Source organism: Rhodococcus sp. B10, from assembly GCF_011770055.1.
Taxonomy (GTDB): domain Bacteria; phylum Actinomycetota; class Actinomycetes; order Mycobacteriales; family Mycobacteriaceae; genus Rhodococcoides; species Rhodococcoides kyotonensis_B.
Genome location: NZ_JAAFYV010000004.1, coordinates 1 through 55,273 on the forward strand (window position 1 = coordinate 1; position 55,273 = coordinate 55,273).

The 55,273-nt window shown below is 64.8% G+C and carries 58 protein-coding genes, 1 tRNA gene and 1 riboswitch (1 of these 60 cut by a window edge); of the genes, 21 read left to right on the forward strand and 38 right to left on the reverse strand.

Going from position 1 to position 55,273, the window contains the following annotated elements:
- The coding region (locus RhoFasB10_RS03575; protein WP_167675105.1) for an MFS transporter at window positions 1–1,324 on the reverse strand (1,324 nt) is incomplete at its 3' end.
- 44 nt (window positions 1,325–1,368) lie between these two features.
- Entirely contained in the window at window positions 1,369–1,719 is a 351-nt protein-coding gene (locus tag RhoFasB10_RS03580) for an L-rhamnose mutarotase (RefSeq protein WP_068425256.1), read from the reverse strand.
- A gap of 207 nt (window positions 1,720–1,926) precedes the next feature.
- Here RhoFasB10_RS03580 and RhoFasB10_RS03585 point away from each other — a divergent pair, with 207 nt between their 5' ends.
- Both RhoFasB10_RS03585 and RhoFasB10_RS03590 read left to right on the forward strand, forming a co-directional pair.
- Complete coding sequence (locus RhoFasB10_RS03585; RefSeq protein WP_167675107.1) at window positions 1,927–2,304, forward strand: hypothetical protein; 378 nt, start codon at window positions 1,927–1,929, stop codon at window positions 2,302–2,304.
- On the forward strand, window positions 2,301–2,867 hold the full coding sequence (locus tag RhoFasB10_RS03590) for a zeta toxin family protein (RefSeq protein WP_068425258.1): 567 nt from the start codon (window positions 2,301–2,303) through the stop codon (window positions 2,865–2,867). Before RhoFasB10_RS03585 ends, RhoFasB10_RS03590 begins: the two co-directional genes overlap by 4 nt.
- A 3-nt stretch (window positions 2,868–2,870) precedes the next feature.
- Here RhoFasB10_RS03590 and RhoFasB10_RS03595 read toward each other — a convergent pair whose 3' ends face one another.
- The 5 genes from RhoFasB10_RS03595 to RhoFasB10_RS03615 form a co-directional block, all read right to left on the reverse strand.
- On the reverse strand, window positions 2,871–3,656 hold the full coding sequence (locus RhoFasB10_RS03595) for a TIM barrel protein (protein ID WP_068425259.1): 786 nt from the start codon (window positions 3,654–3,656) through the stop codon (window positions 2,871–2,873).
- Entirely contained in the window at window positions 3,653–4,669 is a 1,017-nt protein-coding gene (locus tag RhoFasB10_RS03600) for a Gfo/Idh/MocA family oxidoreductase (RefSeq protein WP_068425263.1), read from the reverse strand. Before RhoFasB10_RS03600 ends, RhoFasB10_RS03595 begins: the two co-directional genes overlap by 4 nt.
- Before the next feature lie 143 nt (window positions 4,670–4,812).
- Window positions 4,813–5,154, reverse strand: a complete 342-nt coding sequence (locus tag RhoFasB10_RS03605; protein ID WP_068425265.1) for a DUF1801 domain-containing protein — start codon at window positions 5,152–5,154, stop codon at window positions 4,813–4,815.
- A gap of 30 nt (window positions 5,155–5,184) precedes the next feature.
- Window positions 5,185–6,276: a spore photoproduct lyase family protein gene (locus tag RhoFasB10_RS03610; protein ID WP_068426174.1), complete on the reverse strand. Its 1,092-nt coding sequence runs from the start codon at window positions 6,274–6,276 to the stop codon at window positions 5,185–5,187.
- A 194-nt stretch (window positions 6,277–6,470) separates the two neighbouring features.
- Window positions 6,471–6,662 carry a hypothetical protein gene (locus RhoFasB10_RS03615; RefSeq protein ID WP_068425268.1) on the reverse strand — a complete coding sequence of 64 codons (192 nt, stop codon included), beginning with the start codon at window positions 6,660–6,662 and terminating at the stop codon, window positions 6,471–6,473.
- Window positions 6,663–6,743: 81 nt separating this feature from the next.
- Here RhoFasB10_RS03615 and RhoFasB10_RS03620 point away from each other — a divergent pair, with 81 nt between their 5' ends.
- The gene (locus RhoFasB10_RS03620) at window positions 6,744–7,571 is read left to right on the forward strand and encodes a DNA-formamidopyrimidine glycosylase family protein (protein WP_206030500.1); all 828 of its coding nucleotides are present in this window, start codon (window positions 6,744–6,746) and stop codon (window positions 7,569–7,571) included.
- A 9-nt stretch (window positions 7,572–7,580) separates the two neighbouring features.
- On the opposite strand, the gene RhoFasB10_RS03625 is transcribed toward RhoFasB10_RS03620, so the two are convergent.
- From RhoFasB10_RS03625 to RhoFasB10_RS03650, 6 genes are read right to left on the reverse strand one after another with little or no spacing between them, the layout of a single operon-like run.
- Window positions 7,581–8,366 (reverse strand): TauD/TfdA family dioxygenase, encoded by a 786-nt coding sequence (locus RhoFasB10_RS03625; protein ID WP_068425273.1) that lies wholly within the window; start codon window positions 8,364–8,366, stop codon window positions 7,581–7,583.
- Window positions 8,363–9,388 (reverse strand): D-alanine--D-alanine ligase, encoded by a 1,026-nt coding sequence (locus RhoFasB10_RS03630; protein ID WP_068425275.1) that lies wholly within the window; start codon window positions 9,386–9,388, stop codon window positions 8,363–8,365. The genes RhoFasB10_RS03625 and RhoFasB10_RS03630 overlap by 4 nt, the downstream gene beginning before the upstream one ends.
- Entirely contained in the window at window positions 9,388–10,680 is a 1,293-nt protein-coding gene (locus RhoFasB10_RS03635) for an ATP-grasp enzyme (protein ID WP_167675109.1), read from the reverse strand. Before RhoFasB10_RS03635 ends, RhoFasB10_RS03630 begins: the two co-directional genes overlap by 1 nt.
- Before the next feature lie 6 nt (window positions 10,681–10,686).
- Window positions 10,687–11,508 carry a class I SAM-dependent methyltransferase gene (locus RhoFasB10_RS03640; protein ID WP_206030501.1) on the reverse strand — a complete coding sequence of 274 codons (822 nt, stop codon included), beginning with the start codon at window positions 11,506–11,508 and terminating at the stop codon, window positions 10,687–10,689.
- Window positions 11,505–12,716 carry a sedoheptulose 7-phosphate cyclase gene (locus RhoFasB10_RS03645; protein ID WP_068425280.1) on the reverse strand — a complete coding sequence of 404 codons (1,212 nt, stop codon included), beginning with the start codon at window positions 12,714–12,716 and terminating at the stop codon, window positions 11,505–11,507. The genes RhoFasB10_RS03640 and RhoFasB10_RS03645 overlap by 4 nt, the downstream gene beginning before the upstream one ends.
- Before the next feature lie 31 nt (window positions 12,717–12,747).
- Window positions 12,748–13,416 carry an HAD-IA family hydrolase gene (locus RhoFasB10_RS03650; RefSeq protein WP_167675110.1) on the reverse strand — a complete coding sequence of 223 codons (669 nt, stop codon included), beginning with the start codon at window positions 13,414–13,416 and terminating at the stop codon, window positions 12,748–12,750.
- A 450-nt stretch (window positions 13,417–13,866) separates the two neighbouring features.
- Here RhoFasB10_RS03650 and RhoFasB10_RS03655 point away from each other — a divergent pair, with 450 nt between their 5' ends.
- Complete coding sequence (locus tag RhoFasB10_RS03655) at window positions 13,867–14,553, forward strand: GntR family transcriptional regulator (RefSeq protein WP_167675113.1); 687 nt, start codon at window positions 13,867–13,869, stop codon at window positions 14,551–14,553.
- On the opposite strand, the gene RhoFasB10_RS03660 is transcribed toward RhoFasB10_RS03655, so the two are convergent.
- From RhoFasB10_RS03660 to RhoFasB10_RS03670, 3 genes are all read right to left on the reverse strand, one after another.
- Complete coding sequence (locus tag RhoFasB10_RS03660; RefSeq protein WP_167675115.1) at window positions 14,535–15,095, reverse strand: peroxidase-related enzyme; 561 nt, start codon at window positions 15,093–15,095, stop codon at window positions 14,535–14,537. The two genes, RhoFasB10_RS03655 and RhoFasB10_RS03660, sit on opposite strands and share 19 nt — an antisense overlap.
- A complete protein-coding gene (locus RhoFasB10_RS03665; RefSeq protein WP_167675117.1) occupies window positions 15,071–16,357 on the reverse strand; it encodes an MFS transporter in 1,287 nt (428 codons plus the stop codon). The genes RhoFasB10_RS03660 and RhoFasB10_RS03665 overlap by 25 nt, the downstream gene beginning before the upstream one ends.
- Before the next feature lie 76 nt (window positions 16,358–16,433).
- Window positions 16,434–16,634: a hypothetical protein gene (locus tag RhoFasB10_RS03670; RefSeq protein ID WP_167675119.1), complete on the reverse strand. Its 201-nt coding sequence runs from the start codon at window positions 16,632–16,634 to the stop codon at window positions 16,434–16,436.
- A 181-nt stretch (window positions 16,635–16,815) separates the two neighbouring features.
- Window positions 16,816–16,893: riboswitch (cobalamin riboswitch) on the forward strand.
- 118 nt (window positions 16,894–17,011) lie between these two features.
- Between RhoFasB10_RS03670 and RhoFasB10_RS03675 the strand changes: the two genes are divergently transcribed.
- The 4 genes from RhoFasB10_RS03675 to RhoFasB10_RS03690 are packed head-to-tail and all read left to right on the forward strand — an operon-like array spanning window position 17,012 to window position 20,551.
- On the forward strand, window positions 17,012–18,007 hold the full coding sequence (locus tag RhoFasB10_RS03675; RefSeq protein ID WP_167675121.1) for an ABC transporter substrate-binding protein: 996 nt from the start codon (window positions 17,012–17,014) through the stop codon (window positions 18,005–18,007).
- Window positions 18,007–19,095: an iron ABC transporter permease gene (locus tag RhoFasB10_RS03680; RefSeq protein WP_167675123.1), complete on the forward strand. Its 1,089-nt coding sequence runs from the start codon at window positions 18,007–18,009 to the stop codon at window positions 19,093–19,095. Before RhoFasB10_RS03675 ends, RhoFasB10_RS03680 begins: the two co-directional genes overlap by 1 nt.
- Window positions 19,092–19,859: an ABC transporter ATP-binding protein gene (locus tag RhoFasB10_RS03685; protein WP_167675125.1), complete on the forward strand. Its 768-nt coding sequence runs from the start codon at window positions 19,092–19,094 to the stop codon at window positions 19,857–19,859. Before RhoFasB10_RS03680 ends, RhoFasB10_RS03685 begins: the two co-directional genes overlap by 4 nt.
- On the forward strand, window positions 19,856–20,551 hold the full coding sequence (locus tag RhoFasB10_RS03690) for a (2Fe-2S)-binding protein (protein ID WP_068425302.1): 696 nt from the start codon (window positions 19,856–19,858) through the stop codon (window positions 20,549–20,551). Before RhoFasB10_RS03685 ends, RhoFasB10_RS03690 begins: the two co-directional genes overlap by 4 nt.
- 128 nt (window positions 20,552–20,679) lie before the next feature.
- Here RhoFasB10_RS03690 and RhoFasB10_RS03695 read toward each other — a convergent pair whose 3' ends face one another.
- Entirely contained in the window at window positions 20,680–21,150 is a 471-nt protein-coding gene (locus RhoFasB10_RS03695) for a hypothetical protein (RefSeq protein ID WP_157105286.1), read from the reverse strand.
- A gap of 383 nt (window positions 21,151–21,533) precedes the next feature.
- Here RhoFasB10_RS03695 and RhoFasB10_RS03700 point away from each other — a divergent pair, with 383 nt between their 5' ends.
- Both RhoFasB10_RS03700 and RhoFasB10_RS03705 read left to right on the forward strand, forming a co-directional pair.
- Window positions 21,534–22,997, forward strand: coding sequence for an MFS transporter (locus RhoFasB10_RS03700; RefSeq protein ID WP_068425305.1), 1,464 nt, complete (start codon window positions 21,534–21,536; stop codon window positions 22,995–22,997).
- A gap of 27 nt (window positions 22,998–23,024) precedes the next feature.
- A complete protein-coding gene (locus tag RhoFasB10_RS03705) occupies window positions 23,025–24,083 on the forward strand; it encodes a 2,3-butanediol dehydrogenase (RefSeq protein WP_068425308.1) in 1,059 nt (352 codons plus the stop codon).
- A gap of 91 nt (window positions 24,084–24,174) precedes the next feature.
- On the opposite strand, the gene RhoFasB10_RS03710 is transcribed toward RhoFasB10_RS03705, so the two are convergent.
- Window positions 24,175–24,249: transfer RNA gene (locus RhoFasB10_RS03710), tRNA-Thr, on the reverse strand.
- Window positions 24,250–24,338: 89 nt separating this feature from the next.
- Here RhoFasB10_RS03710 and RhoFasB10_RS03715 point away from each other — a divergent pair.
- Window positions 24,339–25,826, forward strand: coding sequence for a threonine/serine exporter family protein (locus RhoFasB10_RS03715; RefSeq protein ID WP_167675127.1), 1,488 nt, complete (start codon window positions 24,339–24,341; stop codon window positions 25,824–25,826).
- Here RhoFasB10_RS03715 and RhoFasB10_RS03720 read toward each other — a convergent pair.
- Entirely contained in the window at window positions 25,823–26,077 is a 255-nt protein-coding gene (locus tag RhoFasB10_RS03720; protein WP_068425313.1) for an MbtH family protein, read from the reverse strand. The genes RhoFasB10_RS03715 and RhoFasB10_RS03720 overlap by 4 nt on opposite strands.
- Window positions 26,078–26,184: 107 nt before the next feature.
- Window positions 26,185–26,994, reverse strand: coding sequence for an alpha/beta hydrolase (locus tag RhoFasB10_RS03725; protein WP_167675129.1), 810 nt, complete (start codon window positions 26,992–26,994; stop codon window positions 26,185–26,187).
- A 115-nt stretch (window positions 26,995–27,109) separates the two neighbouring features.
- On the opposite strand from RhoFasB10_RS03725, the gene RhoFasB10_RS03730 reads away from it, so the two are divergent.
- Complete coding sequence (locus RhoFasB10_RS03730; protein WP_068425320.1) at window positions 27,110–27,637, forward strand: general stress protein CsbD; 528 nt, start codon at window positions 27,110–27,112, stop codon at window positions 27,635–27,637.
- Between the two features lie 29 nt (window positions 27,638–27,666).
- The gene (locus tag RhoFasB10_RS03735; RefSeq protein ID WP_068425321.1) at window positions 27,667–28,317 is read left to right on the forward strand and encodes a hypothetical protein; all 651 of its coding nucleotides are present in this window, start codon (window positions 27,667–27,669) and stop codon (window positions 28,315–28,317) included.
- Between the two features lie 78 nt (window positions 28,318–28,395).
- On the opposite strand, the gene RhoFasB10_RS03740 is transcribed toward RhoFasB10_RS03735, so the two are convergent.
- A complete protein-coding gene (locus tag RhoFasB10_RS03740; RefSeq protein WP_174551406.1) occupies window positions 28,396–29,337 on the reverse strand; it encodes a helix-turn-helix domain-containing protein in 942 nt (313 codons plus the stop codon).
- Window positions 29,338–29,407: 70 nt separating this feature from the next.
- Here RhoFasB10_RS03740 and RhoFasB10_RS03745 point away from each other — a divergent pair, with 70 nt between their 5' ends.
- Entirely contained in the window at window positions 29,408–30,190 is a 783-nt protein-coding gene (locus RhoFasB10_RS03745) for an NAD(P)H-dependent oxidoreductase (RefSeq protein ID WP_068425331.1), read from the forward strand.
- 16 nt (window positions 30,191–30,206) lie between these two features.
- Here RhoFasB10_RS03745 and RhoFasB10_RS03750 read toward each other — a convergent pair whose 3' ends face one another.
- Both RhoFasB10_RS03750 and RhoFasB10_RS03755 read right to left on the reverse strand, forming a co-directional pair.
- Window positions 30,207–31,976: an ABC transporter ATP-binding protein gene (locus tag RhoFasB10_RS03750; protein WP_068425334.1), complete on the reverse strand. Its 1,770-nt coding sequence runs from the start codon at window positions 31,974–31,976 to the stop codon at window positions 30,207–30,209.
- Window positions 31,973–33,682 (reverse strand): ABC transporter ATP-binding protein, encoded by a 1,710-nt coding sequence (locus RhoFasB10_RS03755; RefSeq protein ID WP_346764345.1) that lies wholly within the window; start codon window positions 33,680–33,682, stop codon window positions 31,973–31,975. Before RhoFasB10_RS03755 ends, RhoFasB10_RS03750 begins: the two co-directional genes overlap by 4 nt.
- Before the next feature lie 170 nt (window positions 33,683–33,852).
- Between RhoFasB10_RS03755 and RhoFasB10_RS03760 the strand changes: the two genes are divergently transcribed.
- Together RhoFasB10_RS03760 and RhoFasB10_RS03765 are read left to right on the forward strand one after the other, a co-directional pair.
- Window positions 33,853–34,026, forward strand: coding sequence for a hypothetical protein (locus tag RhoFasB10_RS03760; RefSeq protein WP_165839498.1), 174 nt, complete (start codon window positions 33,853–33,855; stop codon window positions 34,024–34,026).
- Window positions 34,027–34,074: 48 nt separating this feature from the next.
- Window positions 34,075–35,559 carry a trehalose-6-phosphate synthase gene (locus tag RhoFasB10_RS03765; RefSeq protein WP_068425340.1) on the forward strand — a complete coding sequence of 495 codons (1,485 nt, stop codon included), beginning with the start codon at window positions 34,075–34,077 and terminating at the stop codon, window positions 35,557–35,559.
- Here RhoFasB10_RS03765 and RhoFasB10_RS03770 read toward each other — a convergent pair.
- Entirely contained in the window at window positions 35,556–36,035 is a 480-nt protein-coding gene (locus tag RhoFasB10_RS03770; RefSeq protein ID WP_068425343.1) for a h domain protein, read from the reverse strand. The two genes, RhoFasB10_RS03765 and RhoFasB10_RS03770, sit on opposite strands and share 4 nt — an antisense overlap.
- Window positions 36,032–36,670, reverse strand: coding sequence for a hypothetical protein (locus RhoFasB10_RS03775; RefSeq protein ID WP_206030502.1), 639 nt, complete (start codon window positions 36,668–36,670; stop codon window positions 36,032–36,034). The genes RhoFasB10_RS03770 and RhoFasB10_RS03775 overlap by 4 nt, the downstream gene beginning before the upstream one ends.
- 172 nt (window positions 36,671–36,842) lie before the next feature.
- Between RhoFasB10_RS03775 and RhoFasB10_RS03780 the strand changes: the two genes are divergently transcribed.
- Entirely contained in the window at window positions 36,843–37,784 is a 942-nt protein-coding gene (locus RhoFasB10_RS03780) for an alpha/beta hydrolase (protein ID WP_068425346.1), read from the forward strand.
- Between the two features lie 3 nt (window positions 37,785–37,787).
- Here RhoFasB10_RS03780 and RhoFasB10_RS03785 read toward each other — a convergent pair whose 3' ends face one another.
- The 10 genes from RhoFasB10_RS03785 to RhoFasB10_RS03830 form a co-directional block, all read right to left on the reverse strand.
- Window positions 37,788–39,191, reverse strand: a complete 1,404-nt coding sequence (locus tag RhoFasB10_RS03785; RefSeq protein ID WP_167675131.1) for an MlaD family protein — start codon at window positions 39,189–39,191, stop codon at window positions 37,788–37,790.
- A complete protein-coding gene (locus RhoFasB10_RS03790) occupies window positions 39,188–40,348 on the reverse strand; it encodes an MCE family protein (RefSeq protein WP_068425352.1) in 1,161 nt (386 codons plus the stop codon). The genes RhoFasB10_RS03785 and RhoFasB10_RS03790 overlap by 4 nt, the downstream gene beginning before the upstream one ends.
- Entirely contained in the window at window positions 40,345–41,589 is a 1,245-nt protein-coding gene (locus tag RhoFasB10_RS03795; protein WP_068425356.1) for an MCE family protein, read from the reverse strand. The genes RhoFasB10_RS03790 and RhoFasB10_RS03795 overlap by 4 nt, the downstream gene beginning before the upstream one ends.
- A 1-nt stretch (window position 41,590) precedes the next feature.
- Window positions 41,591–42,646: an MCE family protein gene (locus tag RhoFasB10_RS03800; protein WP_068425357.1), complete on the reverse strand. Its 1,056-nt coding sequence runs from the start codon at window positions 42,644–42,646 to the stop codon at window positions 41,591–41,593.
- The gene (locus RhoFasB10_RS03805) at window positions 42,633–43,661 is read right to left on the reverse strand and encodes an MCE family protein (RefSeq protein ID WP_068426191.1); all 1,029 of its coding nucleotides are present in this window, start codon (window positions 43,659–43,661) and stop codon (window positions 42,633–42,635) included. Before RhoFasB10_RS03805 ends, RhoFasB10_RS03800 begins: the two co-directional genes overlap by 14 nt.
- A gap of 11 nt (window positions 43,662–43,672) precedes the next feature.
- Window positions 43,673–44,821, reverse strand: a complete 1,149-nt coding sequence (locus tag RhoFasB10_RS03810) for an MCE family protein (RefSeq protein WP_068425361.1) — start codon at window positions 44,819–44,821, stop codon at window positions 43,673–43,675.
- A 7-nt stretch (window positions 44,822–44,828) separates the two neighbouring features.
- Window positions 44,829–45,680 carry an ABC transporter permease gene (locus tag RhoFasB10_RS03815; protein WP_068425364.1) on the reverse strand — a complete coding sequence of 284 codons (852 nt, stop codon included), beginning with the start codon at window positions 45,678–45,680 and terminating at the stop codon, window positions 44,829–44,831.
- A gap of 11 nt (window positions 45,681–45,691) precedes the next feature.
- Window positions 45,692–46,456, reverse strand: a complete 765-nt coding sequence (locus RhoFasB10_RS03820; RefSeq protein WP_068425373.1) for an ABC transporter permease — start codon at window positions 46,454–46,456, stop codon at window positions 45,692–45,694.
- Window positions 46,457–46,554: 98 nt separating this feature from the next.
- The gene (locus RhoFasB10_RS03825; RefSeq protein WP_068425374.1) at window positions 46,555–47,481 is read right to left on the reverse strand and encodes a 3-oxoacyl-ACP reductase; all 927 of its coding nucleotides are present in this window, start codon (window positions 47,479–47,481) and stop codon (window positions 46,555–46,557) included.
- 42 nt (window positions 47,482–47,523) lie between these two features.
- Window positions 47,524–47,712 (reverse strand): ferredoxin, encoded by a 189-nt coding sequence (locus RhoFasB10_RS03830; protein WP_068425377.1) that lies wholly within the window; start codon window positions 47,710–47,712, stop codon window positions 47,524–47,526.
- Between the two features lie 157 nt (window positions 47,713–47,869).
- Here RhoFasB10_RS03830 and RhoFasB10_RS03835 point away from each other — a divergent pair, with 157 nt between their 5' ends.
- From RhoFasB10_RS03835 to rsgA, 3 genes are all read left to right on the forward strand, one after another.
- Window positions 47,870–49,051, forward strand: coding sequence for an acyl-CoA dehydrogenase family protein (locus tag RhoFasB10_RS03835; RefSeq protein ID WP_167675133.1), 1,182 nt, complete (start codon window positions 47,870–47,872; stop codon window positions 49,049–49,051).
- A gap of 23 nt (window positions 49,052–49,074) precedes the next feature.
- Window positions 49,075–50,148, forward strand: coding sequence for an acyl-CoA dehydrogenase family protein (locus RhoFasB10_RS03840; protein ID WP_068425383.1), 1,074 nt, complete (start codon window positions 49,075–49,077; stop codon window positions 50,146–50,148).
- Window positions 50,149–50,352: 204 nt separating this feature from the next.
- Window positions 50,353–51,363, forward strand: coding sequence for a ribosome small subunit-dependent GTPase A (gene rsgA / locus RhoFasB10_RS03845; RefSeq protein ID WP_167675135.1), 1,011 nt, complete (start codon window positions 50,353–50,355; stop codon window positions 51,361–51,363).
- On the opposite strand, the gene RhoFasB10_RS03850 is transcribed toward rsgA, so the two are convergent.
- Complete coding sequence (locus RhoFasB10_RS03850; RefSeq protein WP_174551408.1) at window positions 51,360–51,593, reverse strand: hypothetical protein; 234 nt, start codon at window positions 51,591–51,593, stop codon at window positions 51,360–51,362. The two genes, rsgA and RhoFasB10_RS03850, sit on opposite strands and share 4 nt — an antisense overlap.
- A 234-nt stretch (window positions 51,594–51,827) precedes the next feature.
- On the opposite strand from RhoFasB10_RS03850, the gene RhoFasB10_RS03855 reads away from it, so the two are divergent.
- The gene (locus RhoFasB10_RS03855; RefSeq protein ID WP_346764346.1) at window positions 51,828–52,745 is read left to right on the forward strand and encodes a glycosyltransferase family 2 protein; all 918 of its coding nucleotides are present in this window, start codon (window positions 51,828–51,830) and stop codon (window positions 52,743–52,745) included.
- A gap of 1 nt (window position 52,746) precedes the next feature.
- On the opposite strand, the gene RhoFasB10_RS03860 is transcribed toward RhoFasB10_RS03855, so the two are convergent.
- Together RhoFasB10_RS03860 and RhoFasB10_RS03865 are read right to left on the reverse strand one after the other, a co-directional pair.
- On the reverse strand, window positions 52,747–53,862 hold the full coding sequence (locus RhoFasB10_RS03860) for a nitronate monooxygenase family protein (protein WP_068425396.1): 1,116 nt from the start codon (window positions 53,860–53,862) through the stop codon (window positions 52,747–52,749).
- Window positions 53,863–55,273 carry the 3' portion of an acyl-CoA synthetase gene (locus tag RhoFasB10_RS03865; RefSeq protein ID WP_167675137.1) on the reverse strand. It continues 224 nt past the right edge of the window, so the window shows 1,411 of its 1,635 coding nt (coding positions 225–1,635); the start codon falls outside the window, past its right edge; its stop codon occupies window positions 53,863–53,865.

Here is a 55,273-nt window from a genome sequence, read left to right on the forward strand (position 1 = left end):
GGCTCGGGGTCTGGCGGGGGGTGGTCAGGTCGTCGGAAACGACGGTTCCATAGCGCTCGATCTCGATCTCGGGCAACGACTTTCCGCGCGTGTTCGGTGCGAACACTGCGCCGATCGCCAGTGCCACCGTGAGAAGGCCGATGAGCAGAAGTCCGACTGTGGTGAGCCCGGTGGCGGCCAGAAGCGTCGGGAAGAAGTAGCTGAGCAGTCCGGTGGCCGTCCGCACGACGAAGAACATGAAGCCCTGAGCGCTGGCGCGGTACGGCGTCGCGAACAGCTCACTCGCCCACAGGCTGTAGAACGCCTGCGCGCCGATTCCGCTGGAGATGCCCCACGTGATCGCGAAGATCAACAGGGTGGGCATACCCGCGTCGGTGAAGAACACCAAGATGGCCCACGCGGCGATGCCCAGTGCCGCGCCGATCGAGTACAGCAGTCGCTGCGACATGCGATCCGCGAACTTCATGAACCCGAAGTACGTCGCGGCAACGGTGCATCCCCACACGAGAACCTGCAGAAGATTCTGTTCGACGGCACTCTCCACTCCGGCACTCTCGTAGACGCGCGGCATGAAGATACCCGCCTGGCCGGCGACAGTGTTCCAGAAGCCGTAGATGCCGATGAGCACCAGAAGTGCGGTGATGTTCACTCGTTTGGTGAACAGTCCCTTCAAACCTGCTGCGCCGAAGGTCTTCTCGCGAGTAGCAGCGCTTGCAGTGTCGGCGGCCTCGTCCTTCCAGATGGCCGACTCGGGCAACCCCTGCCGAATCCACCAGACCACCGCAGCCACGACGAACAGATGCACGAAGATGATGCGCGATCCGAGCAGATCGAGCGGCGCGAGGAGCGCGGCGAGAGCGAAGCCGATGAACGGGCCGACGGACCAGGCAAGTTGCGCTGTTCCGACGTGCCGGGCTCGTTCGCGCGACGGTGCTTGCTCGGCGATGTACGTCCACGAAGCAGGGACGCCTGCTCCGACGGCGACGCCGGTGATGACGAAGGCCGTCAACAGCATCGCGAAGTTCATCGCGAACGCAGCGATGAGAACACCGACCATGTACACGATCAGATCGTAGGTATAGATGGCTTTGCGTCCGTATCGATCACACAGAGGCCCGCCGATACCGGCACCGATGGCGGCGCCGAACGCGTTCGCACTGAACGCCGCGAGTAGTCCGACCGCAAGGTTGCTGATGCCGAACTCGTTCTGCCACAACGTCAGTGAAGTGGCGATCGCAATGATCGAGCCGGCTTCGATGTAGTTGCTCATCGCGACCGATATGGTCGCGCGCCACCCGGTGGTGGACTTGGCGCCGATCTTCATGAGGGCTCCGAAAGGATGTGTGGGGTCAGGGGGATCGAAAGAATTCAGGGCAGATGGAAGTAGTGCGTCAGGAATTCGAGAGGCGCATCCGGGCGCGCTGCGGGCTCGAAGTACTCGGCCATGTTTCGCTGCCATCGGGCGTCGACGTCGGTCGCGCTCATCGCCGCAGTCATCGCGGCGGGATCCTTCGATTCGACGTAGCCGACGACGAGTCCGTCCTCGGGACGGAGAAACAGGGAGTAGTTCTTCCATCCGGTGTCACGCAGCGCATCGAGCATGTCGGGCCAGACGTGTTCGTGAGCCGCCAGATAGTCCTGTACGCGATCCGGCCTGAGCTTGAGCAGGAAGCACACTCTGTGGAGCTCCGCATTGTCGGCGTCTGCGACGGTAGTCATGACTCTCCAGCGACGTAGTGACGGTGAGCCGTCCCGGTGGATCGAAACGCGGATTGAAACGTTTCAATCAATGGCCTGGCTCACATTAGGGCTCGCTCGTGGGCTACGTCAACCCCCTGATCCGGCTCGGGTAGTCCCGAGAACACCGGCCGTTCGCTGTAGCACATTGCTACACTGGGTGTCGCGTGCCGATCGAGGGAGCGAATCATGACGAACGTCGCCGACAGGGTCACGCGGTTCTCGTCCGAACTGGTCGACGCCGCAGCAGCAGAAGGCGAGCGAGAGAACCGCTCGGCCAGGCAACAGCTCGAACACTGGGCTCGGGTGGGCCGTGAGGTATCGAATCAGCGGCAGGTCGCACGTCGACGCGTCGAAGCCGCGCTGGCCGGCCAGACACCGCTGAGTGCGCTCTCCGACGAAGAGGGCGTCGTGTTCAACGCCGAGGTTGCCAGCGCTCTCGAAGAGTCGCTTGCTACCGGCGATCACGTCGCGGATCGCGCTGCACAGGGGCGCGTCACGGTCTCGCTCGACGAGCAGGGACGCGTCGTCAAGCATTTGCCCGACGGTACCCAGATCGTTCTGTGAGACGACTGGATCTCGTCGTCGGCCCGAACGGTTCCGGTAAGACGACGTTCGTCGAACAGCGCCTCGCGCCGTTGCTTCCGGGAAGTGCGTTCGTGAATGCCGACGTCATCGCGCGGGAGCGCTGGCCCGATGCGCCGGAGGCGCATTCCTACGAGGCCGCGAGGATCGCGTCGAGCATTCGCGACGGCCTGGTGTCACAGGGCGAATCGTTCATCGCCGAGACGGTGTTCTCCCACCCGTCGAAACTCGACTTTCTCGACAAGGCCGGCCGGGCGGGCTATGTCGTCGTGCTGCACGTGGTCATGGTCCCCGTCGAACTGTCCGTGGCCCGCGTTGCGGTACGCGTCACCGAGGGTGGGCACGACGTTCCGGAGGACAAGATCCGCGAGCGCTTCGATCGGTTGTGGCCGTTGGTAGCCGAAGCGATTCGGCGCTCGCATCATGCCACGGTGTACGACAATTCCGCCCCCGACGTCACCCGCATCGCAGCGAGGTTCGTCGAGGGCGATCCTGTCGGTGACACCACTTGGCCTACATGGGCACCCGCAGAGCTACGACCGTAGAACTCAGCGCGCCGGCGCGAACGCCGCTTCGAACGCATCCAACGCGGCGTCCGGATCTCCGGACGCCCAGGCTTCCATTCCGACCACGCCGGAGTAGCCGATCTTCTTCAGCGCCGATGCCACTGCGCTGTAATTGATTTCGCCCGTACCCGGTTCGCACCGGCCCGGCACATCGGCGACCTGGATCTCACCGATGTACGGCAACGCCTCGGTGACCAACTCGATCAGGTTTCCTTCTCCGATCTGCGCGTGGTACAGGTCGAGATTCAGACGCAGATTCGGGTGATCGACTGCCTTGACCAACGCCAAGGTGTCCGACGCGGTCGCGAAGGGAGTTCCGGGGTGGTCGACCGCGAGGTTGAGATTCTCGAGGACGAACGTCCGACCGGCGGCGGCGCCCAACTCGGCGATCTTGCTCAAAGTGTCTGCGGCAGTGAGCCACATCGACGGCGTCACGACCTCGACCGGCCGGACCGGAAGACCTCCGTCACCGAGCCCCGTGCCGTGCAGGTTCAACCGTGGGCAGTCGAGCTTGTCGGCGATCTTCAAGGACTGCGCTGCAGTCGCGAGCAGCTCCTCGATACCGTCCGGCTCGGTCAGGTTTCCCGTGAGATAACCCGTCATCGACGAGAATTCGGCTCCGGATCCGGCGAGCGCATCGATGTCCTTGCTCGACCAGTCCCAGATTTCGACGAGCAGACCGCGTTCGGAGATCCGCTCGATGCGGTCCATCAGCGGCAGGTCCGAGAAGATCATCTCCGCGCATGCGGCGAGCGTCACTCCGCTCATGCGGACACCTCGACAGCCTGTCCTGTTGCGGCGCTGTCGATCGCGGCGAGCGCAATGCCGAGCGCGATGCGGGCATCCTCGCCGGTGACCTGGGCCTGCGTTCCGTTACGGATCGCATCGACGAACGCGATGAACTCGCCGAGGTACGCGCTGCGCAGCAGATCCGTGTCGCGGCGTGCGGTGTCGATACCGATTCCCTCGGGACCGTAGTACGTCATGTTGCTCGTCAGCGAATCTCCCATGGTGACCATGCCACCGGATCCGAACACCTCACCGCGCACGTCGTAGCCGTACAGAGCACTGAAGTTCGCTTCCGCCACTGCAATTGCGCCGTTGTCGAACTCGACCGTCACCACTGCGGTGTCGAGATGACCGTCCGCTTTGGCGTCGGGACGGATCAACGCGTCGGCGATCGCTGTCACGCGCTTGGGGCGCGCGCCCGGATTCAGGAAGCACAGCGCGTCGAAGTCGTGGATCAAGGTCTCGAGGAAGATCGTCCCCGGTGGGATACGCGCCGGGTCGGCGGAGAACGGTCCGGGATCGCGGGTGACCGAGCGGAGCAGCTGCGGAGTGCCGACGCGTCCCGCATCGATCGCCGAGCGGGCCGCGATCCATCCCGGGGCGAATCGTCGGTTGAACCCGACCTGAAGGACGACGCCTGCCTCCTTCGCTGCGGCGATCGCTCGGTCCGCGTCGGCGAGGGTCACGGCCATCGGCTTCTCGACGAACACGTGCTTGCCGGCGGCAGCGGCTTGAACGACCAGGTCCGTGTGGGTGCGGGCGGGCGTCGTGATGAGCACGGCGTCGACGTCCGGGCGTGCGAGCACGGCGTCGGCCGACCGCTCGACGACGTCCACGTCGAGATCGGCGGCGAGACGATCGGCGTTGGGCGTCGGGTCGACGACGGCAACCAACGTGGCACCGGGGACGTGGTTCGCAACGAGCTCGGCGTGGCTCGAACCGATCCGACCTGCGCCGATCAGTGCCAGACGCACCGGGGATTTCTTGGACACGATTTGCTCCGAAATTCGAGAAGGGGGACTAGAACGTACTACTGTTACGTTCTAGTAGACGATGTTAGGGCTGCTGATCGGTCCGGTCAAGACCGGGTTCGCCCGGGCACGCTCCGAGGCGGGCGAGGAACGAAGCGCGACCGTCAGCGCTGGTTCAGCTCGACGGCGCTGCTGATCAGAGCCGAGAAGGCGTCGGCGTCGAGGATGTCGTTCTCACGGATGTCCACTGCCCGACGCGTCCCCGCGTCGAGACTGGCGTTGAACACCCCGGCCGGGTCGTCGAGCGACGCACCCTTGGCGAAGGTGACCTTGACCTTGTCCTTGTAGGTCTCGACCGTGCAGAGAAGACCGCCCAGACCGAAGGTGGGCACACCGTCGGGGTTCGACGCCTTCTTCCACTTGGCTTCCTCGGTGACGCCCGGTGCGGCGGCCTCGATCAGGGTGCGGATCTTCGACACGGTCTCTGCTCGCCAGTCATCGCTCATGGGCGATCACTGTAGTGCTGTCGTGTTCGTTCACGTCCAGTACAACATCTGAGCCTGCGGCAGAATGCGGTCCACCTCGTCCGAGAACCACGACCGCATCTCGTTCATGATGTCTCGCAGATAGACGTACTTGACGCCCCCGAACTTGGACCGCTTCGCCGACCGCGACTCCTCGTCCATCTCGAGCTTGGTGCCGGGATACCACCCGAGAAGGACGTCCTTGCTCGACGGCGTGAAGCGGTGCGTGATGGCCTCGACCGTCAGATCGACGTCCGGTACGTCTACGAGTGCGTCGGCGACGTCGGACAGCAGGCGGCCGTACTGCTCGCGCCATTCCGGTACGGGCATGATGGGCGCGACCGTCAGCCCGACGCGGTAGCCGGCGAGCGCGAGCGAGCGCAGAGCCTCGATCCGAGCGGGCATTCGCGCGGTTCCGCCCTCGAAGCGGTTGCCGATGTCGGCGGCGTTCACCGAGACCCTAACTCTGGTGCGGCCACCGTGATCGAGCGTCACCAGCTCGGCGACGTCGTCGAACTTGGTCGTGAAACGTAGGGACACGTCGTTGCCGAACTCACCCGCGCCGACCCGGGAGATCGCGGCCGCGAGCGAGCCCGTCACGTGCTCGATTCCCAATGGATCGGTGTAGCAGGACATTTCGAAGGTCGTGCCCTCGTGTCCGCGCTCGGTGGTGCCGGAAGTGATGGTGCCGCGGCCGGCGTGGGTCGCGATGGGCGCCAACACGTCGTCGAGATTCGCGAACACCCGCGTCACGGGCGGGCCGGACAACGACCCCGCCAGATAGCAGTACTGGCAGTGCGCGGGGCAGCCTTTGGCAAGGTCGATTCGCCAATCCGCGCTGGGTGGAATCGGTTGCGGCTTCAACGCGCTCGGAGGCGCCACGACGACGGCGAGGGTCGATTTGGCGCGCGCGTACGTCTCGCGTTCGGTCTCACCGCGGAGGCCTGTCAGCCGGTTCGAGGTCAGGAAGTCGATGTCGGCGACGCCTGCCGCCTCGCAACGCCGAACGATCTCTGCCGTGTGCGGTAGATCTGCGGCAGCCGCGGTGATCAGGACATGCTTCGGAGTCCAGATTCGGGTGGGCACAATCAGCGTCTGAGTCATTGCCTCGTTCAACACTCTCGGCAGTCGAAGGGACGGTGCCCGCCAGTGCGCCTCTCGGCAAGCGGCCGCTCGTGGCGGCAATTCTGGGGTGGTACCCGGGGCATTGGATCGGGCACCGTCGAGTTGTTCAACGGCGACGGTCGCGTCGGCATTCCGCACCACAGGCCGATGAAGTGTGAAGTGCACCGCAGCCATCACACCGCGTCGGCGTCCACCGGGTCCACGAGTTCAGGAATGAGCATGTCGCTTCGAACGAGAAACGGATACGCCCCGGTTCCGTGCGACTCGTTCTGAACCAGGACGAGACCGTCGTCGCGTACTTCACGCACGGTGACCACGACAGTGTTCGCCCCCGCAGTGAAGTGACAACGGTCGCCGGTGTCCATTCCGCATCCATACCCCGACCCCGACGAAGTAACACACTGCTTTTTCCGTGTGACGCGTAGGGAGCCGAACAAGGGGGGTAGATGGTTACGGTGCCCGAACTTCCGGAAGTAGAGAATGCCCGCCAGGTCGTCGAGAAGGCACTGGGCAGGGTCATCGTCGACATCGACGACACGGATACCTACGAATGCCGGCCGCACAATCCGGGTGATATCGAGCGTGCGCTGAAGGGCGGGATGCTCACCGAGGCGTGTCGACGCGGTAAGGCGATGTGGTGCGAGACCGAGACAGCGGACGGCGAGGTCGGGCCTACCCTCGGAATCCACCTCGGCATGGGCGGGCGCATCATCGTGACCGCGCCCGACGGGGAGCAGTCGTCGACATACGGCGGTGGCGACCCCCACGTCGGTGAACGTGACACCGACAAGCCGGAGTGGACGCGGTTCGCCATCACGTTCGACGACGGTGGTCAGCTCCGACTGTTCGACAAGCGACGACTGGGCCGGGTACGGCTCGAACCCGACATCGATGCGTTGGGACCCGATGCCGCCGAGATCTCGCGTGACGACTTCCGCGAGCGAATCGGCTCCAGCGCAGCGCCTGTGAAGGCACGACTGCTCGACCAGGCGGTCATCGCCGGGATCGGCAACTTGCTCGCCGACGACATTCTCTGGCAGTGCGCTCTGTCCCCGTCTCGCCGTGCCAAGACCTTGACGACGGACGAGCTCGACGAGCTACGGGTGGTGCTGCGGCGGGCCATCCGGGCCGCGATCCGCAAGGGCGGCGTCCATACCGCCGAGATCATCCCGTTCCGGAAGGTCGACGCCACCTGCCCTCGCTGCGGATCTCCGATGGCCCGCGGAACCGTGGGCGGGCGAACCACCTGGTGGTGTTCGAACGAACAGTCCTGAAAGGCAGGGCTACCGAGCCTGCCTCGGTCTCGCCACCGCGCGGTCGGAGCTCATCCCGCGATGCATCGTTCTGTCGCCGACGACGCCGCTGTGGTCGGCTTTGTGCATGACGCAGCGGTTGTCCCAGATGACGACGTCGTGGGGTGACCACGAATGTCGAAGTACGTTGTCCTCGCGAGTGGAATGGTCGACGAGACGAGCGATGAATTCGAACGCCTGCTCCGCGGTCATCGAAGACACGGCCCGGCAACGCGCAGGCGCAGTGAGGTACAGGGCGGAGCGGCCGGTCACCGGATGTTCGAGCGCCAAGGGGTGATCGGCCGAACCCTCTATCCCGTCGAGACCGGTGACGGTATGGGTGACACTCGCCCCGTCGACGATTTTCCTGTCGTCGGCCGACAGAGTGTCGTAGGCGCGGTACTGATTGCTGAAGAGGGTCTGCCCACCCTGCTCGGGCACATCGACCGCGCGGAGCGCCGTGTACGCCGGCGGATGGGGAACATAGGTGGTGTCGACGTGAAACGTCGACTTGGGAGGTGTGCTCCGGCCGACGTTCGAGACGACGTTCAGATCGGGAAAGCCGTCGACGGGCGTCTCTCCGTCGGTGAAGAGCAGATCACCGAAAGACTGTACGAACGCGAGAAATTCGTCGTTTCCGACGTGTTGGTCGGGAAGAATCGCGACGCCGTGCTCGGCGAGCAGGGTGCGTAGCTCGTCGGTATCCGACGGGTTCAGCGCTCCCACTGCGATGCCGGATACGCGTACTCCGAGGGGGTGCAGTGCTTCGTGTTTCATCGTCCTGGCCTTTCGTTCTTCAGTTCCCGCAGCGAGAGCGCGAACAGTTCGGTGACGGAAATGCCTGCAGCCGACGCCATCACTGCGATCACGCTCCCCGGTGAGTACGAGCAATACAGTCCGGCCTCGAGAAACCACGGATTGCCGTCGGGGTCGATTCGGAAATCGAACAGACCGTAGTGCCTGCATCCGAGCGCAACGTACGCGGTTCGCGCTGCGGCCCAGACGGTTTCGGTGACCGGGTCGTCCGTGTCGACGATCCACGCCTTGGTCGAATTCTTCGCGACGAGGTACAGGTCACCGTCCGCGGAACGGTCCAGTTTGTCCGCCCGACTACGGATCGGGTTGGCGTCGTCGACGGCATATTCTTCGAGAGGCAGACACACCAGTTCGCCGTCCCGTTCGATGATCCCACAGCGAATTTCTCGGCCGAGCGGTACGTACGCTTCGACCAACGCCGCGTCCGAATGCCGAAGCGCCTCGCGCACCGCGGCATCGAGATTCGAACCATTCTCGACGACATCGACGCCGACGGAATTGTCGGAATCCACCGGCTTGACGACGACCGGAAACGGAACCGTCGTCGCGCCGGGGGCACGAAGGACGTCGCCCTGCGGCACCGAGACTCCCGCCGCAGCCACGACGGCTCGCGCGATGTTCTTGTCGGCGGTCATGGCCATCACGGCCGGGCGGTTCCCGAGGACCGGCACCGACAGAAGGTCGAACATCGATCGATACGTGGTCATGCCGGGAAGGCAGAACATCTGCGGTATAACGACATCGATGTGCAACGCCGCGATCCGCTCGAAGGCCTGCGCGACGGTCAGGTCCCCCTCGTCCACGGCAGCATCGAGACTCTCGACGAACTGCCACCGTCCGCCGGGCGTCACAACGGCGATATGGACGCGATATTGGGGGTCGTCGGACACGGCGCCCAGAAACCCTGTGGCGTACACCGCCGAGAGATCGGCATGAAACCGGTCGACGGCCGAGCCGACCAGCGCGAGCACGGTCGTCGTCATCAGTCCCCTCCGAGTTCGACGAGTTTGCCGATGTTGAAATCGATGCGAGACCAGCTACCGCCGACCAGCGCATTCTTCAGCAGTAGCGTCGGAATCTGCAGGTGGTGCACCAGCAAGTACGGCAACGGGTCCCAGCGCGCGTAGATCGCGTCCGTTCCCTCTCGTATGACGCGCAATCGGTGCGCGCGGTTCGACTGAGTCAGCAGTCGCCACACTTCGTGGTAGATCCAGTATGTCGGTTTGGATTCCGGCGTCGGGACCACCGCTTCGTCGTTCTTCGTAAGGTATGCGTTCGCCAACTCGTCGTGGTCGTAGAACATCGTGATGGCGGAGTGGGTGCGCGGGTTGCACTCGATCGCGTACACCCGGCCGTCGCTGCTCTCGATGAAGTCGAACGACAGTTGCCCGGTCACCCCGAGCTCGCTTACGAAACGTTCCACCCAGGAACGGATCTCGGGCTTGTCCACCATCGCATAGTTGACCTGGAACGCGGACGATTCGCAACATGCGTACACCGTCAGGGCCCCGTCGCGCACGGTTCCGTGCGTGCAGTACTCCTGACCCGAGACGAACTCCTGGAGAATCCATGGGTCATCCTCGGAAATGTCGAGGCTGCGGGCGAATTCGAGGTTGCGCTCCGGAGTTCGATCCGACAGCCGCGTCAGATCCATTCTGCCGACGGGGTTGTACGCAATGCGTTTGAGGATGTACTCGCGCCCCGGCGGGAAATCGAAATCCGCGATCTGTGCCGGGTTCGTGATGCGGCGCCAGTCCGGTACGGAAAGACCCATGGCAGCAGCGGCTTCCGAGAACGTCGACTTGTCGTCGAGCATGCGGACGATCTCGGAGTCACCGTGAACCACCTCGCACACGTCGTCGAGCACGTGTTTGGCGTCGGCGTCGTGGACGCTGGCGGCGGGGCTCGCGACGGGCACGAACACGTCCACGCCCTCGCGCAGCGCGACGTCACGCAACGCGCCGGCGTAACCGGGATCCGTCGGATCGGGGATGCAGTGGAACGCGTCCACCGCACGCGAGAACCGGTGGCCGGTGAGCCGGTATTTGGCCGACTCGACTAGAACCACACGGTGGCCCGCACGGTGGAACGCGCGGGCCAGACTCAACGACTTGGTCATCTTCCCGCCGCTCACCATCACCGTGCGTCCCGACGGGCGAGCGGCTACCCGTCGTCGATCGAGAAGTGACAGGCCGACGACGGCCAAGTCGACGGGCATCGTGACGGCCAGTGCGCCGAGCGCACCGACCGTCCGAGCCATCGCTGCGAACTGCATGGTCGGTTACGCCTCCACTCGCCGAATCAAGGTCACGCCGTCTCGTAACGGAAGCAGAACCTGCTCGACGCGCGGGTCCTCGGTGACGAACGTGTTGAACGCCTCGACCGCATCACCGTTGGCGGTTCGGTACGCCGCATCTGCGTACGGAGTGCCCTGGAGCAGGGTGTTGTCGACCGCGACGATGGCGCCCGGGGCCAGCAGATCACTGTCCATCAGGTGCCGGTAGTAGTCGAGGTAGCCCGTCTTGTCCGCGTCGATGAACACGAGATCGAACCGACCGGAAAGCCGGTGCAGCGTCTCGAGGGCCGGGCCGACTTCGACCGAAATTCGGCTACCGGCCGGTGATTGGGCGAAGCACTCCCGGGCGAAGTCCGCGACGAATCGGTCGACTTCGCACGCCACCACTTCGCCGCCGTCGGGAAGAGCTTCGGCCATCGCCAGAGCCGAATAGCCGGTGAACATCCCGATCTCGAGCACCCGCCGAGCTCTGGTCATGTGCACCAGGAATTTCAGCGCCTGGCCTTCCACATGGCCGGACAACATCTCCTGTTCGAGCGGGCCGGAACCGGACACGACGGTCCGTGAGTCCCAGTCCAATCCGAGTGTGCGACGGGACAACTCGGCCAACGCCGACGATTCGCGCGTCGTGTGCCGGTCGAGATACGGGTCGAGTCCGTCGGCGAGGTCGCGCGCCCGCCGCAGCCGGCGGGCGAACTCCTCCCCGACATCACCGGCGTCCAACGCCTCCACGAGCTCGCGAAGTTCTTTCCCGAGAATGGTCGTCGGCGTCACCGGGCGGGAGGTGCGGACGGCACCGTCGGTCATGTGTGGGCACCGGTGAACATGTCGATTCCCGCTCCACCACGGTCGAATTCGAGACAGATCTTCTTGTGGAGGGCGAGCGCGTCGGACAGCTCTTCCGTCGTCAGGTCGTTGAGGAACCGGCACGATCCGATGGGATCGGGAACCGCGGCGCGCAGGATGCCGTCGCGAGTCCTCAGGATCGATGCGGTGGCGTCGGCGAGAAGCTCGGGGGTCAGGTGATCGCTGTCGAGAGCAAGGCCGAGTCGGCTCATGACACCGAGAATGCGGTCGCGCTCCGACGTCGAGATCAAACCGCGTTGCTCGGCGACCGTCGTCGACAACGCCATGTCGATGTTGATCGCGTGACCGTGGAAGAACGGCGCAGGAGGCGTGAGCTCCAAGGTGGGACTCCACGTGTGTCCGAAGGCGATGACACGGTCGAGCTCGATCTCGTGAAGGTTGGGCGCTTCGAGCTCGAGCATCGTCTCGATTGCCTGGTACGTCAGGCGATCAGCCACGGCACGCAGCTCGGGGGTGCCGCCCGAGTGGCCGAACTTCGTGGAAAGCAGTTCTGCGCCATGCTGATCCAGCATGTCGAAGATCGCGCTGTTGCCGACGACGGAGATCTTGATCAGCTCGGCCATGCCGTTCCGAATCTGATCCTCGGGCAACGTGGCGAGAAACGAGAAGTCCAACAGAACCTTCTGCGACGCGTGATATGCACCGAGTCGGTTCTTGTGCTTGCCGTAGTTGACCGCGACCTTGATGGACACGCTGGCGTCGATCAGACCGATCAACGTGGTGGGGATACGGATGTAGGGCGTGTTTCGACGGTAGCTGGCACACGCGAAGCCCGCCACGTCGGTGGTCAGTCCACCGCCGACCACCAGCACCGGCTCGGTCCGGACCAGTCCGAATGCGTCGAATTCACCGACGATCCGCTCGAACGTCTCCAGAGACTTCGCGGTTTCGGCGATCGTGACCGGTACGACGGTCAGTGCGATCTCGTAGTGGTCGAAGTAGGCGCGCGCACGATCGCCGTACAGCGCGTGCACGGTCTCGTCGACGACCATCAGGCATCGTCCGTACTGTCGATAGCTCTCTGCCAGTTCGGGATTCGCGACGTCGAAGACACCGTCGACGTAGAGCAGGTCGTATTCGATCCGCTCGTAGCCCTCGACGTGAAAGGCGCGGTCGGTTGCCGTGACCTGGGCTTGCATGTTGCTCATGAAACAGTCCTCTCTTGTCCGCGACCGGATCTCACTCGCGTCCTTCTGCCCACCGAACGAGCTGGTCCGGATCAAGGCGGTCGACGGTGGCCACCGCGGCCGAGAAGTCCCCTCCGCCTGTGTTCGAGTTCGGGAATGCAACGCATCGGATCGACGCGGCCGACGCCGACTCGACTCCGCCGACGTTGTCCTCGATGGCGATGCAATCGGCTGCGTTCTCGCCGAGCCCGTCGACGGCGACCCGGTACGCATCCGGATCGGGCTTGACCTCGGCCACCGTGGTCTTGTCGACGACGATGTCGAACGATGCCGCGCTGAGCTCTTCGAACGAATCGAGCAACGCGGACACGTTGTCCGGCGACGTGGTCGTCACCAGTCCCAGCTTGAAACCGTGGTCACGTGCAGCGGCGACGGTGGCGAGCACGCCCGGGCGCGGTTCGATACCCTCCGTGGCAAGCAGCTTGCGAAAGAGCTCGGACTTGGTCGAATGCACTGCGGCGGAATCGACTTCCTGGCCGCGAGACGACGCGTAGTCGGCGATACGTGCGGCGCCACCGTTGCTGGTGAGCATCTCGGAGTATTCCTCGCGTGACCAGTTCCAGTCCAGGCCGTGTTCGGCGAACGCGTCGTTGAACGCGCGCCGCTGGAGCTCGGACGTGTCGGCCAGCGTACTGATGGATCCGAAAAGTAGTGCAGTCATGTGTGAGTCCTCGAGGAAGTTGTGAACCGGGTCGTTCTGGTCACCGTCGTGACACGGCGTGTTCGGATAGAGCCGGCAATGCGTTTTCGTCGATCACCGACCAACTGCTTCAAGCCCACTCTGTCGGCGGCGAGTGTCGGCATCACGCCTGCGAACATCACGGATGCATCACGAAATGTCACGGCCGGATAACGGCCCTCGCGGGTGCGTCGGAGCGACCAGGATTCGAATCGACCGTTCACGGGCACAGCTTGTACAACCTCGGACTGTTCCCGGGAACGGCTCGCGGCCAGGTGCTGCCGGTTCAATCAGCAGCCGGCAGCACCGTTCGCGCGGCACGCCTTGCACCAACGACGTGCGCGCGATGCGCGTTGCCGGGTTCCCTACCCTCTAGACTGACCGCGTCGGTCACGACGATCGGTGCATGACAGGAGTTCAGGGAATTCGACGATGGTGAACCCCCAGGAGGCCGACAGCGCGTCCGACCGCGCGTATCGAGTGATTCGCGATCACATTCTCGACGGCACTCATTCGACCGGAACGATGTTGGGCGAATCCACGCTGGCCTCGAGCCTCGGGGTCAGCCGGACGCCCGTTCGGGTCGCGCTCGCCCGGCTACAGGACGAGGGTTGGATCACCGTGTACCCCAAGCGCGGCGCGCTGGTGAACGGGTTGACCGAGCGAGCGGCCGTCGAACTCGCAGACGCACGCTTTCTGCTCGAGACCACCTCGGTCGGACGTGCTGCACCACATCAGCGCAGCAGCCTCGCCGATCGTCTGGAACTGTCCATCGCGCAGCAGCGGGACGCATTCGAGCGCGAGGATCTGCGTGCGTTCATCGAACTGACGCTGCGGTTCCACCGCGGCTTCGTCGAGGCGTGCGGGAACGACGTGCTACTGGAACTCTACGATCGACTGTCCGACCGGCATCGGTTCCTGTTGTTCGCCGCCGGTGATCGACTTCGCGCCCGCTGCAACCACATCATCGACGAACACGTACAGCTCACGAGCCTTCTCCGAGAAGGCGACGAGGCCGCTTTCGCCGACGTGTTGCGAAGCCACATCGCAGAAGTCAGCCTGGGCTCGTCCGTCGCTTCGGCGACCGTTCGCTCGGATCCTCAACGACCCATCGAATAGAACTTTTCGTTCGGTCGCAGTGCCGCGAGATGAGCAATTCGGTTGGACGCAGCGAAGAACGCCGTGATGGAGCCGATATCCCAGATTTCGTCCTCGGTCAGCCCTGCTTCGCGCGCGGCATCGATGTCCTTCGACGCGAATCGCTCGGGTTCACGAGTCAACGCCAGAGCCAGATCGACAATGGCGCGGTGGCGGGGCTCCAGCCGAGCACGTTCGGGATTCGTCGCCACACTGTCGGCGATCAACGCGTCCTTCATGCGTACCCGCAGAATCGCGCCATGGGCGACGACACAGTATTCGCATCTGTTGAGACCGGATGTCGCCACTACGATCAGCTCACGTTCGGCCTTCGTCAGGCCGTCGTTCCGATCCATCAAGATGTCGTGGTAATCGAGAAATGCGCGTAGTTCGTCCGGGCGATGGCCGAGCGCGAGAAAGATGTTCGGAACGAAACCGGACTTCTCGGCAATACCTTCGATTCTTTCGCGTAGGTCCGATGGAAGATCGGAAAGATTGACTACCGGGAATCTGCTGATGGACATGTGAGCCTTTCTGATGGTCGACCTTCTCGTACTGAAATACCCGCGCCCGACGCCGTGCTCGCCGCGGTTCTCCTTTCTGCTCTGCGTTGTCCGTAGTTCATCCCCCATCGGCACAATGCCGTGCACCCAGCGAGGACCGCCAGGGCGACCCATACCGACGGATCGTTGCCGTCAGGGTCCAATTGCGTTGCGAGGAGGGGCAATCCGAATCCGAGATAGGACACGACATAGAAGACGCCCAATGCTCGTGCGCGTCGATGCGGACGGGTGTATCGACTGATGTCCAGAAGCCCTCGGCGCAGACAGAAACCGTACGCGGCGCCCAGAAGCACGCCGCACACTCCCAGTTCCGCGAAACTCGCACTCGCGCCGCCGAAGCCGACGACCGACATCCCCACGCACGCCGCGGCAGGGCCGACGACACCGATCCAGGAACCCCAATCGAGAACGCGTGCCACAGTTTGTACGATCATCGCGCTGCCCAGACACAGAGCTGCAGCGAGTCCGGTCGTCATCGACGGCGACAAGGCTGTGTCCGGCAATCTGGTCGGCAGAACGACGAAAACGGCTGTCGCGCACGAGAAGATCCACAGTGCCTGCGGCAAAGCGTAGGCAAGCGCCACCGTCACAGGCCGGTCCTGATCCGACGTTCGATCATCGCTCGCATCCCCCACAGTCACGGGGTACGGGGAACTCCGGTGTCTGCTCGCGACGGCCGTGACGACGAGCATGCAGCAGATCGACACAGCGGACAGAAGAAATGCAACATGCGTGACGTGTAGCCCGAGTTCGACGAGACCGCCCGAAATCACCGGTCCGACAGCGAATCCCGCGGTCAGGGCCACACCGGCCGACGTAGTTCCTGATGTCTCGTTCAGCGAACCCGCCCAGGCAGTGCCCGCAACCATCACCAATCCGGCACCGACGCCTACAGCCAGCCGACCGACGAGCAAGCCGGCAGGACCGTGTTCGAACGCCATCGACGCAGTACCGGACAGCACGACGGCCGCGCCCGCCAACGCCACCGCGCGATTCCCGAGCCGGTCGGCGAGCATTCCCCCACCGAGCAGACCCGGTAGCAACCCCAGCGCGTAGACACCGAACACCACCGACAGGAACGCTCGCGACAACCCCTCTTCGACGATCAGAACGGGCATGACGGCAGCGAAATGATTCGCCGCCCACCCCGTGACGAAGAGCAGAGCAAGCACGGCCGGGAAGATTCGACCCACGCCGGCACCGAGCCGTCGGCTGTTCACCATGAAACTAGGATACATGATGTATCCTAGTTATCGACGGCTTTCAGCGGAGGTGCGGGACCGGCGCCGAATCGATACGTCACTCGGGGCTGCAGTTGCCGCCGTGGGCCGTGACCCATGCGATGTCCACTGGATCGTCACTGGTCAAAATTTGCATGTCCTCGCCACCGTCGCATGTGCACAACGCGATCGACACCGAACTACCGGTGTTCGACAAGAACCGCCACGTGCCGCCGCTGTCGACCCAACGAACCACAGTGGGCACGAAGTCGTCGTCCATGTCGCACTCCGTTCCGGCCGCACGCTGCCGACGGCATCAGGACTCATACTAAGCAGCGGCGAGTCGTCTTCTCGCTGACCATCGGAAGCATCGGCCTCGGACGGCGGACTGTGCAGCCCCGGGTGTTCGGAAAGGGATTGCTCATGCATACTGCAGGTCTGCACAAGCAAGCCAGTCATCGGGGGAAGCCGGTCGAAATCCGGCGCTGACCCGCAACGGTGGGCTGCCCAGCTTTCAGGGGTGGCGAGTCCGATTACCCGATGAGTGGTGTGCGACAACCTATTCGTCGTGGTCTACGAATCGGCAGTCCAGCTCGTGGCGATTCGTGCTGCGCGCTGACTCTCACTTCGTGGCTCTGAGCTCCAAGCGAGGTTCTCATGTCACGTTCCACCCCCACCATCGTCCAGACGGCCGCCCTCTGTGCATCGTTTGCGCTCGTTCTGGCCGGTTGTTCGCGCGGCGACACCGTCGACACCGCGTCCGAATCCCCGGTGTTCGACGAGCCCGTCTCGATCACCAACTGCGATCTCACGCAGCAGTTCGACGCGCCGCCGCAGCGCATCGTCTCCATGAACGACCACGTCACCGAAGTCCTCATCGAGATGGGCGTCGCAGACCGCATCGTCGGCATGGGCTACCGCAACGCGACACCCACCCCCGATACTGCCGAGGCATTCTCCCGAATTCCGGGACTTGCCGACGAATACCCGACCAAGGAGCAGATTCTCGATCTCGACCCGGACTTGGTCGTCGGCGGCATGCGCAGCGCATTCAACGACAAGGAAGGTCGATCCCGCGAGTCGTTCGCCGACGTCGGAATACCTACGTTCCTGTTCTCCGAGTACTGCGGATCCGGCTTTCCCGACATCGGCATGCTCGAACAGGACTACACACAACTCGGGCAAGTGCTCGACGCCGAGGACGCAGCTCGGACGGTCACCGACGGTGTCGTCGCGCAGCTGACCGAGATCGGCGACACGCTCGCAGGCGCGGCGCCGACGCCGACGTTCTTCTACGACTCCGGCGAAGACGCACCCACCACGATCGGTGGAGTCGGCGTCGGGCAACTCATCGGTGACTATGCAGGCGCGGCCAACATCTTTCCCGAGGGCGAGCGCCCCTACCTGGACACCACGTGGGAGCTCATCGGCGAACGCGCGCCGCAGGCAATCGTCGTTCTCGACTACGGCGACACCACGGCACAGGACAAGATCGACTACTTGAAGAACCAGCCGATCATGGCAACCACACCTGCCGTGCAGTCGAACACCTTCATCGTGGTGCCACTCGACGATTTCTTCGAAAGTCCTCGCCTCGTCACCAGCGTCGACACCATCGCGCGAGCGCTGCACCCGGACAGGTTCACCTCCTGATGACCGCCGTTGTCGAAAAGCCGACTGCTGCACGGACAACCGCGTCACCACGGCGGTCCACGCTCGGCTTCGGAGCTTTGATTTTCGGCCTGATCGCGGCGCTGTTGCTGGCGATCGCGGCAGCAGTGTCGTTCGGGTCGGTGCGTATTCCGATCGGCGACGTCTGGGCAATCGTCGCGCATCGTGCGATGCCCGGCGCGTTCGAGTCCTGGTGGAGCGAGACAAGGGAAGTCATCGTCGTCGAGTCCCGCCTGCCGCGATCGTTGACGGCCGCAGTCGTCGGAGCCGCGCTCGCAATGGCGGGCGGTGTCGCACAGGCTGTCACGCGCAACCCGCTGGCCGATCCCTATCTCCTCGGGGTGTCTTCGGGCGCGGGTTTCGGTGTGGTGCTGGTGATGACGATGGGCGTCGGAGCAGGCCTGCTCGGCGTGTTCACCATTCCTGCGGCCGCATTCATCGGAGCGATGATTCCGCTCTTCCTGGCCTTGCTGATCGGCGGTCGGTACCCGCAGTCGACGGCGATCGTTCTTGTCGGCGTCGCACTGGGAAGTGTGTTCTCGGCGTTGATCACGTTCACACTGCTGGTCTTCGCGGACGAGCACACCCTGGGCGGTGTGTTGCATTGGCTTGCGGGAGGATTCGGTGACGCGCGATGGGCGACACTCACCTTCCCCGCCGTCGCGCTGCTTGTCATCGGCGTCTTGTTGTTGCTCAGCGCGCCACGCATGGACCTGCTGAAGACCGGTGACGACGGGGCCGCCACCCTCGGTCTGAATGTACGACGCTTCCGCGTGATCCAGCTTCTCGCCGTCTCGATGCTGGCCGGCGCAGCCGTATCGGTCGGTGGCGGAATCGGATTCGTCGGGTTGCTCGTCCCGCATCTGGCCGGCTACATCGTCGGCACCCGCGCGATCAGACTGCTACCGGTCGCGGCCTTGCTCGGGGCGATCGCACTGGTCGGCGCCGACACCCTCGCCCGCTCGATCGCACGCAGCACCGAAGTGCCGGTCGGTGTCGTCACGGCACTGGTCGGAGCACCGATCTTCGTGTTCATGCTCTACCGCCAGTACGGAAAGGCAGTCCGGTGACTCTGTCCGTTCACAACGTCGCCGTCAGTCTCGGCAATCGAGAAGTGCTGCACGGCATAGATTTCGAGGTGCAGCCCGGCCAGATATTGGGTCTCGTCGGACCCAACGGATCCGGCAAGACGACCGCCCTTCGATGCTGCTACCGCGCGCTGACCCCGACGGCCGGGACCGTGCTGGTCGACGCCGTCGACGCCCACACGATGAAACGATCCGAACTCGCCCGCGCAGTCGGCGTCGGGACTCAGGAGCCGGAAGCATCTGCGGGCCTTACCGTTCGAGAGTCGGTTGCGCTGGGTCGGGTACCGCACCGCGGCTGGTTCGACCGCCCGACCACGTCGGACGACGCCATCGTCTCGACATGCCTGTCGCGTGTGGATCTGACAGACCTGGCCGACCGAGACGTGGCGGCCTTGTCCGGTGGCGAACGTCAACGCGTCGCCATCGCTCGTGCGCTTGCGCAACAACCACGAATCCTGTTGTTGGACGAGCCGACGAACCATCTCGATCTCCGTCATCAGCTCATCGTCATGAACGCGGTTCGAGAGCTCGCAGCAGAAGGTCTTGCGATCGTGGTCACCGTGCACGACCTACGGCTTGCGGTCGAATACTGCACGTCCTTGGCCGTTCTCGACGGCGGCTCCGTCGTGGCTGCAGGTCCGACGGCCGACGTACTCGGTGAACGATTGTTGGCGGAGGTGTTCGGGATCCGGGCCACCGTGTGCTCGGACCCTCGCCCCCGCATCGATATCGAGGGCCTGGCATGACCGCGTATGAAACGACTGCCGCGGCGGTACCGGCGCTCGCCGACTACCTCGACGGTCCGTTCGACCTCCCCGCCACGGTCATGCTCGACCCGACATGGATCCGCGCACGTGTCGACGACACCGGGCGGCGGTGGAACTGTGTCGACGACCGTGTGAACGGAACGTTGTGGTGGTACTCGGCCAGCTCCACGCTGGCGTTCGTCGCCATCGCCACCGCGATGGTGACCGGCCGCGCAGCCAACCCCGACCTGCACACGTCTCGAACGTTCCTGAGACCGAACGGCTACCTCGGCGGGGTGCACACCGACGATGTCGTGGGCCTTCCGGAACTGCCCGCGGCACTCGACAAGACCATGGGCGCCGTGATCGATGTCCTCGCGACCGTGTCGGGAGCGCGCAGGCGTGCGTTGTGGGCGATCACCACCGACTCCATCGCCAACCGAGCACTCGATGTCGGTGCCGCCCTGGGTGATCGGACACGTGGCAGCACATTCGCCGCGACCGTGATCGACAGCATGCCCTCGTCTCCGCCTGCACCCGGATTCGTCGACGTAGGTGGTCGCCGATTCACCCGTCGCTGCTCCTGCTGTCTCCTCTACGAAACCTCCGACGCCGACAAATGCAGCAGCTGCCCACGACGTACACGAGAGGACCGCCGGGCGCGGCTGGAAGCTGCGGCGGCCAGTCGGTGACGGGGATGTCGGCGGGCACGTAGGGCTGCGCGACAGGTCGTCGGCGGGTGGCAACGAAGGTCGGGTGGCCTCGTCGATTGCAGAGACGGCAGTTCGCCCGACGACCACCGGTCTGCATGACCGTGCGGTCACACTCCTGTGGCCGCGCCTTGCGCGAGGTCTCTGCTGCCGAAGACGGGTACCGCGCACAGCAATGGAAGGACATCACGGACGACTCGTCGTCCGCCGTCGTCACTTGCGGACTCCACCACCGGTCGCAGCAGTACCCCATCGGCCACCGACGCCGAGGCGATGTCGGTGATGAGTCCGGCCAGGCCTGGCCCCGTTCCGACGTACGTCACGGTGGTGGAGTCGCACGCGACCGCCGCGGCCAGTTCGCGGCGAGCGGTGCGTGCGTCGTCGGCGATATGGATGTCGATCTCCAGAATGATTGCGACCTCGGACGGGCCCGCACCCGAATCCTCGCGTTCCCGTCGCACGCGGGCGTATTGCCGTTGCGCGTCGCCGAGATCGCGGGCGCGTAGGCGAATGACTGCACGCGGTACCGGCCCCGTCAGGTGGACGAGGCGATTGTCGGGCATCACATCGGGAACGCTCATCGCCGGGCCCCGGTGAACTGCCCGGCGGCATCGACGACGTCGCTGGCGAACGTCCCCAGCGTCTCCGTTCCATCGTTTCTGTCGACGAGCAACTCGGCCATAGGACACGCTCCACTAGGTCGGCAATGTGATCTTTCGGAAACGTAACAACGATGTCGTCTGCGTCACAGTCCTCGAAGGAGGACGACCTTGCCGCCTCGCCGGACACCCGCGCCAACTGACCTCCAAAGAGGACTGTTTCGGCGCGGAGTCGAGCTTTAGCGTTTGCCATCTGTTACTTACCTCACACTGGCCGACCAAAAGTGTCGCGCCGCCGCTTTGCCGGGTCCGTGCGCCGCTTGGATCCCTCACCTCGTTGCTCAGTACTTGGTTCGGAGACCCCCATGCTCGAAAATGACACGAAACTCACCACAGAAGGGCCGTTGCCCGCCGCGGCCGAGCCACCGTCCTTGACGTCGAGACGCTTCCGTCTCACGGCTGTCGTACTTGCCGTCGTGGCGGCATCGTTCGAGATCCAGCAGCTGATGGTCATCCCGCTTCTCGGCTTGCTGTCGACGTCACTCGACGTGTCGGCGGCGACCACGACGTGGATCGTTCTGTCCGGCTTGGTCGCGGGCGCGATACTGACCGGTCCGCTGTGCAGGCTTGCCGACAGAATTGGGCCGAAGAAGGTATACCTACTGGCCGCGAGCGCAGTGTTCATAGGAAATGCGTTGTGTGCATTGGCTATTGCGTGGCAGCTGCCGGCGCTGATGCTGGTCGGTCGCGCCCTCGTCGGCATCAACATCTCGGCGGCGCTCGGCGTCGCCATTCTCAAATCACTGTGCAGTCCGAAGCAGATGCAGATGGGAATGGGCATCGTCACTCTCGGCCTCGGAGTCGGCGTCGTGCCGTCGTTCCTGCTCGCAGGAATCTTGATCGACCGCGGCGCCGAGCTGGTCACAGTCTTCTGGGTGACTGCCACGCTCGCCGCTGCATGTGTACTGCTTCTTCTCCTCGTCCCGACCACCGCCGGTTTCGCCACGGTCCGTATCCCGCTGCTGTCCTCCGTTCTCATCGGTAGTTGGGTGCTGCCGATCTGCCTCTTCCTGAGCCTCGGCAACTCACACGGATGGACGTCACCGTCGTCGTTCGTTCTTCTGGTGGTGGCCGTCATCGGCTTCGCGGGCTGGGCCCGTCACGAGTCGTCCTCCGACAATCCCCTGATTCCGCTACGCATGCTGCGCGGCAACGCGCTGGTGGGGTACTACGCCACCGCATGCATCGGATTACTCGCCTACGGTTACTACCTCACCGCCTCGGCGTTCGCGCAGACCCCGCCTGCCGAGGCCGGCTACGGCTTCGGTGCGTCCGTGTTCGAATCGGGATTGATTCTGGTCCCGGTCGGCATCACCGTTGCCGTCCTCGGCCCGCTCGTCGGCAGGCTCCTGCACGCCGTCGGGCCCAAATGGGTACTTATTGCCGGAGCCGGCATTCTCACCGCTCAATTCATCCTGATGGCCGTCGTCAAGTCCGAGCTCTGGCACATGTACGCGTATGCAGCGATGTTCGGCGTCGGCGTCGCGCTCTTCCTCCCGGCGGGGTGGTCCGTGTTCGCCCTGCAGGCAAAGTTCGACGACATCGGAATCACCGCCGGTATGGCGCTCATAATGCAGATGATCTACGGAGCTTTCGCAGCGGCTATCGGAACAGTATTCCTCACCCGCGACGTGGTGCCGGGGACGTCCTACTCCGTCGAAAGCGGCTACACCACAGTCTTTTTGCTGTACGCAGTCGGCATGGCCGTGGCGTGCATCACCGGCTTCTTCATCCGACGAGACCCGTCGATCGATCACCACGACAGCTGACTGCATCACAATCCGAGGAGAACGACGATGAAAGCATTGCGCTACTACGGTGCCCGCGACATCCGGTTGGACGACATCGACGAGCCCGAACCGGGGCCGGGCATGGTGAAGGTCGCCGTGGAAGCCGCAGGCATCTGCGGATCGGACATTCACGAGTACCGCGGAGGACCCATTTCGACACCGGTGCATGCGCCTCACCCGCTCACCGGGGAGAGTACGCCCATCGTCCTCGGTCACGAGTTCTGCGGGACCGTCGTCGCCGTCGGTGACGGCGTGAACCGCATACGCGTCGGGCAGCGCGTGGCTGCGAACGCAGCGCTGTGGTGTGGGCAATGCGCGGCCTGCGTCGACGGCCACACCAACGTCTGTCACAGCATCGGATTCCACGGAGTCAGCGGCGGCGGCGGCGCATTCGCGGCCTTCGACGTGATCGGTGAACGCAACGCGCACGTCGTTCCCGACGCCGTTCCCAGCTCGGTAGGGGCGCTGCTCGAACCGTTGGCCACCGCTGTACACGCCGTCAAGCTCGCAGACGTGTCCGAAGGAGACCACGCCGTCGTGTTCGGAGCCGGACCTCTGGGGCTCATGGTGATCAGCTACCTGGCCGGCTCCGGTTCGGCGGGAATCGTTGCGGTGGAACCACATCCGGAGCGAGCAGCCGCAGCCCGCCGACTCGGTGCCTCGACCGTCATCGATCCGCTCACCGAAGACGTCGTATCTCGCATCGCCGAGGCCGTCGGTGACGGTCGCGTCGGTGCCAGCTTCGACGCGGCGGCAGCGCCCGACAGCCTGCACACCGCGATCGCGGTGACGGGAACACGGGGATGCGTGATCAACATCGCCGCCTGGGAGAAGCCGATCGAGTTCGACCCGACCATGTTGCTGTACCGAGAAATCTGCATTCGAGGCAGCCTGGCCTACGACAGCGGCGACTTCGAGGACGCCATTGCACACGCCGTCCAGCGTGTCGGGGACCTGTCATCCCTGATCACATCGACCATCCCGTTGAGCGACGTGGTGACAGCAGGATTCGACCGGCTCGCATTCGAACGGAACGACGAGATCAAGGTGCTCGTCACCCCGTGACCCGACGCCGGCGCGGGGCACACCCGCACCAGCTGTTCGGAACGGACCAAAGAAAATACCCCAACCAGATTCCCTGGTCGGGGTCTTTTCGTGGAGCCCCCTAACGGGATTGAACCGTTGACCGCTCGCTTACAAGGCGAGTGCTCTACCGCTGAGCTAAGGAGGCGTTGTGCGTCAGCCACTATAGCCGTCCACGTGACTATCAGTGCCAACAGGTACCTTGTCGGAGGATCAACCCAGCGACAGAAAACGGACATGACCTTCCTGCACGACTTGACGGCCACGCTCAGCCGTCTGACGGGTGAGCGTCGCGCCACCATCGATACACCCACTGCAGCACCGTCGCCGCTGCAGCCGATCGACCTCACCGACGACGCGGTCGTCGCTGAGGTGCTCGACCTGGCGGTGCGTGTCGGCGAGGTTCTTCTCGCCTCGGGCACCTCTGCGACGGATACTGCAACGCAGGTGCAGTTCATCGCCGCCACGTACGGTCTGGCTCGCACCGATGTGGATGTCACGTACAACTCGATCACTCTCAGCGCCCACCGCGGCCCGACGCGTCCGCCGTCGACGACGATGCGCATCGTCCACTACCGCTCGATGGACTTCACGCGTCTGGCTGCTGTCGACCGGTTGATTCGCGGTGTGCGTATGAAGATGATTCCGCCGCCGATCGCGCGCGAGACGTTGGACAGGATCACGACGGCTCCCCATCCGTACAACCGCTGGATCGCGACGTTCGCGTGGGCCGGAATGGCCGCGTCGATCGGCGTGCTGCTCGGTGGTGGCGGCCTCGTCGCGGTCGTGAGTTTCCTGACGACGATGGTGATCGACCGCATCGGCCGCGTCCTGAATCGCGCCGGCCTTCCGTTCTTCTTCCAGCAGGTCGTCGGCGGCTTCGTCGCGGCGACGCCTGCCATCACGCTCTACAACTTCCAGGACCAGCTGGGGATCTCCATTTCTCCGTCGCAGGTCATCGCCGCCGGTGTGACGGTACTGCTGTCGGGATTGTCGCTGGTCGGCTCGGTACAGGACGCGATCACCGGGGCACCGATCACGGCGTCGGCCAGATTTTTCGAAGTTCTGATGATGACGGGCGGCATCATCGCCGGCGTGGCGACGTCGCTCAAATTGGCGGCCATCATCGGTATGGACCTGCCGCTGATCAGCAACACACCACTGCCGGACATCACGCAGGTGCCGACGAAAGTGCTTGCAGGTGCGGCGGCGTCGCTGTTCTACGCGCTGGCCTGCTACGCCGAGAGGCGCGCACTGACGGCTGCGTTCTTCGGCGGTTTCGCGGGCGCGCTCGGCTACCTGATCGTGCAGCAGCTCGACACGGGCCCGATCATCGCGTCGGCATTCGCCGCGACGGTCGTCGGTTTCGCCGGTGGTCTGATGGCTCGTCGGGCATTGATTCCACCGTTGATCGTGGCGGTCGCAGGCATCACGCCGTTGCTGCCCGGTCTGTCGCTCTACCGCGGCCTGTACGCGATGCTGAACGAGCAGTTGCTCATCGGCATCAGCTCGTTGTTCGCCGCCTTCGGCATCGGCTGCGGACTCGCCGCAGGGGTGACCCTCGGTGAATGGGGAGCCCGTACGCTGCGGCGTCCGCGCATTCTCGCGCGCACGGAAGAGCTACTGCGTCCCACTCTTCGACGCACAGAAGAACCGCGCCGCCCGACGACTCGTCGGCGACGCGGTTCTCCGGAAAAGACCACTCAGAAGGAGCGCCGGGTCTAGGCCTCGGGCTTGCCTTCAGCGGACTGACGTGCAGCTGCGTCGGCCTCCATGGCCTCGCGGAGGCTACGCGGACGCATGTCGGTCCAGTTCTTCTCGACGTACTCCAGGCATGCTGCGCGGCTGTCCTCACCGAAGACGACTCGCCATCCCTGAGGGACGTCGGAGAACGTCGGCCACAGCGAATGCTGATCTTCGTCGTTGACCAGTACGAAGAAGCGTCCGTCTTCGTCATCGAATGGATTGGTGCTCATCTCGCCTCACTCGTCACAAACGTGTTGTTTATCGGCAGTCTTCACTGTGAAGTGCCCCCCGACCCTAGCAACGCACAGTATCGCACCGGGGTGCCAGCTTCTTCAGCTCAGCTGCGCAGAAAGTCCAGGATCGCGTCGTTGATCGCGTCGGGCCGCTCGAGATAACCGTAGTGGCCGACGTCGGGAATCTCGACGTACTGTGCGCCGGGAATCGACTTCGCGAGCTCGGCGCTGAGGTACGCCGGGATCATGCGGTCGTGTTCGAACCCGACCGACAGGCACGCCACCGAGATCCGGCTGTAGACGGCGCTGCGATCGAACCTGTCGTCCATGCCCAGCTGGGCTCGCACGCCCGGCGACGTCGGCGCAGTCGAGAACTCGAACAAGTCGAGCCAATCGCGGGCGCTTCGCGGGTCGGCCAGCGTCGTCGGCGACAGATTCATCACCGCGGTGACCGCGGCCGCATACGTGGGCGGCAATTCCGTCTTCGAGTCCGCGAGCGCGCGCTCACCGTCGCCCAGCGTCTTCTGGAACTCGTCGAGACGGGCATGACCGGCTAGGAAAACGGCCTTGCGGACCAGGTCCGGACGCGTCAGCGCCAGCTCCTGCGCGACGCGCGCACCCATCGATGTTCCAACGACGTGGGCCTTCTCGTCACCGTCGCGGACCAGCTCGATCACCCCCGCGGTATCGGCGACGAGATCGTCGATGGTCATCCCCTTGGCGCTCTCGTACGACGGCGCGATGCCCCGGTTGTCGAAATAGCAGACGCGGTAGCCGGCCTTGACGAGGGCGGGAACCTGGTGAAGCTCCCATACGCGGCCGGGGCTGCCGGTGCCCATGATGAGCACGACCAGGTCGCCTGTCCCCTTGACCTGGTAGTTCAGCGATATCCCGTTCACGGTCGCAATCGGCATGTAACTCCTTCAGATAAGTCCCTGGTGCTCGCGAAGAGCTTAGTGCTGGTTTCTGTCGTCGACCACGGGGTAGTCCTGCCACGACCCGATCGCGACCATGCGAGGAGTAGCCCAGATGAGCGATGACAGAGCATCCGACCAGGCACGAAAGAGCCTGTTCGACGCGGCCAAGGGAAAAGCCAAAGAGGTCGTGGGTGCCGTCACCGGTAACGACGAACTGACCACCGAAGGCCAACTGCAGAGCGCCCAGGCGCGCGAGCGCAAGGAAGCCAAGGCCGCCGAACTCGCTGCCGAGGCGCAGGCACAGGACGCGGCCGAGGAGCTGGCGTCGGCGAAGAACATCGCGGAGGAACAGCGCGAGGCCGCGAGCGAGAGCGCGGACGAGGTCGAGGCGAACGCTCGACGCGTCCGACAGGAGCAACACCTGGCCGCCGAACAGGCCAAGAGCCAGGCCATCGCCGACGCGTCGACGCAAGCCGAGATCGACGCGCAGGCCGAGCAGATCGAGGCCGCTGCGGAAAGACGGTCCGACGCGACCGAGGCCACCAAGGAAGAAAGCGACGCCGTGCGCGAGCACAGCGAAGACATCGCCGACGCCGACGCGCTGCGGGCCGAGGCCGATCGGGCGCGTCGGAACGCGTGACACCCCTTACGTCGACAAGGAGATTTGCCATGAACGCGCTCAGCATTCCGCTTTCCATTCTGAGACTGCAGTACAAGATCGTTCGGATCCCACTCCAGCTGTTCGAGACCAACGTCGTTCAACGACGTGACACCGAGGACCCGGCGCGGCTCGCGTACGAGCGCACGGTCGGAACGTTGGACAAGGTGATCGGCGGCGCGCTCGGCGCTACCGACATCGAGCGGCGAGGATCGAAGCTCGTCGAGCGAACGGACGATCTGGCCCGCGCAAGCCGACTCGACGAGCTCGCCGACGAAACCGAGGCCCAAGCAGATCAGAAGTTGGAGTCCGCCCGCGAGGCCGCGCACAAGGAGCGGGCGGCAGCGGCCGAGGCTGCCGACGACGCTGCGCGTGAGGCTCGCCGCGAGGCCGAGGAGCGCAAGCAGCAGGCAGCCCAGGACGCGGAAGAGCGTGCGGCCGCAGAGAAGCAGCGTGCCGACGAGCTCGCCGCATCGCGCGTCGAGGAGGCCCGCAAGGCAGAGGAGAAGCAGCGCGAGCAGATCGCCAAGGTCGAGGAGATCGTCTCCGCGCCCGCGGAGGCCGAACTCGCCGACGCCGCCGAGCACCAGGAAGAAGCCGAGGCGAAGAAGGAAGAGGCCGAGCGGATCGAGAAGTTGTTCCTGGCCGAGAAGAAGGACTAGGCGCGCTACGCGCACCTTTCAGCCCACGCGCACGTTGCAACCTGCGCGTGGGCTGAAACGTGCGCGGGGCTGTGCCCGTCAGCCCCGGAACGTCGAGCGATACGCGCTCGGCGAGCCTCCGATCTCGGCCATCAACTGTTGACGCATCGAGGTCGCGGTTCCGAAGCCCGCCTCCTCAGCGATCCGGTCGATCGTGAGGTCGGTGTTCTCCAACAACTCTCGCGCGCGGTGCAGCCGCTGCGCCGCGATCCACTTCGCCGGGGACACACCGACTTCCGCGGTGAAGCGCCGCGTGAACGTCCGGACACTCATCGACTGTCGTTGCGCCAGAACCTCTACCGACAGATTCTGCCGCAGATTCGCGACTGCCCACTCCTGAGCCGACGCGGTCGACGTCGTCGTGGTCCGCGGCACTGGCGTCGTGATGTATTGCGCTTGTCCGCCGCTGCGATGCGGCGGCACGACGGTTCCTCGCGCGACACGGTTGGCGACCGACGCGCCGAAGTCGTGGCGAATCATGTACAGGCACAGATCGATTCCCGACGCCTCCCCGGCTGCCGTGAGAATGTTCCCGTCGTGGGTGTAGAGCACGTTCGGTTCGAGGTGCACCTGCGGATACAGTGCGCGAAACTGATCCGCCGAAGCCCAGTGAGTCGTCGCCCGTCGCCCGTCGAGCAGCCCGGCCGCGGCCAGGACGAACGCCCCTGTACAGATCGACGCGATGCGCGCCTCCGGCGGTATGTGATCGAAAATTTCGGTGCCCGACGACGACTTCGGTCCGTAGTCCAGATCCGACGCCGGCACGATGACGGTGTCCGCGTCGACCAGCGCGTCGAGACCCTGTGAGACGTGGATCCGGACATCTGCATCGGTGCGCACGGGCCCGGGCGTCGTCGTACAGGTGACGACGTCGTACAGCTTTTCACCGCTCTCGGACGCAGCCTGACCGAACAGCCGATGCACGGATCCGAACTCCATCCCGAGAAGTCCGTCGCGCACGAACACCACCACTCGATGCATGGCCGGATTCTTTCACATGTTGTCCGATCGGCCACTGTTCTTACGGAAACGCCGGTGACAGGCTCATGACATGAACATTCTCTGGGTTCTCGCGCATCCCGACGAGCGGTCGCTGAATGGCTCGCTTCGAGACTCGGCCATCACAGCACTTGCCGACGCGGGCCATACCGTCGAACAGTCCGATCTCTATCGTATGGCGTGGAATCCCGTTGTCACAGGCGAGGATTACGCCCACGACCCCGACGAACGGTTGCAGGTCGCGACGGCGTCGTCGACGGCACTGCGCACCGGCACCCTGGCAGAGGAGATCGTCGTCGAGCAGGAGAAGTTGCGCCGAGCCGACGCCGTGGTACTGCAGTTTCCGCTGTGGTGGTTCTCGATGCCGGCGATCATGAAGGGTTGGATCGACCGGGTGTTCGTCGAAGGATTCGGATACGGCATCCGGCGTGACACCGGGGGCACCCGACGCTACGGCGACGGCCTGATGGCGGGAACCCGCGCGATGATCGTCACCAGCATGGGCGGAAGCGAACACACCGTGTCGCCGCGCGGAATCAACGGGTCACTCGATGAGCTGCTGTTCCCGATTCAGCACGGATTCCTCTGGTACACAGGGATGTCCGTGCTACCGCCGGTGTTGGTGCCGAGCGCTGACAGGATCGGGCCCGACGAGTACGAGCACGCCGAGAAGACGCTGCACGATCGACTGGCTTCGCTGTTCACCGACGATCCGATCCCATTCCGGCACCAACACGGCGGCGAGTACGACGAGAAGTTCGTACTGCGCCCCGAGTATGGTGCCGGAGATTCGGGAGTGCGGGTGCACAGGCGCGTCGCACCCGTGCGCGGATAGTTGTAGCGGAGACCGACTATCCGCGCACGGGCCGCGCAGCGGCACTCTCCCACGCCGACCACAGTTCGGCGTAACGTCCACCGGCAGCAACTAATTCGTCGTGCGGACCCTGCTCGATGATCGTGCCGTGCTCGAGCACGACGATCCGGTCCGCTGCCGCCGCCTGCGTCAGTCGATGCGCGACGACGAGCGTGCTGCGGCCACGGGTAGCGGCGTCGGCTGCAGCTTCGAGATCGCGTGCACCCGAACTTCCCGCCTCGGCGGTCGCTTCGTCGAGCACCGCGACCGCGGGATCGGCGAGGACGAGCCGAGCGAGCGCAAGTTGTTGCGACTGAGCGGAAGTCAGCGCGTGACCACCTTCGCCGACGACGGTGTCGAGGCCGTCGCCTAGCGCGTCGACCCACCTGTCCGCCCCGACGGTCTCGAGCGCCGCACGAACGTCGTTGCGCGACGCGTCGGGCGCCGCGAGCAGCAGGTCGTCGATCAGCCTGCCCGCGAACACGTGGACTTCCTGGCTGACGATCGCGATGTGGCGCCTGAGACCGTCGGCACCGAGATCGGCGAGTGTCTCGCCGCCGATCCTGACGGTTCCCGACGTCGACGCGATCGACCCGGCTGCGATCGCCGCGATCGTCGACTTGCCCGCTCCCGTCGAACCGACGAGCGCAACCGTCTCTCCCGCAGCCACTTTCAGGTCGATGCCGTGCAGCACCTCGTGACCGGTGTCGTACGAGTGCCGCAGATCCGAGACCTCGAGTGTCCCGTCGGAGGGCGTCGCGCCGGTTCCGGGCGAACGGTCGTCGGGAATGTCGATGACGCCGACGAGACGCGCAAGGCTCGCGCCTGCCGATTGGACGTCGTCGAACGAGAACATCAGCATGCCGATGGGGTTGAACAAGCGGTGGAACAGCAGCGCTGCAGCGGTGACCTGGCCGACGGTGACGTAGCCGTCCTGTACGAACAGGAACCCGGCGGCGAGGATGACCGACAGGCCGACGCACTCGGCGCGGTTGCTGCGAGATCCGAAGCGCGTGAACAGTCGAAACACGGTGATGCCGATGTCACGCGCCTTGCCCGACGCGTTGTCGATCTCGGCGAGGTGGGCGTCCTCCAGCCCGTAGGCGCGGACGGTTCGCGCACCCTGCATGCTGCTGATCAACGCCTGTGAACGCTCGCCCATCGCGACACGCTCCGCGGCGTACAGAGGCGCCGACCTCGGCAGATACCACCGGAGCGCCATCACGTACATCGGAATCGCGACCATGCCTGCGAGGCCGAGCCGCCAGTCGAGGCTGAGCATCGCGACCACGCTGAGCGACACCAACAGCAGCGCCGACACGATGTTGGGGATGACCTCGCCGATCGACTTGGCCATCACTGCGACGTCGTCGCCGACACGCGAGAGCAGATCGCCCTTCCCGACGCGTTCGAGCGTGCTGACCGGCAGGTGCAGTGCGCGCGAGAGCACGCGTTCACGCAGCGTCGCGAGCATGCCTTCGCCCAGCTTGCTGATCAGGTACGAGCCCAACGCGGTGAACACGCCGCCGACGATCGCAGCCACGGTGATGATCACGACGACGGTGACGATCGTCGACGTCGGTGCACCCTCGGTGACCCGGTCGACCAGGATGCCGAACACGTACACCGGAATCAGCGACATCGCGGCGGCGACGGCGCTGACCAGGAGCGTCAGTGCCGCGAGGCCGCGTCGGGAATTCAACTCGTTCGACAGATAGGCCCAGGACCGTGTGCCCGTGGCGATCGGAAGCAGTTGTTGCGTGGTCATCGGAGGACCGTCTCCTTGTAGCGAGCATCGCCGACGGCGAGGTCGTGATGGGTACCTTCCGCGACGACGCGTCCCTCGTCGATCACGAGAACTCGGTGCGTCACCGCCAGCAGCGCGGGGCTCGTCGTGATCAGAATGGTCGTCTGTGCGCGGGTGTCGTCGTGACGCAGTTCCCGGATGCCGGTCGCGATGGCGTGTTCGGTGACGGCGTCCACGGCCGTCGTCGGGTCGTGCAGCACGAGAACGGGAGCCGACATCGCCAGTGCGCGCGCGAGTGCGACGCGTTGGCGTTGCCCGCCGGACAGGCTGGCGCCGCGGTCCGTGACGGAATGGTCGAGACCCTTCTCGTGCATGTCGACGACGTCGGTGGCGGCCGACGCGGTGAGAACGCGACCCAGATCCTGCCTGTCGCTCCCGGCTGCGATGTTGGTGCGCAGGGTGCCGGCGAACAGGTCGGTGTTGTGCGGTTCCACGAGGACGGTCTTGCGCACCTCGGGCAGTCCGAGACCGTGGATGTCGAGGCCACCGATCGTGATGGATCCGAGGTAGTCGTCGGCCCCGAGCTGGCCGGACAGCACGGCGGCCAAGGCCTCGCCGTCCTGCGCACGGAGCGCGACTACGCCGAGCAACTCCCCGGGCGCCGCCGAGAGATCGACCCCGTCGAGCGAGCGATACGTGACGCCTTTCACCGCGAGGTCGGTCGCGGACGGCTTCTCGGAACCACCTTCGGCGAGAACATGATCGGCGCCGAGCACGAGCGCGAGTCGGTCCGCGGAACCGCGCACGACGGCAGCGACGCCCGGCAGCCGGGACATCGTCGTCAGCGGCTCCATGACGAACTGCGACAGGCCGACGACGGTGATGAGCTCACCGACCGAAATGCGCCCTTGCAGCGCGAAGAATCCGGCCATGCCGGCGACACCGACCGACAGCAGCGCGCTGACCGTCGTCGAGAATCCCAGGTAGACGCTGTTGGCCTTGGCCATCTTCATCGTCGCCGTCAACGCAGTCCTGCTCGACGCGTGGAAGCGCGTCGCCGCGGCGTTCTCGGCTCCGATGCCGCGCAGCGGACGCACGCCGCTGACGAGATCGGTGGCCATGCCGGATACGCGCGCGACGGTGGCCTGCTGCTGCGTCGCGGCCCTCGTCAGCAGCGGGGCCGCGCGTTGCAGCAGGAACATGATGACCGGAGTGCCGATGAGCACCGCGAGACCCAGTGGGATGTCGATGACCAGGAGTGCGACGGCACACACTGTTGCCGCCGTCGATGCCGCGACGGTACGGGCGATGACGTCGAGAATCCACGACGTCTTCTCGGCGTCGGACGTCGACACCGACAGCAGCTCTCCGGACACGAGATCGGTACGCACCCCGCGCGGGTGCAGCACTTTGCCTGCCACCTCGACACGCATGAGATGAGCCTCACGTTCGATGCCGACGACGATGATGCGCGCACCGAATCGGTAGGCGTACGACAGCACGACGAACAGCGCAGCCAGTCCGACCAGCGACAAGATCATCGCTCTGCCGTCGCCGGTGTCGATGGCACGGCCGACGATCAGACCGATCGCGACCGGCACCATCGTCTCGCAGAACTGGTGCACACAGAAGAAGATCGACGAGATGATCAGCCGCGCACGCTGGCGTCGAACACTGCGACGCAGGATCGCGCTGCCGGTCGTCGGCGAGTCACTGACGGAAGACACGGCCATCACGCCGCCGGGTGGGAAAAGTGCATTAGCCGACCCTAATCCATAGGGGTGTCAACCTGTTCATGCCCGAAAGTGGCGAGAGTGCGTCCGATTTACATAGAGTCGTGGCGCGACGAGCACAATCAGCTCTCGAATTGCAAGGTTCAACGAAGACGGAGATCACCATGGCCGCCAAGACGACCACCGACAACGACATCGCCGACGAAGACATCGAGCCCTTGGCCGACGAGACGGCAGTGCAGGCACAGCGCGTCGTCGCGGCATACGCGAACGATGCCGACGAGTGCCGCATGCTTCTGTCGATGTTGGGTATCGAACCCACTGCAAAGGTCGACTAGTTCGCCGCGGGGAACTTCCCCCGGCCTTCCATACCGATAAGGACAGTAGTGGCTGACGCCTCGCAGGGTTCGGATTTCGTCGTCGTGGCCAACAGGTTGCCCGTCGACCTGGAGAAACTGCCCGACGGCAGCACGCGGTGGAAGCGCAGCCCCGGCGGGCTCGTCACCGCGCTGGAACCCATTCTGCGGGCGAACAACGGCGCCTGGGTGGGGTGGCCCGGCGTTCCGGACGTCGACGTCGAACCGTTCTTCGAGGACGGGCTCGAACTGTGCCCCGTCGGTCTCAGCGAGCAGGAAGTCGCCGACTACTACGAAGGCTTCTCCAACGCGACGCTGTGGCCGCTGTACCACGACGTCATCGTCAAACCCGTGTACGACCGGTCGTGGTGGAACGCCTACGTCGAGGTCAACCGCCGTTTCGCCGAGATCACGTCGAAGGCCGCCGCGCAGGGTGCGACGGTGTGGATTCAGGACTACCAGCTGCAGCTCGTCCCCAAGATGCTGCGCATGCTGCGCCCGGACCTGACCATCGGGTTCTTCCTGCACATCCCGTTCCCACCCGTCGAGCTGTTCATGCAGATGCCGTGGCGCACCGAGATCGTCGAAGGACTGCTCGGCGCCGACCTCATCGGCTTCCACCTTCCCGGTGGTGCACAGAACTTCCTGTATCTCGCCCGCCGGCTGGCAGGCCAGGTCACGTCCCGCGGAACCGTCGGCGTGCGGTCGAAGCTCGGGTCCGTGCAGGTCGGATTCCGCACGGTGCGCGTCGGCGCGTTCCCGATCTCCATCGACTCCGGCGACCTCGACGAGAAGTCGCGCTCCAAGGCCGTCCGCGATCGGGCGAAGCAGATCCGCAAGGAACTCGGCAACCCGAAACGCATCATGCTCGGCGTCGACCGGCTCGACTACACCAAGGGCATCGACGTGCGGCTCAACGCGTTCCGTGAACTGCTCGAAGAGGAGCGCGTCGATCCCGTCGACAACATCATCGTTCAGCTCGCCACACCGAGTCGCGAACGTGTCGAGAGCTACAAAGCGATGCGCGGCGAGATCGAACAGCAGGTCGGCCGCATCAACGGTGAGTACGGACAGGTCGGGCATCCCGTCGTGCACTACCTGCACCGCCCGATCCCCCGCGACGACCTCATCGCCTACTTCGTGGCCGCCGACGTCATGCTCGTCACCCCGCTGCGTGACGGCATGAACCTCGTGGCCAAGGAGTACATCGCGTCACGCAGCGACCTCGGCGGTGCGTTGGTGCTCAGCGAATTCACCGGTGCCGCAGCCGAATTGCGTCAGGCGTACCTGTGCAATCCGCACGACCTCGACAGCGTGAAGGACGCCATTGCGGCTGCGCTGGAACAGGCCCCCGAGGACGGGCGTCGGCACATGCGGGCGATGCGTCGTCAGGTGCTGGCGCACGACGTCGACCGCTGGGCCCGTTCGTTCCTGAATGCTTTGTCCGATGAGGCGGCTTCGCCGCATGTGAGCGCGAATGTAGAGCGGGCTATACATTCGCACTCACGGACCTAGATGGGTTCGAGGCCGCTCACCAGCCAGCGACCATCGACGTTCTCCATGCTCATCCGCACCCGACTGCCGCTGCTGGCGGCGTCGGGCGCATCGGAGCTGGTGGTGATCTGATTCAGGAACAGCAGCACCGTCGCGGTGTCCGGCGCCGCATCGACGACGGACGCGCCCTGCACCGTCACCTGCACCGTCAGTGACTTCTCCTTTGCGCCGGGCGCGATGACGCTCGTGACGAGCGCGCTGTACTCGTCCTTGAAATCACCCGTCAAACCGTCTGCGGCAGAGGCCAATTGCTGGTCGACGCCGCCGAAGTCGTACGCCAGCATCGCAACGGCCTGCGCGCTCGCCGCCGTCACGGCATCCGTGCGCGCCTGCTCGGTCCGTTCGTTCTGACGATAGTGGTAGAACAGAACACCGACCCCGGCGGCCAATCCGAGAACCACGACGACAGCCAAGGCACGCAACACATTTCGGTTCACGGTACGAACTCCACCCTCGACGCCGTCATGACTCCGTCGTCGTCGACGACGGTGACACGCAGCCGAAAGTCCCGCGGCTCGGGTTCCGCCGCGTCGGAGTTCTGCACCATCGCCCGCGCCGCGACGAGAACGTCCGCGGAATCCGCAGTGCTGCTCTCCATTCCGGCTTCGATGATCTCGCCGTTCGAGTCGACCCGCGCCTGTTGCACGACCTCCACGAAAGGCCCTTCCCTACCCTCGAATTCGGCCTTGAAGTCCCCGCTCGCGCCGGCCAGAAGCCGATCGACGTCCTGCTGCGCGGAGTCGGGATGAATCGTCGTCAGATTCAGCACGGTTTGGCGCGCGGTCTGCACGAAGCGCTGGTTGCGTTCGTCCTGCGCAGCCGCCGACCGCACGGCGTAGGACAACGAGATGCCGGCAGCCAGCAACGCGAGAACCACGACGAGGAACAGGGCCGGAAGGAGGCGTCGGCGACGCGGTATCTCGCGAGCCTCCGCGACGGGTTCCACGACGGGCACTTTCTCGACGACCGGCACTCGCTCGAGGACCGGCGACGCCGTCGCCCCCGAGGGGCCCGCAGGACGAACCGCGCGACGACGCGGACGCCTCGGCGTGAGGCCTTCGTCCGGTTCCATAACGACCTTCCTCGTCGGTGCTGTCTGTTGGCATGCTAACTAGAACATGTTTTCAGTGGGCGCGGATCGCCGTTTTGCACGCCGAACCGTCATGAACGCAGTCGAATCTGGAACTCGTTCTCCAGGCTGATAGCCTCGACCATCCGGCTGTTACGCGAGAGGATCTTTCGAGATGGCACACACGCTGACCTGGCACGACGACGTGAGTCGTCAGGCCAGGGTTCTGTCCTGCACGTTCCGGCTGGCGCTCAAGCCCGCGTTCACGATGTGGCCGCTCACCGACCGCGGAATCCGGGCCATCGGCCAGCTGGATCGCGCCGTCGACAGACTCCCGAAGCCGCGACGCGTGACGATCGAGCAAGTTGCTCTCGGCGGCGTGCCGTGCGAGAAGACGACGCATCCCCGCGTCGCCACCGGTTCGCTCGCCGGTGCGACGGTTCTGTACTTCCACGGCGGCGGATTCGTGTTCTGCGGCTTGGCAACTCACCGTAGCGCGTGCGCGACGATAGCCGCACGCGCAGGACTCCCCGTCTACTCCGTCGAGTACCGCCAGATCCCCAAGGGCGGCATCGGCACCTCGATCGCCGACGCCATGCACGCGTACCGCGCTGTGCTCGACGTCGCCGCCGACCCGTCCAAGGTCATCGTCGCCGGCGACTCCGCGGGCGGGTATCTCGCGATGAAGGTCGCCGAGATCGCCGTTTTGGAAGGCCTGACTCCGCCCGCCGCGGTGCTCGGGTTCTCGCCGCTGCTGAACCTCGACCTGAAGAGTCACCCGCGCGCGTTCATGAAGAAGGACGCGTACCTGCCGATGAAGCAGGTCCTCGCCCTCGAGGGCCGCTGGCTGAACGGTCCCGACGCCATCCCGGGGGCCGCGTCGCCGATCGAAGCGGACCCGTCGGTGTTCCCGCCGGTCTTTCTGTCGACAGCGCAGTACGAGCTCATGCGTCCCGACGTGGAGGCGATGACGCGGACGCTCGCGTCGGCAGGCAAGACCGTCGAGACGCATGTCTGGAAGGGACAGGTGCACGCCTTCCCTGTGTTGGCCGGTGCTTTGCCGGAAGGCCGGACCGTGCTCGACCTGGCCGTCGCCTTCGCCGCCCGTCACCTCTGACACCTACCCGACCTCCTGCTGCCCCGTCATGAGTCCCTGCAGACCGTCGGCACCGGCGAGCCCCGGCTGGCTGTAGGTGGTGCCGTCGGGCGCGATGTAGGTACCGGTTCGCGGGTCGTACGGCCTCGCTGACGAAGAAGCGGGTGCGACACTGCTTTGACCGCTGGGGAATTCGGTGTACGACGGTTCGTCCTGCTCGATGGGTCCGTACGGAGGGTTGTTGCCGAGCGGCACGTAACCGGCATCGCTGCGGCATATTTCGGGTGTCGGGGCGCGTCGGCCTGGCACTTCCATGCACGGCAGGTTGCGGGCTCCGCGGACAGCGGTGCTGTCGTTCTGGGCGACCTTGCAGAACAGGTCGGGTGGTGAGTCGGGGACGGAGACGTCGTTCGGGTCACGCCGCTGGTCGGCAGGCAGAAAGCCCGTCGTGCAGGCGGGCGGATCGTTCACTTCGAGCTGGAAGTCGACGATGGCGCCCTCGTCCGGCGGACCGCTGCCCGCCGCCGTCACCAGCGCCGCCGTAATCGGTGGGTACAGCACGAGAATCTGCTCGATCCCCGCGTTGTAGATGACCCCGACCTGCCCGACGCTGACGAGGTTGGCCAGCAGAATCGGCAGCGTCGGCTGAAGTTGTTGGAACAGCTCGTTCGCGGTCGACGCCGCAGTAGGCCCCTTCTGGATCACCGACCGCAGAGTGGGATCGCTGGCACGCAATTGGTCGGTGAACGTCGCGAGAGCAGTCGTCCACGACCGAATCGCATCACTGCTGACGACCTGGCCGTCCAGCAACGGTCCGGCTTGGTCCAACAGAATTTTCGTCTGTTCGGAATTTGCATTGGCCTCCTGCACGAACAGACGCGTCGAATCGATGAAGCTCTGCAGATCCGGGCCCGTTCCGTTGAAGGCCTGAAACGACTCGTCGACGACGGTACGCAGGCGTGTGTCGGAGATGCTGCGCAGCAACGCATCTGCTTGATCGAGCATCGGTCCGACGTCCTGTGGCACGGACGTGCGCGAGGTGGGAATGACGTCACCGTTCTGCAGGGTTGCACCGCCTCCACGAGTCGGCACCAGATCCACATACTGTTCCCCGACCGCAGAAACGCTCTTGACCTGAGCGTCGACGTCGGCAGGAATGTCGACGCCACTGTCGATGGACAGATCGGCGTCGACGCCGTCGGGAGTCAGCGCGACCGTCGTCACCTCTCCGACCGTCGTGCCGCGGTAGGTGACGTTCGCGTGCGGGTACAGGCCTCCGGTCGTCGGCAATTGCACTGTGACGCTGTACCTTCCGATGCCCGCCATCGCAGGCAACCCGACATACCTGGTCGACATCACGACGAGTCCGATGACCGTGAGGATCGAGAAGACGATCAACTGAATGCGTACGAAACGTGTGAGCATCATGGCGGGAACCCCTGCCCCGGCAGTTCCACCGGCGGAAGGCCCGGAATTCGAATCGTCGGAGGCTCCAAGGGTCCACGCAGCGGATCATCTGCGGACGCGGCCGTCGGCGCGGCCTGGGTTCCCAATGCTCCCTCGAGGCCGGCGATCCTGCCTGCCAACGGTGTTCCCGTCAGGAAGTTCGAATCCAGGCGTGGCAGGGACAGGTCGATCGTCATCGCGAGATTGGCGTAGTCGCCGCGGATGACGTTGTCGATGCCTTCCTGTGGGAACGGGTAGGTCAGCAGCACCGACAGCACCTCGGTGAGCGCGTTGCCCGAATCGGCGAGTGCCTGCAGCACCGGCGTGAGGCTCGCGACGTTGGTCTGCAGATCTGCGCCCGACGTGTCGATGACCCGGGTCACGACGTCGCTCAGCCGCCCGAGCGACGTGAAAGCCGACGTGATGTTCGGCCGTTCGGCCGTCAGGACGTCGAGCGCAGGCGGTACCTCGTTCAAAGCCTTCGTCAGCGTGGCACGTTGGTTCTCGACGTTCACCGAGAGCCGGTCGATGCCCTCAATCGCCGCGATGATGTCACCGCGCTGGGTGTCGAGGCTCGTCACGAGGTCGTCGAGGCGCGGCAGGAGATCGCGCACCTTGTCCTCGCGACCTCCGATCGCGTGATTCAGTTCGGTGGTGATGTCCTGGATCTGAGCGAGACCACCGCCGTTCAGTACGACGGACAGCGACGACAAGGTCTGTTCCGTCGTCGGATACGCCCCTGCCCGATCGAGTGGAATCACGTCACCGTTCTCCAGACGTCCCTGCGGATCGTCCGGCGCGACGAGTGCGAGATGCTGCGAACCCAGCAACGACGTCTGGCCGATCTTCGCGGTCACGTTCTCGGGCAGTGCGACATCGTCGTTCAGCGAGACCGTCACGAGCGCGTGCCAGTCCTGCACGACGATGGCGTCGACGCTTCCGACGGTGACGTCGTCGACCATGACGGGCGAGTTCTGGGACAGCGTCGTCACGTTCGGCATCTCGATCCGTACCTGGTACGAATGTTCGCCTCGCCCTTCGGTTCCTGGTAGCGGAAGCGAATTCAGCCCGTCCCACTGGCACGCGGACAGACTGAGAACCAACGCGGCGGCGGTGAGCCCCTTCGACAGCACGTTCATCGCCCACCTCCCAACAGGTCACCCAGACTCGGAACCCGAACCGTCGGCATCTCGGGCAGCGGCGACGGCGCAGGGGCCGGGGCCGGGGCCGCCTGCTCGAGACCGGGCTCGGTGTAGACGATCTGATCGGGGTACGCGTCGACACCACGAGCCGGATTGGTCAGCAACGCAGGGTAATTGAACACCAGTGTGCTCAGAACTGGTCCGAGGTATTGCTTGCACAGATCGGCACTGCGCTCGCTCGTCGCGTTCTCGACACCCGCGACGGCACCGCAGATGAAGTTGATCGGGTTGCCGAAGTTGTTGGCTGCGATCGCTCCCGTCAGCGTTCCCTGCGCAGGCTGGTAGATGTTGTTGAAGTTCGCGAGCGCGTTGGGTCCGGAATGCAGGATGCGCTCGATCTCCGGCCTCTTCGTGGTCAGCACCTGCGTCGCGTCGGCGAGCCGGCCGACGCTCTCCACCAACGCCGACCGATTGTCGGTGACGAACCGTTGCACCTCGCCGATTGCGACGTCGAGATCGGCCATCGCCGTGCCGAATTCGTCGGAACTCTGCGCCAGCATCTCCGACACCGACGCGAGGCGTCCTCCGAACTGGACGATCTGTTCGTTGCTGTTCGACAATGCCGAGACGAACGCCTGCAGATTGCGAATGGTCGCGAACAGATCGGTTCGTCCGTCCGACAGCACTCGCATCGTGTCGGACAATTCCGTGAGCGTCGCCTTCAGCGCCTCTCCGTTGCCCTCGAGATTGTCCGCGGCGGTGTCGATGAACCGGCCTGCCGGGCCTTCCTGACCGACCCCATCGGGTCCCAACGCCGTCGACAACTTGGTCAGCTCGGTCTTGATCTGGTCCCATTCCACCGGCACCGCAGTGCGTTCCATCGGGATGGTCTCGCCGTCCGACAGCGTGGGACCACCCGAGTAGACCGGGGTCAACTGCACGAACCGAGCGGACACCAGACTCTGCGCGACGATGACCGCGGCCGCGTCAGCGGGGATGTCGACGTCGGAGTCGACGCGCATCGTCACGACGGCGTCCTCCTCCTGCGGATCGATCGACTCGATCCTTCCGACGGTCACACCGAGGACCCGCACGTCGTCGCCCGCGTAGAGTCCCGTCGTCGACGAGAAACGTGCGACGACGGTCGACGTGGTCACGTTCCGGTAGACGACGAACCCGACCGCGACAAGAGCAACGACGAGTACGACGGCACCTGCGAGCGTCAGTAGCTTTCTCATATCACTGCCCCGGCGGTTTCAGGATCGGAGGTGCATTCTTGGGCAGCAGGTCCTGCAGCGTCTGCGGCAACTGCTCCGGTGCGACGACGCTGTCCACCACCGCTTTCCACCACGAGCTCGGCAGAATGTTCTGGATGTACGCGTTGAAGAACGGCCCGCTCGCCACCGATTCGCCGAGTGCGCTGATGTAGGGTCCGAGGCCGTCCAAGGCGCCGGCGATGTTGTCGTTGTTCTTCTGCAGCACGGCGACAACGGAATTGAGCTTCGCGAGCGTCGGACCGATCTGCCCCTCGTTCTCCTGCACGAAGGCGGTGAGCTGACGCGACACCGCCGAGATGTTGGTGATCAGTTGACTGATCGCGGTACGTCGTCGATCCAGTTCGCCGAACAGCTCGTTGCCGTCGAGCACCAATTGGTTGATCTGACCACTCCGGTCGGCGAGGATGCCGGTGACGCTCTCCGCTCGATCCAGCAGTTGCTGCAACGTCTCGTCGCGCGAGTTGATGCTGTCCGACAACCGGGTGATGCCGTCGAGCGCGGCGCGCAGTTCGGGTGGCGTGTCCGCGAACGTGTCGGAGGCCGTGTCCATCGCATCCGCGAGTTGGGTCGTGTTCAGGTCCGACACGGTGGTGCTCAGATCGCCGAGCGCGTCGGTGAGCGAGTACGGCGACGTGGTGCGGCTCGAGGGGATGGTGTCGTGGACGTCGATCGTTCCGGAGCCGTCGGGCATGACCCTCAACGACTTTCGGCCGAGAATGGTGTTGGTCTTGATGTCGACCCGGGTGGCGTCGCCGAGTTCGATGTTCTCCGCCACCGTGAATCCGACGCGTACCTCCTGGCCGGCCAGGGCGATGTCGTCGACTTTGCCGACGGTGACCCCCGACACGGTCACGTCGTCGCCCACCATCAGTCCGCCTGCGTCGGTGAAGAGCGCCGAGAATCGGGTACCACCGGACAGGAACGGAAGTCGGTCGTACTGCAGCGTCGCCACGACGACGCAGACGGCGAGGACGATGCCGATCATGCCGATCTGGACGGGATTCCTAGTTCGCTCCATTGATGTTCGCGCACCTCCCCGTGTCCTGTTTGGCGGTCGGGACGAGAAGCGTCTGCCCGTCCGGCCCGGACAGTTTGAAGGTGTTGGAGCACAGGTAGAACTGGAAGAAGCTGCCGTAGGACCCGACGCGAATCAGTTTCTTGTAGTCGCTCGGTAGCCGTGTAAGCACGGCATCGATGTCACCGCTGCCCAGATCGAGTTGTGTCGCAGTGCGATTGGCCTGCGCGATCATCGACTGTATGTCCGGACGCGTCGCCTGCAGCAGGCCCGCGAGGTCGCCTGCGGCACCGTCGATGCGCGGAATGGCGTCGCCGATAGGGTCCTTGTCCTGCGCAAGCCCGCTGATCAGCTGGTGTAGAGAGTCGATGGTCGTCTCGAACTGCTCGCCTTGACTGTCGATGGTGCCGAGCGTGGTGTTCAGGTTCGTGACGACGTCGCCGATCAGTTGGTCGCGGTCGGCCAGAGTGTTCGTGAACGAACTGGTGCTACCCAGCAGTGATACCAACGTGCCACCCTGACCTTGCAACACGTGCAGCAGCGCCGCGGACAGGTCGTTGATCTGCTGCGGATCGAGTCCGCGCAGAAGGGGTTTGAATCCACCGAGCAACAGATCGAGGTCGAGTGCGGGCGACGTCTGTTCGACGGGAATGGTTCCGCCGTCGGGCAATTCGGTCGCTGCGCCGGGACCTTCGAGCAGTTCGAGATACCGGTCACCGACGAGGTTCTCGTACCGCACGGTCGCGGCGGTGCTTGTGAGCAGTGGGTACGTCGAGTCGACGTCGAAGTCGATCTCGGCCCGGTTGTGTTCGCCGACGCCGACGCTCGTCACCGAGCCGACCGGCACGCCCGCGATACGGACCTTGTCGCCGGTCTTCAGCCCGGACGCATCGGTGAAGACCGCGGAGTACGCGTCGGTACTGCCGAATCGATACTGGCTGAACACGAGTGCCAGCGCCGCGAAGATCACCGCCATCACGAGCGCGAAGATCGACAGCTTGACCGTGTTCCCTCTGATGGCAGGTCTTTTCACGGCCACGCTCCTGCGAACAGGAACTGGAAGATGGTGGGCACGTCGACCGACGGCTGCGTCGTCGGAACGTACGGAGTGTCACCGGTATCGGCGACGACGAACGGCGCCGGTGCCTGCTTCGGATCGAAATCGGGTAGCCCGTAACAATTGGGGCCACCGGTCGCGGCGATCTTCGGCAGATCCTTCTCCACCGTGTAGGCCGGATCGCCGAGCAGGAAGCTCGAACTCAGTGCGATGGAGGCCTTGTCGCCCGCACCGGCGAGCGGGCCGAAGGCCAGACGCCCCTTGTTGAGACCGACGATGAAGCAGGTCAGTTCGGGTGAGTACTCGTCGAGCAGGGTCGTGGTGGCGGTCAACGTGTGCAGCGCGGTCTCGAGGGGCTGTTCGTTCTCGGTGAGAACCTGGTTCGACGTGTCGGCGAGCCCGGTCACGTTCATGAGCAGCAGATCGAGGTTCGCCTGCTCGGCGACGATGGTGTTGCTCGTCGTCGTCGCATTGTCGAGCACGCGCATGAGATCCGGCGTCGCGTCGGCGTAGACGTTCGTGACCACTGCGGCCGCCGCCAGATCTCGTTGCAGTGCAGGCAGACTCGGATTGATCGTGGCGAGATACTCGTCGGATTCGGCGAGCAGCTCGCCCAATTCCTCACCTCGTCCACGCAGCGCCGACGACACCGCGCCGAGCGTCGCGTTCAGCTTCTCGGGCTCCAACTGCTGCAGCACGTCCGAAAGATGTTGGAACAGCGTGTTGAACTCGACGGTCACGTTGTCGGCGGAGATGACCGCACCGGGCACCAAGGTCTGAACTGACGGGTCGGGTGGCACGACGAAGTTCACGTATTTCGCGCCGAACACCGTCGTCGACTTGATCTCGACGGCAGCATTGGCCGGAATCATCGACAGCGTGGACGGATTCATGTCGAGCTGAAGCCGCGCCATGCCGTCCTGCTGCGAAATGGACGCCACCCGACCGACTTCCACTCCCCGGAGCTTCACTTTCGCCTGTGGATCCATGACGAGACCGGCGCGCTCCGACGTCACGGTGACCGGCACCGTCGACCTGAATCCTCCGGAGAAGATCGTCAGCGCGAGTCCGACGACGGCGACGAGACCGAGGACGAGGCCTGCAGCGGCAAGTTTCTTCATGACGCGCCTAGCCCGACAGGTTGAAGTTGCCCGAGCTGCCGTAGATGGCGAGCGAGATCAACAAGGTGACGGTGACGACGGCGATCAGCGATGCGCGGACCGCGTTCCCCACGGCGACGCCGACGCCGACCGGGCCACCGCTGGCGGTGTATCCGTAGTAGGTGTGAATGAGCATGACTGCCAACGCCATGACGATGGCCTGGGCGAACGACCACAGGATGTCGGTGGGGATCAGGAACGTGTCGAAGTAGTGGTCGTACACACCGGGTGACTGACCGTAGATGATCACCGTCGCGAACCGGCTCGCCATGAACGATGCGATCACTGCAAGGGAGTACAGCGGCACGATCGCTACCATTCCGGCGAGTACTCGCGTACTGACCAGATACGGAATCGACGGAATGGCCATCGATTCGAGCGCGTCGATCTCCTCCGAGACGCGCATGGCTCCGAGCTGTGCGGTCGAACCGGCGCCGATGGTGGCCGCGAGTCCGATACCCGCGATGACGGGAGCAGCGATGCGCACGTTGATGAATGCCGCGAAGAACCCGGTGAGCGCCTCGACGCCGATGTTCCCGAGCGACGAAAAGCCCTGAACCGCAATGGTTCCACCGGCGAACAGAGTCAGAAATCCGACGATGACGACGGTTCCGCCGATGACCGCGAGAGCACCGGACCCCATGCTGATCTCGGCGACGAGACGCAGCGTTTCCCTCTTGTAGCGCACCGCTGCCCGGGGAACCGATCCGAGTGCGCGCCCGTAGAAGATGGCCTGCTCCCCCAGCCGGTCCGCCGAGCGCGACGCGCCGGACAGTCGCCGGCGCGCGAGCGGGAATCGACCTGCTGCAGCGAGAGCCATTCAGCGCCGCCTCATCCGGCCGTCAGCTTGATGCCGACGGCCGTGACGACGACGTTGACCACGAACAGCGCCATGAACGCGAAAACGACGGTCTGATTGACGGCGTCGCCGACGCTCTTCGCGCCGCCCTTGACGTTCAGACCGAGGAAACAGGCCACGAGTCCGGCGATCATGCCGAACAAGCCGGCCTTCACCTGAGACACGATCAGTTCGCCGAAACCGGTGAGCAGCGTTATGCCGTTCACGAACGAACCGGGGTTGACGCCTTGTAGATACACCGAGAACACGAAACCGCCGAGAATGCCGATGGTGCAGACCAATCCGTTGAGCAGGAGGGCAATGACCGTCGACGCCAACACCCGTGGCACGACGAGCCGATGAATCGGATCGATGCCGAGGACACGCATCGCGGCGATTTCTTCGCGAATCGTCCTGGCCGCGAGGTCGGCACAGATGGCCGTCGCACCGGCGCCCGCGACGATGAGCACCGTGACGATGGGACCCACCTGAGTGACGGCACCGAGCGCGGCACCTGCTCCGCTGAGGTCGGCGGCACCGATCTCCCGCAGCAGAATGTTGATGGTGAAGCTGACCAGAACCGTGAACGGTACGGCGACAAGGACCGTCGGCACCATCGACACCCGCGCGATGAACCACGCCTGGTCGACGAACTCCTGACGCTGGAACGGCCGGGAGAACACCGCCCGCAGCGTGTACCAGGACATGTCGAAGAACGCGCCGACCGCACGAAGGGGGATGACGAGAAGGTCGTTCATCAACCCTCCTCGAATAGTTCGTGACCGTGTCGAACAAACTAGAACACGTTCATTTTCGTACGCATCGACCACTGACGGGGTGGAAACGGGGAAAGCCGCTATGTTGCCGTGACCTGCGGCTGATCCAATGCCAGTGCAGCCCCGGCCGAGAACGTGCGCCCTGGATCGCGATCGTGGAAGTACGCGCCGAGGTGCGTGGCCAGCGTGTCCGGCGTCCATGCGTCCGCCGACGCGTCGAAACGCTGTTCGACGACGGGAGCAGCCATCAACGCGACCATCGCGCCGTAGACGACGAAGAGTTGGCCGTTCACGGCGTCTGCGGCGGGTGACGCCAGATAGCGCACGAGCGCGGCGACGTGGTCGGGAGACAGCGGATCGACCTGGCCGTCCGGGGCGTCGCCGAACACGTTCTCCGTCATGGCCGTTCGCGCGCGGGGGCAAATTGCGTTGGCGCGCACGCCGTATCGGGACAACGCACGTGACGCCGACAGCGTCAGCGCGGTGATGCCGGCCTTCGCTGCCGCATAGTTCGCCTGGCCTTCCGGCCCGAGCAGGCCCGCTTCCGAGGACGTGTTGACGAGGCGTCCGTACACGGGTGCGCCGACCTGCTTCGACTGCGCACGCCAGTACGCGCCTGCAGTGCGGGTCAACAGGAAATGCCCGCGAAGATGAACATGGACGACGGCATCCCAGTCGTCGTCGGACATGTTGAACAGCATGCGATCTCGGACGATTCCAGCATTGTTCACGACGATGTCGACGCGTCCGAACTCGCGCTCGGCTGCCGCGAACATCGCGTCCGCGGTGGAGCGTTCGCCGACATCGCCCTCGACGAAGACTGCGCGCGCGCCTGCGTGCTTCACCAGGTCGATGGTCTCGTCGACAGCCGGGCCGGACGCGATGTCCCCCACAACGACGTCCGCGCCCGACTGCGCGAGCCCGACCGCCTCCGCGCGCCCCAACCCGGCCGCCGCGCCCGTGACGAGGGCTACCCGACCGTCCAATCGCACCGATTCGTCGAACACGAGTCACAATCTAGAACGTGTTCCTGCTCGAAAGCAAGCATCTCAGGCGCCCCACCCGAGCGCCGCCCGCGGACACGACGCGATGGCCACGTCGATCACTTTGCGTAGTTCCGGGCGCTCGGACGCGCCGGAGATCGACAGCTCGTCGTCGTCGTCCAGGTCGAACACCTCCGGGACCAGGCCCACGCAGACGCCGTTGGCTTCACAGAGATCACGGTCCACTTCGACCATCGTTCCTCCCGGGTGCCGCTTCGCGGCCCGTGCGCGGATAGCTGCACCCTGGGCCAACTTTCCGCGCACGGGCGCCGTAGGCGCAATACTAGAACCTGTTCCACTTCGTGTGCAATGATTCGAGAACCCACACCATGCCGCCGGAAACGAGGCGCCGATGCACATCACCTACACCGAGGACCAAATCGCGCTGCGCGAAGAATTGCGCGCCTACTTCCGCACGCTGATCACCCCGGAACGCCGCGAAGCATTGAGTTCGACGTCCGGCGAATACGGCGAAGGGACGGTCTACCGCGACGTCGTCGAACAGATGGGCCGTGACGGCTGGCTCGCGCTGGGCTGGCCGACGGAGTTCGGCGGTCAGGCACGATCGGCGATGGAGCAACTGATCTTCACCGACGAAGCCGCCATCGCAGGCGCGCCGGTTCCGTTCCTGACCATCAACAGCGTCGCGCCGACGATCATGGCGTTCGGCACCGACGAACAGAAGTCGTACTTCCTCCCACGCATCGCCGCAGGCACACTGCACTTCTCCATCGGATACTCCGAGCCGGAGGCAGGCACCGATCTGGCGTCCCTGCGTACGACGGCAGTGCACGACGGCGACGACTTCGTGATCAACGGCCAGAAGATGTGGACGTCGCTCGTTCAGTACGCCGACTACGTCTGGCTCGCGTGCCGTACCGATCCGGAAGCCCGCAAACATCGCGGCATCAGCATGCTGATCGTCCCCACCGACGCCGACGGTTTCTCCTGGACTCCCGTCCACACCATGGCAGGCCCCGACACCAGCGCCACGTACTACCAGGACGTGCGCGTCCCGACGTCCGCGCTCGTCGGCGAGGAGAACCGCGGCTGGTCGCTGATCACCAACCAGCTGAACCACGAACGCGTCGCGCTGACGTCCGCAGGCCCGCTCGTCGCCTCGCTGCGGGAAGTCCGCGAGTGGGCACAGAACACCAAGAGGCCCGACGGCACACGCGTCATCGACCAGGAATGGGTGCAGATCGCGCTGGCCAGGGTGCATGCGAAGGTGTCGTACCTGGAACTGCTGAACTGGGAGATCGCGTCGTCCGCGTCCGCCGCGCCGAGCCCGGCGGACGCGTCGGCCAACAAGGTGTACGGCACCGAGCTCGCCACCGAGGCCTACCGCACGATGATGGAGATCCTCGGGCCGTCGGCGACGCTGCGGCAGGGATCGCCCGGCGCGCACCTGAGCGGACGGCTCGAACGTCTGCATCGGTCGTCGTTGATTCTGACGTTCGGCGGCGGCACCAACGAAGTGCAGCGCGACATCATCGGCATGACGGCCCTCGGCCTCCCCGCGTCGGCCCGCTGACACAGGTCACAGAAGGAGCATCAGTGGATTTCACGACGACCGAGGCACAGCGAGACCTCGCCGCCCTCACCCGCGACATCGTCGCGCGCTACAGCACCGACGACGTTCAGCGGCAACTGGATTCGCGTCCCGACGGGATCGATCGCGCGCTGTGGGGAGTACTCGGCACATCGGGGGTGCTGTCCGCGGCGACTCCGAATTCGGTCGGAGGCGACGGCTTCGGCGTACTGGAGGCCGCGTCGATCGCGGTGGAACTGGGACGCGGAATCGCGGCGGTCCCCTACGTCGCGCACTGGACCGCGGTGTCCGCGATCGCTCGGTTCGGCACCGACGAGCAGCGTCACGAATGGGCTGCACCTGCCGCACTCGGGTCGTCGATTCTGACGGTGGCTCTCGACGAAGACGACACGGTGAGCGCCCGGGAAACAGCTACCGGGTGGACCCTGTCCGGCACGATGACCTGCGTCGACAGCGCGCCCATCGCCGACGGCATCGTCGTCGCCGCGGTCGATGGCGTCTATCTGCTCCGGCCGTCGGACCCGGGTGTGGCCGTGACATCGCAGCACGGCGTCGACAATCGCAGCATCGGCGAATTGGAATTGACTTCTGTTGCAGTCGATTCCGTTCGGCGACTGGCCGAGTCCGCTGCCGCACAGCAGGTTCGCGCCTGGCTGACGCTTCTGACGTGCGCCTATCAGGTCGGGGTTCTGGAGGAGTCGCTCGCGGTCACGGCGAACTACGCCCGCGAACGGGTCCAGTTCGGCAAACCCATCGGCAGCTTCCAGGCCGTCGCACAGCGCTTGGCGGACGCGTACATCGACGTCAAAGGCGCACGTCTGACGATGTGGAAGGCCGCGTGGGCGGTATCGGCAGGACGCGACGCGGACGACGACGTCGCAGTGGCCAAATTCTGGGCAGCGGACGCCGGCCATCGCGTCGCTCACACGCTCGTTCACGTGCACGGAGGCGTCGGCCTCGACCGCGACCATCCCGTGCACCGCTATTTCCTCGCGGCCAAGCGTGCCGAATTCGCGTACGGCGCGGCGACGTCGACCCTGCGTCGACTCGGTGCGGCCCTGGCCGCAGTGCCCGCGTGATACGTAAGGGCACGGTTCGTAAATCGATTGGCAGCACGCAGCCAGATTGATACCGTTTCGGTCGTCGTCAAGTCGAAGTGAGGAGGAACGCAATGGTGGTCGTTCGGCGTACAGCACTGCCCTGGGCCCCGTGCGTTCACAGGGCTCCCCTGTTCATTCCTTAGCCGGCCCCGCACTCACGGGTCGGCCTTCGAAAGGCTTCCCGTGTCACTTTCCACATACGGTTTCGACTCCTATTGGCAATCCCTGTTCGAGAAGTACAGTTTCGACGGACTCCCCGGTCGCGTCACCTCCGTCTTTCGCGGATGGTGTGACGTAGCAACGGAATCGGGTACTACCCGCGTTCGGTCCGGCAGTGCCGACGTGTGCACCGGCGACTGGGTCGTCGTCGGCACCGACACCGTTCTTCATGTACTCCCCCGGCGTACGGCGGTCGTGCGCGCATCTGCCGGACAGACGTCGGCGTCGCAGATCCTCGCGTCGAACGTCGATACCGTCGTCGTGACGGTGGCGGCGGACACCGAACTCGACCTCGGCCGCGTCGAACGTTTCGTCGCCTTACCCTGGGCGAGCGGCGCCACCCCGATCGTCGCACTGACCAAGAGCGACAAGGCTTCCGAGAGCCGATACGCGGATGTGAGCGCTGCATCGCCAGGTGTTCACGTCGCCGAGCTCAGTGCATACACCGGGAATGGACTGGCCGAGTTCCTGACGCATCTCACCGGCACGATCGCGCTGATCGGCCCGTCGGGATCCGGAAAGTCGACACTGGCGAACAGAATGATCGGCGACGACGTGTTGGCCACCGGTCACGTTCGCTCCGGCGACGCGAAAGGCAGGCACGTCACCGTCCGACGCGAACTCGTGCCGCTGCCAATACCGGGAACCACCGTCATCGACACACCGGGACTACGGTCGGTCGGTGTGTTGTCGTCCGACGACGGACTTTCGGCGACGTTCTCGGACATCGAAGATCTGGCAGCACACTGCCGATTCGCCGATTGCGCACACCTGTCCGAACCCGGGTGTGCGGTACGCGAGAACGTCGATCCACGACGCGTCGCGAACTATCAGCGTCTCGTCCGCGAGAACGACTGGGCGACGACGCGGCACGACGTCCGCGCGAACCAGGCCCGGCTCGCGGAGGCGAAACAGATCTCGAAGGCGCAGCGTCAGCTGTACAAGAGCCGGAACCGGCCGCGACAGTCGCGCTAGTCGAACAGCGTCGGAGATTCCGGCTCGGCGGCTGCGGGCGCGGCCTGCTGCGTGGGCGACGCCTTGCGCACGACGGACAGCGTGGTCGTCCGGACCGACAGTCGGTGTCCGTCGTGGTGTTCGAGCAGCGCGAGACCCTGACGAATCTCCAGCACCTTCCAGGGGCCGGCATGCCCACTGGCCTGGACAAGGTCGCCCACTGCGATCTCGGAAGCCACTGCTCTCTCCATTCAGGTCGGTCGTCGTACCGACTTCTACCCTAGACCGGACAGGACGTCGTACCGGGCACAACCGGACCCGCGTCCTCGCGCGTCGCCGATTCCCGGACCGGTCGGTACGAAACGTCGCGACAAACCGCCGATTCGCCCGCTACGGGCCGGGGGAACCGACGATCTCACTAATTCGATTGGAGTACAACGACTTTCGTGTCGACTACGGGCTCGGCAATCCTCTACCATAGGCCGGTGCCTTCGTCTGTGACCCCAGCTGAAACCCTGTCCGTGGTCGTTCCAGCTCATAACGAAGAGTCCTACATCGGCTTCTGCCTCGAAGCGCTGCTCGCTCAGGGCGACGACATTCACGAAATCGTCGTGGTCGACAACAACTCGACGGATCGGACGGTCGAGGTCGTCCAGGCGTTCATGCGCACCGAACCGAAGATCACGTTGATATTCGAGGACAAGCCGGGCGTCGCGCATGCACGCAACGCAGGCTTTCGCGTCGCCAGCGGTGACGTCCTCGGTCGCGTCGACGCCGACACCCGCGTCACCGCAGGGTGGGCGCGCGCGATACTCGATTTCCTGTCCAGCGACGGCGCCCACATCGGCGCGATCACGGGCCTCAACCTGCCGTACGACTCGCCGGTTCGCGGACTCAAGGCGTGGTGGTTCGGCAGGCACCTGAAGAAGGGCAACGTCGGGGGCGGCCGCCTGGTCAAGAACCTTCACGGAGCCAACATGGCCATCCGAAAGACGGCGTGGCATCGCGTCGGACATCTGGTCAGTACCGACGCTGCCCTGCACGAAGACCTCGATCTGGCGTTGTGCCTCGGTTCGGTCGGCGTGGAGATCGCGCAGCTGTCCGACATGAACGTCGATGTGTCGCCGCGTCGAGCATTCACCCCGCCGTCGGAGTTCCACGAGTACATCGACTCCGGTATCCGCACGTTCACCCATCACGACGTCATGACGAAGGAGAAGCGCAAAGCCCTTCGTCTGCACTGGTGGTGGCACATTCTCGTGTTCGCCGTCTACCGCCCGTTCGATCCGATCAAGAAGCGCTACTCCGTGCGGCATCTGCTGCGTCCGGTGCAGACGCGCATGCTCCCGGCCACCGCGGAAGGCGTGGTCACCGTCGAAGCTGCGACGCGACGGGCCAGCTGAGCTACCGCAGCTTCTCGAGTCGGCTTACGGCCTCCTCGAAGCCGGCGACCAGCTCGTCGACGACGTCGGCGACGGGTCTGATCTCGTTCATGCGGCCGACGATCTGCCCGACGGGCATCGCTACCACCTTGGAGTTCCCCGCCCTGTCGATGCGTTGATGCGCCTCGCTGACCAGGATGTTCTGCAGCGGCATCGGTAGCGGATCGGGCGCATCCGGGGCGCTCCAAGCGTCGGTCCACTCGGTCTTGAGGAGCCGGGCGGGCTTACCCGAGTAGATCCGCGTGCGGACCGTGTCGCTCGACGACGCCGCCAGCAACGCCTCCTGCATCGCCGACGGCTTACCCTCCTGCCGAGCGCCGAGGCGGTATTCCGCGGTGGTCAGCCACGCCGATCCCATCCACACCCCCTGCGCACCGAGCGCGAGCGCGGCCGCGACCTGGCGTCCGCTACCGATGCCGCCCGCCGCCAGAACGGACGCGTCGCCTGCCACGGCGTCGACGATCTCGGGCAGCAACACCATCGATCCGATCTCACCGGTATGACCCCCTGCTTCGTACCCCTGAGCGATGACGATGTCGACGCCGTTCTCCACGTGTCGACGTGCGTGCTCGGCCTTGCCCGCCAGCGCCGCGACCGGCACCCCGTGCTCGTGCGCCTGTCCGATCACGTCGGTCGGCGGAGACCCCAAGGCGTTGGCGATCAACGCGATTCGGTGCTTCAGTGCGACGTCGACGTGTGATCGCGCAACCGAGTGCAACCATCCGAGCACGCCTTCGTTGCGCGCCGAATCCGCTCCCAGCGGCGGGATTCCGAGGTGTTCGAGCGTGCGATCCACGAAAGCCCGATGTTCCGGCGGTATCAACTGATTCAGATCGACGGCTGCGCCCTCGGTGGGTACCTTCGCCGGCATCACGATGTCGACGCCGTACGGCTTTCCTTCGGTGTTCTCGTCCATCCAGTTCAGTACTTCGTCGAGTTCGTCCGGGTCGTTGAAGCGCACACACCCCAGAACGCCCAGGCCACCCGCCCGACTGATCGCGGCCGCGACATCTTCCGACGGCGTGAAACCGTATATCGGATAGTCGATTCCGAACTTCTCGCAGAGATCTGTGTGCATTCAGCTGCCTCGTGTCGCAGTCGTCAGTGAGTTCGTCTCGTCGGCCGGGCGCGCCTCGGTCTGTTCGGACGCCCATCGGTAGTCCGGTTTTCCTGCAGGCGAGCGCTTGATCTCGTCGACGAACCACACCGCACGCGGAACCTTGTATCCCGCAATGACTTTCCGGGCTTCGGCGTCGAGTTCGGCCAACGAGGGCCGATTCTCACCGCGAGCCTGCACGACGGCGGCGACCGTGTGACCGAGGCGATCATCCGGCACGCCGACGACGATGGCGTCGAACACTTCCGGGTGCGATTTCAATGCGCCCTCTACTTCCTCGGGGAACACCTTCTCGCCGCCGGTGTTGATCGACACCGAGCCACGGCCCAACATCGTGACGGTGCCGTCGGCCTCGACCTGCGCGTAGTCACCGGGGATCGAGTACCGGACACCGTGGATCTCCTTGAACGTCGCCGCCGTCTTCGCCTCGTCCTTGTAATAGCCGATCGGGATATGCCCGTGTCGCGCAAGCAATCCCGTCTTTCCGGACCCAGGTTCGACGGGATGGCCGTCGTCACCCAGCACCGACGTCGACGCGTCGATTTTCACCCGCGGGCCACCCGTGTGCTCGGTTCCTTTCGCGACGACGCCGAGACCACCGAAGCCAGTTTCGGACGAGCCGATCGAGTCGGTGATCATTCGATTGGGCAGCAGTTCGAGGAATTTCTCCTTGATGCTCGGCGAGAACAGGGCTGCACTGCTTGCCATCAGGTACAGCGTCGACAGGTCGTACGGGGTGCCGTTCGGTCTGCCCGAGGTGAGGGCGTCGAGCATCGGTCGCGCCATTGCGTCGCCGGTGATGAAGATCAGGTTGATGCCGTGCTTGTCGACGAGCTCCCAGATCACGTGGCCGTCGAAATCGGGATGCAGCACGGTCTTTCCGCCACCGAACAAGCTCTGGAAGGTGGCCCACTGCGCGCCGCCGTGGATCATCGGCGGGATCGGCATTCGCGTCATGGCCGGGTTGGCGGCGCCCATTTTCGCGAGATCCCACTCGTCGTCGAGATATTCGCCCGTCATGAAATTGATGCCGCCTCCGAGCACGCGCCAGACGTCTTCCTGACGCCACATGACGCCTTTGGGACTGCCGGTCGTGCCGCCCGTGTACAGCATGTAGATGTCGTCGGGGCTGCGCTCGCCGAAGTCCCGTTCGGGAGAGGACTGCGCGAGCGCGTCGTCGTAGGTGACCTGTTCGCCGTCGCCGTCGATGACGACGGTCGTCGTCAACTGCGGGCACGTCGGCAGCACCGCAGCCACCTTGTCGCTGTAGCGCCCCTCGTGGATCAGAGCCACCATGTCCGAATTCTGGAAGATGTACTGTAACTCGTTCTCGACGTATCGATAGTTCACGTTGACGACGACGGCGCGGATC

Bases quoted from the DNA above. Each gene is read 5' to 3' on its own strand.
- RhoFasB10_RS03790 (WP_068425352.1), bottom strand. From the start codon at position 40,348: ATGAACGTGCTGTCGAAGGGGCTCACCGCCGCCGCGTTGGTTCTCAGT.
- RhoFasB10_RS03795 (WP_068425356.1), bottom strand. From the start codon at position 41,589: ATGAGAAAGCTACTGACGCTCGCAGGTGCCGTCGTACTCGTCGTTGCT.
- RhoFasB10_RS03585 (WP_167675107.1), top strand. From the start codon at position 1,927: ATGACGAACGTCGCCGACAGGGTCACGCGGTTCTCGTCCGAACTGGTC.
- RhoFasB10_RS03635 (WP_167675109.1), bottom strand. From the start codon at position 10,680: ATGCAGTTCGCAGCGATGGCTCGGACGGTCGGTGCGCTCGGCGCACTG.
- RhoFasB10_RS03665 (WP_167675117.1), bottom strand. From the start codon at position 16,357: ATGGTGAACAGCCGACGGCTCGGTGCCGGCGTGGGTCGAATCTTCCCG.
- RhoFasB10_RS03680 (WP_167675123.1), top strand. From the start codon at position 18,007: ATGACCGCCGTTGTCGAAAAGCCGACTGCTGCACGGACAACCGCGTCA.
- RhoFasB10_RS03715 (WP_167675127.1), top strand. From the start codon at position 24,339: ATGACCTTCCTGCACGACTTGACGGCCACGCTCAGCCGTCTGACGGGT.
- RhoFasB10_RS03720 (WP_068425313.1), bottom strand. From the start codon at position 26,077: ATGAGCACCAATCCATTCGATGACGAAGACGGACGCTTCTTCGTACTG.
- RhoFasB10_RS03615 (WP_068425268.1), bottom strand. From the start codon at position 6,662: ATGGACACCGGCGACCGTTGTCACTTCACTGCGGGGGCGAACACTGTC.
- RhoFasB10_RS03745 (WP_068425331.1), top strand. From the start codon at position 29,408: ATGAACATTCTCTGGGTTCTCGCGCATCCCGACGAGCGGTCGCTGAAT.
- RhoFasB10_RS03740 (WP_174551406.1), bottom strand. From the start codon at position 29,337: ATGCATCGAGTGGTGGTGTTCGTGCGCGACGGACTTCTCGGGATGGAG.
- RhoFasB10_RS03810 (WP_068425361.1), bottom strand. From the start codon at position 44,821: ATGAAGAAACTTGCCGCTGCAGGCCTCGTCCTCGGTCTCGTCGCCGTC.
- RhoFasB10_RS03730 (WP_068425320.1), top strand. From the start codon at position 27,110: ATGAGCGATGACAGAGCATCCGACCAGGCACGAAAGAGCCTGTTCGAC.
- RhoFasB10_RS03595 (WP_068425259.1), bottom strand. From the start codon at position 3,656: ATGAGCGGAGTGACGCTCGCCGCATGCGCGGAGATGATCTTCTCGGAC.
- RhoFasB10_RS03785 (WP_167675131.1), bottom strand. From the start codon at position 39,191: ATGATGCTCACACGTTTCGTACGCATTCAGTTGATCGTCTTCTCGATC.
- RhoFasB10_RS03735 (WP_068425321.1), top strand. From the start codon at position 27,667: ATGAACGCGCTCAGCATTCCGCTTTCCATTCTGAGACTGCAGTACAAG.
- RhoFasB10_RS03645 (WP_068425280.1), bottom strand. From the start codon at position 12,716: ATGAGCAACATGCAAGCCCAGGTCACGGCAACCGACCGCGCCTTTCAC.
- RhoFasB10_RS03620 (WP_206030500.1), top strand. From the start codon at position 6,744: ATGGTTACGGTGCCCGAACTTCCGGAAGTAGAGAATGCCCGCCAGGTC.
- RhoFasB10_RS03830 (WP_068425377.1), bottom strand. From the start codon at position 47,712: ATGGTCGAAGTGGACCGTGATCTCTGTGAAGCCAACGGCGTCTGCGTG.
- RhoFasB10_RS03860 (WP_068425396.1), bottom strand. From the start codon at position 53,862: ATGCACACAGATCTCTGCGAGAAGTTCGGAATCGACTATCCGATATAC.
- RhoFasB10_RS03630 (WP_068425275.1), bottom strand. From the start codon at position 9,388: ATGACGACGACCGTGCTCGCGCTGGTCGGCTCGGCCGTCGACCGGTTT.
- RhoFasB10_RS03815 (WP_068425364.1), bottom strand. From the start codon at position 45,680: ATGGCTCTCGCTGCAGCAGGTCGATTCCCGCTCGCGCGCCGGCGACTG.
- RhoFasB10_RS03655 (WP_167675113.1), top strand. From the start codon at position 13,867: ATGGTGAACCCCCAGGAGGCCGACAGCGCGTCCGACCGCGCGTATCGA.
- RhoFasB10_RS03670 (WP_167675119.1), bottom strand. From the start codon at position 16,634: ATGGACGACGACTTCGTGCCCACTGTGGTTCGTTGGGTCGACAGCGGC.
- RhoFasB10_RS03820 (WP_068425373.1), bottom strand. From the start codon at position 46,456: ATGAACGACCTTCTCGTCATCCCCCTTCGTGCGGTCGGCGCGTTCTTC.
- RhoFasB10_RS03800 (WP_068425357.1), bottom strand. From the start codon at position 42,646: ATGGAGCGAACTAGGAATCCCGTCCAGATCGGCATGATCGGCATCGTC.
- RhoFasB10_RS03705 (WP_068425308.1), top strand. From the start codon at position 23,025: ATGAAAGCATTGCGCTACTACGGTGCCCGCGACATCCGGTTGGACGAC.
- RhoFasB10_RS03650 (WP_167675110.1), bottom strand. From the start codon at position 13,416: ATGACTGCACTACTTTTCGGATCCATCAGTACGCTGGCCGACACGTCC.
- RhoFasB10_RS03750 (WP_068425334.1), bottom strand. From the start codon at position 31,976: ATGACCACGCAACAACTGCTTCCGATCGCCACGGGCACACGGTCCTGG.
- RhoFasB10_RS03775 (WP_206030502.1), bottom strand. From the start codon at position 36,670: ATGGAACCGGACGAAGGCCTCACGCCGAGGCGTCCGCGTCGTCGCGCG.
- RhoFasB10_RS03605 (WP_068425265.1), bottom strand. From the start codon at position 5,154: ATGAGCGATGACTGGCGAGCAGAGACCGTGTCGAAGATCCGCACCCTG.
- RhoFasB10_RS03690 (WP_068425302.1), top strand. From the start codon at position 19,856: ATGACCGCGTATGAAACGACTGCCGCGGCGGTACCGGCGCTCGCCGAC.
- RhoFasB10_RS03850 (WP_174551408.1), bottom strand. From the start codon at position 51,593: ATGGAGAGAGCAGTGGCTTCCGAGATCGCAGTGGGCGACCTTGTCCAG.
- RhoFasB10_RS03780 (WP_068425346.1), top strand. From the start codon at position 36,843: ATGGCACACACGCTGACCTGGCACGACGACGTGAGTCGTCAGGCCAGG.
- RhoFasB10_RS03675 (WP_167675121.1), top strand. From the start codon at position 17,012: ATGTCACGTTCCACCCCCACCATCGTCCAGACGGCCGCCCTCTGTGCA.
- RhoFasB10_RS03725 (WP_167675129.1), bottom strand. From the start codon at position 26,994: ATGCCGATTGCGACCGTGAACGGGATATCGCTGAACTACCAGGTCAAG.
- RhoFasB10_RS03695 (WP_157105286.1), bottom strand. From the start codon at position 21,150: ATGAGCGTTCCCGATGTGATGCCCGACAATCGCCTCGTCCACCTGACG.
- RhoFasB10_RS03640 (WP_206030501.1), bottom strand. From the start codon at position 11,508: ATGACCGACGGTGCCGTCCGCACCTCCCGCCCGGTGACGCCGACGACC.
- RhoFasB10_RS03610 (WP_068426174.1), bottom strand. From the start codon at position 6,276: ATGACTCAGACGCTGATTGTGCCCACCCGAATCTGGACTCCGAAGCAT.
- RhoFasB10_RS03625 (WP_068425273.1), bottom strand. From the start codon at position 8,366: ATGAAACACGAAGCACTGCACCCCCTCGGAGTACGCGTATCCGGCATC.
- RhoFasB10_RS03660 (WP_167675115.1), bottom strand. From the start codon at position 15,095: ATGTCCATCAGCAGATTCCCGGTAGTCAATCTTTCCGATCTTCCATCG.
- RhoFasB10_RS03700 (WP_068425305.1), top strand. From the start codon at position 21,534: ATGCTCGAAAATGACACGAAACTCACCACAGAAGGGCCGTTGCCCGCC.
- RhoFasB10_RS03760 (WP_165839498.1), top strand. From the start codon at position 33,853: ATGGCCGCCAAGACGACCACCGACAACGACATCGCCGACGAAGACATC.
- RhoFasB10_RS03580 (WP_068425256.1), bottom strand. From the start codon at position 1,719: ATGACTACCGTCGCAGACGCCGACAATGCGGAGCTCCACAGAGTGTGC.
- RhoFasB10_RS03835 (WP_167675133.1), top strand. From the start codon at position 47,870: ATGCACATCACCTACACCGAGGACCAAATCGCGCTGCGCGAAGAATTG.